The 57,671-nt window shown below is 51.7% G+C and carries 49 protein-coding genes and 1 pseudogene (2 of these 50 only partly in view); 41 read left to right on the forward strand and 9 right to left on the reverse strand.

Translation table 11 applies throughout. From position 1 onward, the window contains the following. The 8 genes from ACSTTO_RS09905 to ACSTTO_RS09940 form a co-directional block, all read left to right on the forward strand. A protein-coding gene (locus tag ACSTTO_RS09905; RefSeq protein WP_439273034.1) for a DMT family transporter crosses the window boundary here: on the forward strand, window positions 1–443 show its 3' portion. The gene continues 409 nt to the left of window position 1, outside the view; the window shows 443 of its 852 coding nt (coding positions 410–852); its start codon lies off the left edge, out of view; it ends in the stop codon at window positions 441–443. Window positions 444–696: 253 nt separating this feature from the next. Further along, window positions 697–1,743: a PstS family phosphate ABC transporter substrate-binding protein gene (locus ACSTTO_RS09910; RefSeq protein ID WP_439273035.1), complete on the forward strand. Its 1,047-nt coding sequence runs from the start codon at window positions 697–699 to the stop codon at window positions 1,741–1,743. Window positions 1,744–1,814: 71 nt separating this feature from the next. Further along, a complete protein-coding gene (gene pstC / locus ACSTTO_RS09915) occupies window positions 1,815–3,302 on the forward strand; it encodes a phosphate ABC transporter permease subunit PstC (protein WP_439273036.1) in 1,488 nt (495 codons plus the stop codon). Then, window positions 3,299–4,615, forward strand: coding sequence for a phosphate ABC transporter permease PstA (gene pstA, locus ACSTTO_RS09920; RefSeq protein ID WP_439273037.1), 1,317 nt, complete (start codon window positions 3,299–3,301; stop codon window positions 4,613–4,615). The genes pstC and pstA overlap by 4 nt, the downstream gene beginning before the upstream one ends. A 95-nt stretch (window positions 4,616–4,710) precedes the next feature. Continuing rightward, complete coding sequence (gene pstB / locus ACSTTO_RS09925; RefSeq protein ID WP_439273265.1) at window positions 4,711–5,487, forward strand: phosphate ABC transporter ATP-binding protein PstB; 777 nt, start codon at window positions 4,711–4,713, stop codon at window positions 5,485–5,487. A gap of 59 nt (window positions 5,488–5,546) precedes the next feature. After that, window positions 5,547–6,269 carry a phosphate signaling complex protein PhoU gene (phoU, locus tag ACSTTO_RS09930; RefSeq protein ID WP_439273266.1) on the forward strand — a complete coding sequence of 241 codons (723 nt, stop codon included), beginning with the start codon at window positions 5,547–5,549 and terminating at the stop codon, window positions 6,267–6,269. 128 nt (window positions 6,270–6,397) lie between these two features. Beyond that, on the forward strand, window positions 6,398–7,084 hold the full coding sequence (gene phoB / locus ACSTTO_RS09935) for a phosphate regulon transcriptional regulator PhoB (RefSeq protein ID WP_439273038.1): 687 nt from the start codon (window positions 6,398–6,400) through the stop codon (window positions 7,082–7,084). A 566-nt stretch (window positions 7,085–7,650) separates the two neighbouring features. Next, window positions 7,651–8,595, forward strand: coding sequence for a cell wall hydrolase (locus ACSTTO_RS09940; protein WP_439273039.1), 945 nt, complete (start codon window positions 7,651–7,653; stop codon window positions 8,593–8,595). Window positions 8,596–8,718: 123 nt separating this feature from the next. Here the strand turns inward: ACSTTO_RS09940 and ACSTTO_RS09945 are convergent, their stop codons facing one another. After that, window positions 8,719–8,973: a hypothetical protein gene (locus ACSTTO_RS09945; protein WP_439273267.1), complete on the reverse strand. Its 255-nt coding sequence runs from the start codon at window positions 8,971–8,973 to the stop codon at window positions 8,719–8,721. A gap of 238 nt (window positions 8,974–9,211) precedes the next feature. On the opposite strand from ACSTTO_RS09945, the gene ACSTTO_RS09950 reads away from it, so the two are divergent. From ACSTTO_RS09950 to olsA, 5 genes are all read left to right on the forward strand, one after another. Continuing rightward, a complete protein-coding gene (locus ACSTTO_RS09950; protein ID WP_439273040.1) occupies window positions 9,212–10,477 on the forward strand; it encodes an aminopeptidase in 1,266 nt (421 codons plus the stop codon). A gap of 172 nt (window positions 10,478–10,649) precedes the next feature. Next, window positions 10,650–11,867, forward strand: a complete 1,218-nt coding sequence (locus tag ACSTTO_RS09955) for a serine hydrolase domain-containing protein (RefSeq protein ID WP_439273041.1) — start codon at window positions 10,650–10,652, stop codon at window positions 11,865–11,867. Between the two features lie 232 nt (window positions 11,868–12,099). Beyond that, window positions 12,100–12,822 (forward strand): tRNA (adenosine(37)-N6)-threonylcarbamoyltransferase complex dimerization subunit type 1 TsaB, encoded by a 723-nt coding sequence (gene tsaB / locus ACSTTO_RS09960; protein ID WP_439273042.1) that lies wholly within the window; start codon window positions 12,100–12,102, stop codon window positions 12,820–12,822. A gap of 7 nt (window positions 12,823–12,829) precedes the next feature. Beyond that, window positions 12,830–13,330 (forward strand): ribosomal protein S18-alanine N-acetyltransferase, encoded by a 501-nt coding sequence (rimI, locus tag ACSTTO_RS09965; RefSeq protein ID WP_439273043.1) that lies wholly within the window; start codon window positions 12,830–12,832, stop codon window positions 13,328–13,330. After that, window positions 13,327–14,142 (forward strand): lyso-ornithine lipid O-acyltransferase, encoded by an 816-nt coding sequence (gene olsA / locus ACSTTO_RS09970; protein WP_439273044.1) that lies wholly within the window; start codon window positions 13,327–13,329, stop codon window positions 14,140–14,142. Before rimI ends, olsA begins: the two co-directional genes overlap by 4 nt. Before the next feature lie 14 nt (window positions 14,143–14,156). Here olsA and irrA read toward each other — a convergent pair whose 3' ends face one another. Further along, entirely contained in the window at window positions 14,157–14,603 is a 447-nt protein-coding gene (irrA, locus tag ACSTTO_RS09975; protein ID WP_439273045.1) for an iron response transcriptional regulator IrrA, read from the reverse strand. Between the two features lie 382 nt (window positions 14,604–14,985). Here irrA and fabA point away from each other — a divergent pair, with 382 nt between their 5' ends. The 3 genes from fabA to fabI all read left to right on the forward strand — a co-directional run bounded on the left by fabA (window position 14,986) and on the right by fabI (window position 17,907). After that, on the forward strand, window positions 14,986–15,504 hold the full coding sequence (gene fabA, locus ACSTTO_RS09980; RefSeq protein ID WP_439273046.1) for a 3-hydroxyacyl-[acyl-carrier-protein] dehydratase FabA: 519 nt from the start codon (window positions 14,986–14,988) through the stop codon (window positions 15,502–15,504). A gap of 351 nt (window positions 15,505–15,855) precedes the next feature. Further along, on the forward strand, window positions 15,856–17,079 hold the full coding sequence (gene fabB / locus ACSTTO_RS09985) for a beta-ketoacyl-ACP synthase I (RefSeq protein WP_439273047.1): 1,224 nt from the start codon (window positions 15,856–15,858) through the stop codon (window positions 17,077–17,079). A 12-nt stretch (window positions 17,080–17,091) separates the two neighbouring features. Next, entirely contained in the window at window positions 17,092–17,907 is an 816-nt protein-coding gene (gene fabI / locus ACSTTO_RS09990; RefSeq protein ID WP_439273268.1) for an enoyl-ACP reductase FabI, read from the forward strand. Between the two features lie 177 nt (window positions 17,908–18,084). On the opposite strand, the gene ACSTTO_RS09995 is transcribed toward fabI, so the two are convergent. Then, window positions 18,085–19,107, reverse strand: coding sequence for a class I SAM-dependent methyltransferase (locus ACSTTO_RS09995; protein ID WP_439273048.1), 1,023 nt, complete (start codon window positions 19,105–19,107; stop codon window positions 18,085–18,087). 469 nt (window positions 19,108–19,576) lie between these two features. Between ACSTTO_RS09995 and rpsO the strand changes: the two genes are divergently transcribed. The 12 genes from rpsO (at window position 19,577) to truB (ending at window position 35,443) form a co-directional block, all read left to right on the forward strand. Further along, window positions 19,577–19,846, forward strand: a complete 270-nt coding sequence (gene rpsO / locus ACSTTO_RS10000) for a 30S ribosomal protein S15 (protein WP_439273049.1) — start codon at window positions 19,577–19,579, stop codon at window positions 19,844–19,846. A gap of 364 nt (window positions 19,847–20,210) precedes the next feature. Then, window positions 20,211–22,352, forward strand: coding sequence for a polyribonucleotide nucleotidyltransferase (pnp, locus tag ACSTTO_RS10005; RefSeq protein ID WP_439273050.1), 2,142 nt, complete (start codon window positions 20,211–20,213; stop codon window positions 22,350–22,352). A 162-nt stretch (window positions 22,353–22,514) separates the two neighbouring features. After that, complete coding sequence (gene lnt / locus ACSTTO_RS10010) at window positions 22,515–24,140, forward strand: apolipoprotein N-acyltransferase (RefSeq protein WP_439273051.1); 1,626 nt, start codon at window positions 22,515–22,517, stop codon at window positions 24,138–24,140. A gap of 139 nt (window positions 24,141–24,279) precedes the next feature. After that, a complete protein-coding gene (locus tag ACSTTO_RS10015) occupies window positions 24,280–24,693 on the forward strand; it encodes a helix-turn-helix domain-containing protein (protein WP_439273052.1) in 414 nt (137 codons plus the stop codon). Window positions 24,694–25,141: 448 nt separating this feature from the next. Beyond that, on the forward strand, window positions 25,142–26,407 hold the full coding sequence (metK, locus tag ACSTTO_RS10020) for a methionine adenosyltransferase (protein WP_439273053.1): 1,266 nt from the start codon (window positions 25,142–25,144) through the stop codon (window positions 26,405–26,407). Window positions 26,408–26,568: 161 nt separating this feature from the next. After that, window positions 26,569–27,327 carry a tRNA (guanine(46)-N(7))-methyltransferase TrmB gene (trmB, locus tag ACSTTO_RS10025; RefSeq protein WP_439273054.1) on the forward strand — a complete coding sequence of 253 codons (759 nt, stop codon included), beginning with the start codon at window positions 26,569–26,571 and terminating at the stop codon, window positions 27,325–27,327. Between the two features lie 181 nt (window positions 27,328–27,508). Beyond that, complete coding sequence (gene rimP, locus ACSTTO_RS10030) at window positions 27,509–28,186, forward strand: ribosome maturation factor RimP (protein WP_439273055.1); 678 nt, start codon at window positions 27,509–27,511, stop codon at window positions 28,184–28,186. Between the two features lie 138 nt (window positions 28,187–28,324). After that, a complete protein-coding gene (gene nusA, locus ACSTTO_RS10035; protein WP_439273056.1) occupies window positions 28,325–29,935 on the forward strand; it encodes a transcription termination factor NusA in 1,611 nt (536 codons plus the stop codon). 260 nt (window positions 29,936–30,195) lie between these two features. After that, window positions 30,196–30,849 carry an RNA-binding protein gene (locus ACSTTO_RS10040; RefSeq protein ID WP_439273057.1) on the forward strand — a complete coding sequence of 218 codons (654 nt, stop codon included), beginning with the start codon at window positions 30,196–30,198 and terminating at the stop codon, window positions 30,847–30,849. Beyond that, window positions 30,846–33,821 (forward strand): translation initiation factor IF-2, encoded by a 2,976-nt coding sequence (gene infB / locus ACSTTO_RS10045; RefSeq protein ID WP_439273058.1) that lies wholly within the window; start codon window positions 30,846–30,848, stop codon window positions 33,819–33,821. The genes ACSTTO_RS10040 and infB overlap by 4 nt, the downstream gene beginning before the upstream one ends. A gap of 216 nt (window positions 33,822–34,037) precedes the next feature. Continuing rightward, the gene (rbfA, locus tag ACSTTO_RS10050; protein WP_439273059.1) at window positions 34,038–34,469 is read left to right on the forward strand and encodes a 30S ribosome-binding factor RbfA; all 432 of its coding nucleotides are present in this window, start codon (window positions 34,038–34,040) and stop codon (window positions 34,467–34,469) included. After that, on the forward strand, window positions 34,469–35,443 hold the full coding sequence (gene truB / locus ACSTTO_RS10055; protein WP_439273060.1) for a tRNA pseudouridine(55) synthase TruB: 975 nt from the start codon (window positions 34,469–34,471) through the stop codon (window positions 35,441–35,443). The genes rbfA and truB overlap by 1 nt, the downstream gene beginning before the upstream one ends. Window positions 35,444–35,726: 283 nt before the next feature. On the opposite strand, the gene ACSTTO_RS10060 is transcribed toward truB, so the two are convergent. Continuing rightward, on the reverse strand, window positions 35,727–36,728 hold the full coding sequence (locus ACSTTO_RS10060; RefSeq protein WP_439273061.1) for a 2-hydroxyacid dehydrogenase: 1,002 nt from the start codon (window positions 36,726–36,728) through the stop codon (window positions 35,727–35,729). Window positions 36,729–37,026: 298 nt separating this feature from the next. Here ACSTTO_RS10060 and ACSTTO_RS10065 point away from each other — a divergent pair, with 298 nt between their 5' ends. From ACSTTO_RS10065 to ACSTTO_RS10085, 5 genes are all read left to right on the forward strand, one after another. Then, the gene (locus ACSTTO_RS10065; RefSeq protein ID WP_439273062.1) at window positions 37,027–37,644 is read left to right on the forward strand and encodes an SH3 domain-containing protein; all 618 of its coding nucleotides are present in this window, start codon (window positions 37,027–37,029) and stop codon (window positions 37,642–37,644) included. A gap of 156 nt (window positions 37,645–37,800) precedes the next feature. Beyond that, entirely contained in the window at window positions 37,801–39,228 is a 1,428-nt protein-coding gene (gene miaB / locus ACSTTO_RS10070; protein WP_439273063.1) for a tRNA (N6-isopentenyl adenosine(37)-C2)-methylthiotransferase MiaB, read from the forward strand. 295 nt (window positions 39,229–39,523) lie between these two features. Then, a complete protein-coding gene (locus tag ACSTTO_RS10075) occupies window positions 39,524–40,564 on the forward strand; it encodes a PhoH family protein (protein WP_439273269.1) in 1,041 nt (346 codons plus the stop codon). A gap of 135 nt (window positions 40,565–40,699) precedes the next feature. Further along, window positions 40,700–41,194, forward strand: a complete 495-nt coding sequence (gene ybeY / locus ACSTTO_RS10080) for an rRNA maturation RNase YbeY (RefSeq protein WP_439273064.1) — start codon at window positions 40,700–40,702, stop codon at window positions 41,192–41,194. Between the two features lie 2 nt (window positions 41,195–41,196). After that, window positions 41,197–42,237 carry a hemolysin family protein gene (locus tag ACSTTO_RS10085; RefSeq protein ID WP_439273065.1) on the forward strand — a complete coding sequence of 347 codons (1,041 nt, stop codon included), beginning with the start codon at window positions 41,197–41,199 and terminating at the stop codon, window positions 42,235–42,237. Between the two features lie 93 nt (window positions 42,238–42,330). Here ACSTTO_RS10085 and ACSTTO_RS10090 read toward each other — a convergent pair whose 3' ends face one another. The 3 genes from ACSTTO_RS10090 to ACSTTO_RS10100 form a co-directional block, all read right to left on the reverse strand. Further along, window positions 42,331–43,191, reverse strand: coding sequence for a C40 family peptidase (locus ACSTTO_RS10090; RefSeq protein WP_439273066.1), 861 nt, complete (start codon window positions 43,189–43,191; stop codon window positions 42,331–42,333). Continuing rightward, complete coding sequence (locus ACSTTO_RS10095) at window positions 43,188–43,538, reverse strand: MarR family transcriptional regulator (RefSeq protein ID WP_439273067.1); 351 nt, start codon at window positions 43,536–43,538, stop codon at window positions 43,188–43,190. The genes ACSTTO_RS10090 and ACSTTO_RS10095 overlap by 4 nt, the downstream gene beginning before the upstream one ends. A gap of 108 nt (window positions 43,539–43,646) precedes the next feature. Further along, entirely contained in the window at window positions 43,647–45,074 is a 1,428-nt protein-coding gene (locus ACSTTO_RS10100) for a leucyl aminopeptidase family protein (protein WP_439273068.1), read from the reverse strand. A gap of 240 nt (window positions 45,075–45,314) precedes the next feature. On the opposite strand from ACSTTO_RS10100, the gene ACSTTO_RS10105 reads away from it, so the two are divergent. The 8 genes and pseudogenes from ACSTTO_RS10105 to ACSTTO_RS10140 all read left to right on the forward strand — a co-directional run bounded on the left by ACSTTO_RS10105 (window position 45,315) and on the right by ACSTTO_RS10140 (window position 54,925). Then, entirely contained in the window at window positions 45,315–46,523 is a 1,209-nt protein-coding gene (locus ACSTTO_RS10105) for a phosphopentomutase (RefSeq protein WP_439273069.1), read from the forward strand. Continuing rightward, window positions 46,516–47,415: a bifunctional DNA-formamidopyrimidine glycosylase/DNA-(apurinic or apyrimidinic site) lyase gene (mutM, locus tag ACSTTO_RS10110; RefSeq protein ID WP_439273070.1), complete on the forward strand. Its 900-nt coding sequence runs from the start codon at window positions 46,516–46,518 to the stop codon at window positions 47,413–47,415. The genes ACSTTO_RS10105 and mutM overlap by 8 nt, the downstream gene beginning before the upstream one ends. An 86-nt stretch (window positions 47,416–47,501) precedes the next feature. Continuing rightward, window positions 47,502–48,275 carry an enoyl-CoA hydratase gene (locus ACSTTO_RS10115; RefSeq protein WP_439273071.1) on the forward strand — a complete coding sequence of 258 codons (774 nt, stop codon included), beginning with the start codon at window positions 47,502–47,504 and terminating at the stop codon, window positions 48,273–48,275. Window positions 48,276–48,546: 271 nt separating this feature from the next. Then, window positions 48,547–48,813 carry a 30S ribosomal protein S20 gene (gene rpsT, locus ACSTTO_RS10120; RefSeq protein ID WP_439273072.1) on the forward strand — a complete coding sequence of 89 codons (267 nt, stop codon included), beginning with the start codon at window positions 48,547–48,549 and terminating at the stop codon, window positions 48,811–48,813. Window positions 48,814–50,082: 1,269 nt separating this feature from the next. Continuing rightward, window positions 50,083–51,543, forward strand: a pseudogene (gene dnaA / locus ACSTTO_RS10125) (chromosomal replication initiator protein DnaA); the annotation flags it as partial. A gap of 256 nt (window positions 51,544–51,799) precedes the next feature. Continuing rightward, a complete protein-coding gene (gene dnaN, locus ACSTTO_RS10130) occupies window positions 51,800–52,918 on the forward strand; it encodes a DNA polymerase III subunit beta (RefSeq protein ID WP_439273073.1) in 1,119 nt (372 codons plus the stop codon). A gap of 20 nt (window positions 52,919–52,938) precedes the next feature. Then, entirely contained in the window at window positions 52,939–54,102 is a 1,164-nt protein-coding gene (recF, locus tag ACSTTO_RS10135; RefSeq protein ID WP_439273270.1) for a DNA replication/repair protein RecF, read from the forward strand. A gap of 31 nt (window positions 54,103–54,133) precedes the next feature. Further along, entirely contained in the window at window positions 54,134–54,925 is a 792-nt protein-coding gene (locus ACSTTO_RS10140) for a molybdopterin-synthase adenylyltransferase MoeB (RefSeq protein WP_439273074.1), read from the forward strand. 185 nt (window positions 54,926–55,110) lie between these two features. Here the strand turns inward: ACSTTO_RS10140 and ACSTTO_RS10145 are convergent, their stop codons facing one another. Together ACSTTO_RS10145 and ACSTTO_RS10150 are read right to left on the reverse strand one after the other, a co-directional pair. Then, window positions 55,111–56,076, reverse strand: a complete 966-nt coding sequence (locus ACSTTO_RS10145; protein WP_439273075.1) for a 2-hydroxyacid dehydrogenase — start codon at window positions 56,074–56,076, stop codon at window positions 55,111–55,113. Further along, a protein-coding gene (locus ACSTTO_RS10150) for an ABC transporter ATP-binding protein (RefSeq protein ID WP_439273076.1) crosses the window boundary here: on the reverse strand, window positions 56,073–57,671 show its 3' portion. Its footprint extends 45 nt past the window's final position; the window shows 1,599 of its 1,644 coding nt (coding positions 46–1,644); its start codon lies beyond the right edge, outside the window; the stop codon is at window positions 56,073–56,075. The genes ACSTTO_RS10145 and ACSTTO_RS10150 overlap by 4 nt, the downstream gene beginning before the upstream one ends.

Below are 57,671 nucleotides of genomic sequence, written 5' to 3' on the forward strand. Positions count from 1 at the left end.
GTGTGGTCTGGGTGCTGCAGCCGGGGGCGGCACCTTTATCTTCCGGTCATCTGGCGGCTCTGGGCTCGGCGCTGTTTTTTGCAATTGCACAGGTTATGTTGCGCCGTGCCAGAAATGATGAGTCGGACAGGGCGCTGGTTGTGGCGCTTTTGTTGGTGCAATCTTGTTTTGCCGGCCTGCTTGCGCTTTATAACGGGTTGATGCCGGTGAGCTGGCAAAATCTGGCGCTGGCTGCATTGGGGGGCGGTTTGATTGCTTTTGCACAAACCATGATCGTCAAGGCATTCCGGCTTGGTTCTGCCTCAGTGGTTGCGCCTGTTCAGTATAGCCAGATTATCTGGGGGCTGATTTATGGCGCCCTGTTGTTTAATGCGCCGGTGGAACTGCATATGCTGAGCGGAGCCGTGATTATTCTCATTTCCGGCTGGCTGGTATTGCAATAAATGGCTGAATACCGGACAGACAGGCGGATATCAGGCCCCCTTTACCTTAAGGCCTTGTATCTGTTGTTTTTTCATAAAGGCCTGTTTGTTATCGGCAGGTTTTTGCATCCGGCATTGTTTTTTTATCATAAAATGCTGAATTGCAGATTGATACAAACCTGTAATATTAGTGTCATATAGCTGTAATATAGAGCGCGTAGATGGCTGGTAGCGTTCAACACGTTACCTCATTCTTCCAACTGGAGCTGCTCCTATGAACAAGCTGATTACAACGACTGCTGCATTGGCAATTGCTGCTGTGGCTGGTGCAACTGCCGCGCAGGCCCGCGACCAGATTCAGGTTGCCGGTTCTTCAACGGTTCTGCCTTATGCCAAAATCGTTGCTGAAACTTTCGGCGAAACCTATCCGGATTTCAAAACCCCTGTGATTGAATCGGGCGGTTCGGGCGCAGGTATCAAGGATTTCTGTAAAGGTGTTGGCGAAAACACGATTGATATTGCCAATGCATCCCGCGCAATGAAGGCGAGTGAACTGCAGTCTTGTATTGATGCAGGCGTCAAGGATGTGCAGGAAGTGCGCATCGGTTATGATGGCATTGTTTTTGCAACGGATATTAACGGTCCGGATTGGAAGCTGAGCCCGGTCGATGTGTATAAGGCGCTGGCTGCCAAAATTGTTGTTGATGGCAAGCTGGTTGATAATCCCAACACCAAATGGAACGAGGTAAATTCCGCGCTGCCTGATTGGGAAATTGCTGCTTATATTCCGGGTGAAAAACACGGCACCCGCGAAGTTTTTGAAGAAAAACTCCTGGCCGACGGCTGTAAGGAAAGCGGTGCGCTGGAAGTGATCAAGGCCGGCGGTGCGGATGATAAGGCTGCGGCCAAAACCTGTATCGCTGTGCGCAAAGACGGCAAGGCTGTTGATATTGATGGTGATTACAGCGAAACGCTCGCCCGTATCAGTGCCAATAAAACCGGCGTTGGCGTGTTTGGCCTGTCCTTCTATGAGAACAATGCCGACAAGCTGAAAGTTGCAACGGTAAACGATATTGTGCCAAGCGTGGAAACAATTGCCAAAGGTGAATATCCGGTTTCCCGCCCGCTGTTCTTCTATGTGAAGAAAGCCCATCTTGGCGTTATTCCGGGCTTGAAGGAATATGTGGAATTCTTCCTGTCTGATCAGATGATCGGCGATGAAGGCCCGCTCGCTGATTATGGTCTGGTTCCGGCTCCTGAAGCTGAACGTAAGGCTCAGCGCGATGCCTTTGCTGCCGGCACAATTATGCAGGCCAAATAATTTACCGCTGATCCGGGTGCATAATAACTGCACCCGGATTATTTTTTGAGGACGGCGATCAGGAAAATCAAATGTCGATCATGCTGGTCTTAACAATTGTGGTTGCGCTTGGTCTTGCAGGTTTTTTTGTAGGGCGTGGCAAGGCAATTGCACAATTAAATGCCGGGGCAGATACCGGAGAGGGCAAAACCAGGCCACATTCGCGCCCGCATTATCATGGATGGTGGGCGTTCTCCCTGACAGTGCTTCCGGCACTTATTGTGCTTGTTATCTGGTCTGTGAGTGCAGATATTTATCTGGAACAATCTGCAAAATCGCAATTGCATGACAGCCTCGGTCATTCTGAAAATTACAGCGAGAGTCTGTCGCTTGGCATGGTTAAAAGCCTGGCTGGCGGGCTGAAGCGTCTTGATGCGCGGGAACTGGAAACTCTGCCGCAAACCTATGCGGATGTGCGCCGTCTTCTGGCCGGCAAAGGTGTTGCGCTTGCAACAGAGGGCCAGGATGTGATGGTGCCGATTGCCGTCAAATGGAACAAGGCTGATGAGCTGTCTTCCGGCCTGCGCGGATGGGTGACAATTGCTCTTGCCCTTGCCGGACTGATCTTTGGCTGGATGACCATTTCCCCTTCTGTGCGTGCCCGCAATAATGTGGAGCGCATTGTTTTGTGGGGGCTTATTGCCGCTTCCACGATTGCCATTCTCACCACTGTCGGCATTGTTTTTTCAATGCTGTTTCAAACCATTAACTTTTTCAGTGCGGTTCCGCCCGCTGAATTCTTTTTCGGCACAGTGTGGGATCCGCGCTTTGCAGCCGCCGGCGCTGCCGATTCTCACGGCCAGTTCGGCCTTATCCCGCTGCTTGCCGGTACACTTTATATCGCGCTGGTGGCAATGATTTTTGCCGTGCCGGTTGGTCTGTTCGCGGCTATTTATATGTCTGAATATGCAGGCCCCAAAACACGCGCTGTTATCAAGCCGCTTTTGGAAGTGCTGGCCGGCATTCCCACAATTGTCTATGGTTTCTTTGCGCTGGTTGCGGTTGGCCCGTTCCTGCGGGATTTGAGTGCGGCGCTTTCCGGTGGTCAGGGTTTTATCATGGCGCAGAGCGTGCTCACCGCTGGTCTGGTCATGGGGGTTATGCTGATCCCGTTTGTCTCTTCCCTGTCTGACGATATTATCACCGCGGTGCCGCGCTCTTTGCGGGATGGCTCACTGGGGCTTGGCGCCACCCGTTCCGAGACGATTAAGCGGGTTATTCTGCCTGCCGCTCTGCCCGGAATTGTGGGCGCGCTGCTGCTGACAGCCTCCCGTGCGATTGGTGAGACCATGATTGTGGTTCTCGCTGCCGGTGTTGCCGCCAATCTTACCATCAATCCGTTTGAGGCAATGACGACAATCACCGTGAAAATCGTCAATCAGCTGACCGGTGATCTTGAGTTCAACTCGCCGCAGACACTGGTGGCTTTTGCACTGGGTATCACCCTGTTTTTCCTGACATTGTTGATGAATATCTTTGCCCTGTACATCGTGCGCAAATATCGGGAGCAATATGAATGAGCGAAGCTGTTTTTTCTCCCAAGGCTGTATCAGCAGCCCCCGCCCGCCGCGATATAGGGCTTAAACGCCGCTATGCAGCAGAGCGCCGGTTCCGCCTTTATGGCGTGCTGGCAATTGCAATCGGCATCTTCTTTCTCTGCGCATTGTTTTATTCGGTTATCTCTAAAGGTTACACGGCCTTTCAGCAGACTGTTATTGAAATTCCGGTTTTGCTGGATCAGCAGGTGATTGATCCGAATAATCAGCGCCAGGTTAATCCAAATGTGCTGATTACTGCCAATTATCCGTTGCTGGTGCGCAATGCCCTTGCTGAAAAACTTGGTGTGGATAAATCCAATCGTGCGGCAATGCGCGATCTCACCCGGTTTTATTCGGATGGTGTGCGTATTCAGTTGCGTGAAATGGTAACCGGTAATCCGGCATTGATCGGTACAACGCAAACCATCACCGTTCTTGCTGCCGCTGATATTGATTCTGCCAATAAAGGCCAGATTGATCTTTCAGTTGACCAGAGCAAGCGCAAGGTCTCGGATCTGCAGCTTGGCTGGATGAAAACGCTGAAAGACGAGGGCATGATGCGCAAGGCTTTCAATACCGGCCTGTTCACCTTCGGCGCTTCCAGCCGTCCGGAAACATCCGGCCTTGGCGTTGCATTGATCGGCTCGCTTTATATGATGCTGATCGTGTTGGTTTTTGCCCTGCCGATCGGTGTTGCAGCCTCGATTTATCTGGAAGAATATGCCCGTAAAAACCGTTTCACCGATATTATTGAGGTGAATATTAATAATCTTGCGGCAGTGCCTTCTATTGTATTCGGCTTGCTGGGGCTTGCGGTTTTCATCAATTTCTTTGGTTTGCCCCGCTCTGCATCGCTGGTTGGCGGTCTGGTTTTAAGCCTGATGACCCTGCCGACAATTATCATTGCAACCCGTGCGGCGCTGCGTGCCGTGCCGCCGTCAATCCGTGCCGCCGCTTTGGGGCTTGGCGCTTCAAAAACGCAGATGGTGTTTCATCATGTATTGCCGCTGGCCGCGCCCGGTATTCTCACCGGCACAATTATTGGTCTTGCGCAGGCTCTGGGTGAGACAGCTCCGCTGCTTCTGATTGGTATGGTGGCTTTTGTTGCCAATGCGCCTGTTACCCCTATGGATCCTGCAACCGCATTGCCGGTACAGATTTTCATGTGGGCGAATGAAGCAGAACGTGCTTTTGTGGAGCGGACATCAGGTGCAATTATTGTGCTGCTCCTGTTTCTCGCTGTGATGAATATTGCTGCCATTATCCTGCGCCGCCGTTTTGAGCGCAGATGGTAACCTTGAGCAAAGCGAAAAAAGCTTAAGTGTGAGCCGGAGACGCGATCATGAACCTGATGAATGATTATACATTGGAAAAAACACTCGGAGAAAAGATGAACGCCTTGCCTGATAAAAAAATTAAAATGCGCGGCGACAAGGTCAAGGTTTTCTACGGTGAAAAACAGGCTTTGCACGGCGTTGACCTGGATATTGAGGAAAACAGCGTTACGGCGCTGATCGGCCCTTCCGGCTGCGGCAAGTCCACATTTCTGCGTTCGCTTAATCGTATGAATGATACGATTGAAGGTTGCCGCGTGGAAGGTAGGATTACGCTGGATGGCGAGGATATTTATGATCCAAAGATTGACGTGGTGGAACTGCGTGCACGCGTGGGCATGGTGTTTCAGAAGCCCAATCCGTTCCCGAAATCGATCTATGAAAATGTTGCCTACGGCCCGCGTATTCACGGCCTTGCCCGCAGCCGCGCTGATCTGGATGCGATTGTTGAGAAAAGCCTGCGTGGTGCAAGCCTTTGGGAAGAGGTGAAGGATCGCCTCAATGATGCCGGTACCGGCCTGTCCGGAGGGCAGCAGCAACGCCTTTGTATTGCCCGCGCCATTGCGGTGAGCCCCGAAGTTATCCTGATGGATGAGCCATGTTCAGCACTTGATCCGATTGCAACGGCCAAGGTGGAGGAGCTTATTGATGAATTGCGCCGCGATTATACAATTGTCATCGTCACGCATTCCATGCAGCAGGCTGCACGTATTTCCCAGACAACGGCAATGTTCCATTTAGGAAATTTGGTTGAGGTGGGAGATACGGATATGATGTTCACTGCACCAAAAGAAAAACGCACTCAGGATTATATCACCGGCCGTTTCGGCTAAATCTGTCTGAAAAGGTTTTGAACTGTCAGGTCAGTTTTATGAAGGATAAGGAAATCTCCATGCCGTCACAGCATACGGTTACATCCTATGATGAAGAGCTGAAATTTCTTGCGCGCAAGATTGCCGAAATGGGTGGCCATGCAGAGCGTATGGTTGAGCAGTCTATTAAGGCGATTGTAACGGCTGATAATGCATTGGCACAACGCGTAATTTCTGAGGATCTTATCCTCGATGCCGGTGAGCGTGAGATTGGCGAAAAGGCGATTATGATTATTGCCAAACGTCAGCCTATGGCAGTTGATCTGCGTGAAATTATTGGCGCTATCCGTATTTCCGCCGATTTGGAGCGCGTGGGCGATATGGGTAAAAATATTGCCAAACGCGTGGTGGCTGTTTCTGAAACCCGCCAGTCGGTTAAGCTCTATCGTGGCCTGGAAACGCTGGCCGAGCTTGCCCGCACCCAGCTTAAGGATGTGCTGGATGCCTATGCAACGCGCTCGGTTAACCAGATTAATATTGTACGCGACCGGGATGATGAGATTGATGCGATGTATACATCGCTGTTCCGCGAGCTTCTGACCTATATGATGGAAGATCCGCGTAATATTACAGCCTGTACCCATCTTTTGTTCTGCGCCAAGAATATTGAGCGCATTGGCGACCACGCCACCAATATTGCCGAGACGGTTTATTATATTGTTACCGGCAATCAAATGCCGCCGGATCGTCCCAAGGATGATCTGAGCCATGATGTTGTGCTGGATGATCTGCATAAAAACTAGGCCATTCTGCCTGAATGGCCCGTAAGCGGCGCTTTTAAGCGTTGCAAATGAGAACAGGTTAAGTCCTGCCTTCCGGATGATCCGGAGGGCAAATGCCCCCTTATGTCTAGATGAATAATGGATAAGCAATGTCACATACGCCAAGAATAGCGGTTGTTGAAGACGAAGAAGCCATCAGCGAATTGCTGCGCTATAATCTTGAGGCCGAGGGCTATCAGGTTGATACAATCCTGCGCGGTGATGAGGCTGAAATCCATTTGCGTGAAAATGTACCGGATCTTCTGGTGCTGGATTGGATGCTCCCCGGTGTTTCAGGCATAGAGCTGTGCCGCCGTTTGCGCCAGCGGGCAGAAACCGAAAGACTGCCGATTATTATGCTGACAGCCCGCGGTGAAGAATCCGAGCGTGTGCGCGGCCTTGCTGTTGGCGCTGATGATTATGTGGTCAAACCGTTTTCCACGCCCGAGCTTTTGGCGCGTATCAAGGCAATGTTGCGCCGTGCAAATCCAAGTGTTTTGTCTCATGTTCTAAAAGTCGGCGAGATTGTGCTTGATCGTCAGCAACACCGTGTTTATCGCAAGGAGCGTGAAATCAAGCTTGGGCCTACAGAATTTCGCTTGCTGGAATATTTCATGATGGCGCCCGGGCGCGTGTTCTCGCGCACCCAATTGCTGGACGGGATCTGGGGGCGCGATATTTATGTTGATGACCGCACGGTGGATGTGCATATCGGCCGTCTGCGCAAGGCCATTAATACAGGGCGTGAGGCCGATCCGATTCGCACCGTGCGTGGTGCGGGCTATGCTTTTGGCTGATTTTTGCCGGATTGATGGAATTGTAAAATTGCAAAAATAACCGGTGCGGATCTTTCGTGCCGGTTTTTTTGATTCCCGTTACCTGCATAGTGGCAAATCGTTAAGCCGCATCTTCACTGATAATCACTGAAATACATTATTTTATGACACCCTGTTATAAAATATGAGGGCGGGCGGGCAGCGCGGATTTTATTGCATGCGGTGGTGATTTTTTCGTATTTTTCATGAAATATGGCACGATCGCACCGCAAATGCAGCAGGTTGATGTCAGCTTCAAGGATTGATCTTCCTGATATTTTTTGCGGTCAGATATGGGCTGCTCCATTTTGTGACATTTTAAAATTAAGTATTAACAAGCTGTTAACTATTGGGGCGCATTTTGGAGATATAAATTTTAACCGATCCCGTTAAAGCTTTCAGGTGCAAAAAAAACGGCTATTTGCCTTCATTTGGCCTAAATATGCAGTGAGCTTTATGCAGCTTTTATTAAAACCTGATTGTCGTGAATATGTCTGAATATTGCAGGCGTTCCGCTTGGGTGAGTCATTGTTGATAAGGATGAACCGTTGAAACGCTCTTATCTAGCGAAAACACTGTTTATCGGTGCGCTGGTTGCCACGCCTTTTATTCTCGCGGGCTGCACCACAACATCGACAGGTTCCAAACCGGATAAAAACGCAAGCGCGGCCACAGAATCAGGCGTAACAATCCGTAACGGTAAGAAAACCTATACCTATACTGCCAAAGATCGGGAATGCCTTGAGCGTGCAATGTTTTTTGAATCTGCCCGCTCCAGCCGCGATGGCCTTGTTGCCGTGGGCACTGTGGTGATGAACCGGCTGATCTCTGAAAAATATCCCGATACAATTTGCGGCGTAGTCGGGCAGAAAAATCAGTTTGCACCCGGTGTTATGACCCGTGCGATGAATTCAAAAGCCTTGCCGGATGTGCGGGAAGCAGCAGATGCCGTGTTGAAGGGGGAGCGGCATCCGAAGTTGAAAAATGCCATGTTTTTCCATACGGCCGGTTTGAAATTCCCATATAAAAATATGCATTATGTGTTGGTTGCCGGCGGTAATTCTTTTTATGAAAAGCGCCGCAGAGACGGTACGCTTGAATCACCGCTGCCGGATACACCTTATAATCTTGCCGCTGCCTATGAGCCGAAGAACCAGTCCATGCCGGAAAGCATATATGATGTCACAACCGGTAAAGGAGATCGTCTGCCTGCTGCCGCGCCGGTTATGGTGGCCTCTGCCGGACAACCGCGATTGGCGCCGGTTCCTGCAGGCCTGTCTGCCACGACAAGAACGGAAGAAACCGCGGTTCAGCTTGCTTATCATATGCCGGAAAACAAATTGCCGGTACCGGCACAATTGCCTTTTGAGACCAAACCCGTTGTTGCTTCAGCACAAAATGCTTTTGCAGGGGTTGACGGGGTAAACAGGCAGAAAGTTGATGCCATTGGCGCATTATTGCTGGCACAAGACCGGCCCGAGCCGGTCTTCTGATCGGTTTCCGGATCAGACAAAGCATGTATACGCGAAGATCAGGGCGATTTTTCGGTTAAATAATATTTCAAAACAAAGGGATATGGCATTTCAGTGCTTTTATAGAACTGAAATGCGTTGATTTCACGGATGTGATACGACCATTGGCTGATAAATCACCATTGGGGTGGAAAATTGCGGCCGGTCATTTTGCCATGCGCGAATATCGGCACGGCGATCCAGATGAAGTTGTAACAGACAATTGGCCATGGCTTCTGTCTTGGGTTTAAAGCCATAGCTGAGGCAGGCTCTTTCATCCTCTGCACGCTGCTGTTCAGGTGTTAGTGTCGTGCAGCCCGCAATGGTTGCAAGCAAAACAGCCGCAAACAATCCTGACATGAGCCTGTGCGTTGTGGCCGGATGTATGATATTGATAATTCGGTTCATTATGTGCCCCGATAAATATGGCTATAGATATATTAACGCTGTTTCTTTTGGCTGGCTATAGATCATCGCATATTACGTTTAAAACAAGGCATAGATGCGGAGCGGATGCGTAAAATCCTGTTTCAGGGGCTGGCCGGATCGGGCGGGCGGGAGTATCTGTGGTAACAGATGAAAAAAAGCGGAGAGTCTTATGTCAGAATTGAGCTGTCCTAATCCTGCTGATGCAATTATTGATCCGGTCAAGCTGGATAAGCTGGCTGAAGTTGCCGTTAAGGTTGGCTTGCAATTGCAAAAAGGGCAGGATCTGGTGATCACCGCGCCGGTTGCGGCGCTGCCGCTGGTAAGGCGGATTGCGGAACATGCCTATAAGGCCGGCGCAGGGCTTGTAACACCGTTTTTTTCTGATGAGGAAATGGCGCTGGCACGCTTTCAATATGCGCCGGATGAAAGCTTTGATCGCGCTGGCGACTGGCTTTATCAGGGCATGGCCAAGGCCTATGCACAGGGAGCGGCACGTCTGGCTGTTGCCGGTGATAATCCGATGTTGCTTTCTGCACAGGATGCCGGAAAGGTTGCCCGCGCCAATAAGGCTCTGTCAATGGCTTATCAGCCGGCACTGGAAAAAATCGCTGGCTTTGATATTAACTGGAATATCGTATCTTATCCCAATCCATCCTGGGCAAAGCTGGTTTTTCCGCAGGACAGGCCGGATGTTGCAACCCGCAAACTGGCAGAGGCGATTTTTGCTGCATCGCGCGTGAACAATGCTGATCCGGTTGCGGCATGGGGGCTGCATAATGCGCAATTGCGCAAGCGCACCAAATTACTCAATGAGTGCAATTTCCGGGCTTTGCATTTTACCGGTCCGGATACGGATCTCACGGTCGGGCTGGCTGATGGCCATGAGTGGCATGGCGGTGCGTCAACGGCAAAAAACGGCGTGACCTGCAACCCCAATATTCCAACGGAAGAAGTGTTTACAACCCCGCATGCCTTGCGCGTTGAGGGCAGGGTTGCCAGCACCAAGCCGTTATCGCATCAGGGCACACTGATTGATAATATATCTGTGCGGTTTGAAGGCGGGCGGATTGTTGAAGCGAGGGCCGGCAAGGGCGAAGATGTGCTGCACAAGGTTCTGGATACGGATGAAGGTGCGCGTCGTCTGGGGGAGGTGGCGCTGGTGCCGCATTCTTCGCCGATTTCGCAGAGCGGATTGCTGTTTTATAATACGTTGTTTGATGAGAATGCAGCCAGCCATATTGCGCTTGGGCAGTGCTATTCCAAATGTTTTATCAATGGGGCAGATCTCACGCCGGATCAGATTGCGGCACAAGGCGGCAATAAGAGCTTTATCCATATCGACTGGATGATCGGTTCAGATAAAATTGACGTGGATGGCATCGCGCAGGATGGCACTGTGGTGCCGGTTATGCGCAAGGGCGAATGGGTTGCATGACTTTACGTGAATAATTGGCAACAGGATTTCAGCCATAGCCGTTTTTTGCGGCTATGGCTTTTTTGATCTCAGTAATTTTACTTTAAAAAATCATTCTCTCGCAATTGTGGCTTGCCGGAATACATGCAGAGGTTATCTTAACGCAAGTGAAGGGACCTGGAGGAGTGATTTTATGAAAAAGTTATTGCGTTTAATCTTATATATATTGGCAGCATTGCTTATACTTGCTGCTGTTCTGGGGGGTATTTTTCGTCAGAAAATTCATGAATATTATGCAGCCTATCAATATGCAAATACATTCAAACCGGATGTAATTGATGAAAATTTCCGTTCACTTTATAAAATTTATCCGTCAATCCGTGTAGAGCGCAGCGGTGAGGTCAGTCCGCTGCCGCGCAATGAGCAGGCTTTGCCGCAAACCTATATTTATCAGGGAGAGACAAAGCGCATTGCCGACTGGCTGGAGCGAACACAAACCACCGGTTTTATAGTGTTAAAGGATGGCAAGGTTCTTCATGAGCAATATGAACGCGGCAATACACCCGAAACCCAGGCTATTGCCATGTCGATGTCAAAATCGACCATTTCATTTCTCATCGGTAATGCGGTGCGCGACGGCCTGATTGATATTAACCAGACAGTGGATCATTATGCGCCGCAACTGGCTGAAGGCGGTTATAAAGGCGTAACCGTTAAAAATGCGCTGCAAATGTCTTCCGGTATTGGTTTTAATGAAGATTACGGCGATCTTAATTCCGATATTGTGCGCTATATTATTCAAATCCTGACTGGATCGGTGAAAGATTTTACCGCCCATTTGCAAAATGTGCGCGAGCAGGGCACGGTCAATATTTATGTTTCTGCTGATACGCAGGTTTTGTCCATGGTGCTTGAGGGGGCAACCGGCAAGCGCATGACCGATTATTTCAAGGAGAAATTATGGTCACGGCTCGGGGCGGAGGCAGATGCCTATTGGCTGGCTGATGCAAAGGGTGATGCTGTATCTGCAGGCGGGCTCAATGCAGTGTTGCGTGATTATGCGCGTTTTGGCCTGCTTTATATGAATGAGGGGCGCAATTTCAAAGGTGAGCAATTGGTTCCGGCTGAATGGGTGCATGAATCTGTAACACCGGATGCGCCGCATCTTATGCCGGGCAGGGATGACCCGGAGGCAGGCAAGCCGCTTGGTTATGGTTATCAGTGGTGGATACCGGGAAAACCACAAGGGGATTTTGTGGCTGTGGGAATCTACGGACAGTTTATCTATGTCAATCCGCAGCGCAAGGTGGTTATTGCCAAAACATCTGCCTATGCCGATTATAATAAAGATGGTCAACAGATGAAGGATGAAAGTATTATCGTCTTTCAGTCTATAGCTGATGCTTTGTAATGAGATTATCTGTATTGCCGCCTGTTCTTAACAGGCGGCAGTATGAATTTTATTCATTGCGATTTACGTTTTATTATTTGTACTTCTTATGAAGTAATCTGGTTGTTTTATGATAATATTTTGCCGGATTCATCATCCTATAAACAGGATAACCGCAACCCTGGCAGGATTTTTTGGCAAGTCTGCAAGCCTCTACTTGCTGATGGCGGCATTCTGCTTTAGGGCGTAGATTATGATAATACTTGCTCTTGATACGGCTGGCAGCCTGTGTGCCGCAGCACTTTATGATGCTGACCGTCAGAAAACTCTGGCTGCTGTCAGCCATGATATTGGCAAAGGCCATGCAGAAGTGCTGATGGATTATGTTGCGCAATGTTTTGACATTGCCGGTATTGCGCGCAATATGGTCAGCCGCATTGCCGTTAATATCGGCCCCGGCTCATTTACCGGCGTGCGGGTTGGGGTTTCTGCTGCGCGCGGCTTCGGGCTGGCGCTTTCATGTCCGGTTATTGGTGTCAGCGGTTTTGAGGCTCTTGCCTGTGAGATGCGTGAAAAGGCCGCTGATCAGGCGTTATTTGCTGCATTTTCAGCCTATCGCGGCGATATTTATGCGCAGGCTTTTGCCGCAGATGGCACAGCTTCCACGCCTCCGCTTGCAGGCAGCGAGGCGGAGATCGCCGCGGTTTTGCGGCAATTGGGGGCGGATTATGCCCTGTGCGGCAGTGCTTCTGAACGGCTGAATATTGCGCTTGGATGTAACCGGAAAATAATTGGCACAGCCCAATCCGCCGCAATCGCCACATTTGCCCGCCTTGCCGCACAGCGCGAGGCCGGAATTGCGCCGGAACCGCTCTATATGCGCGGGCCGGATGTAAAGCCGCAGGCAGGTTTTGCCTTGCCGCGTGTGCAATCAGCAAATATGAATGCGCCGCGCAATAACGGGCAGGAAGGGTAGACGTGGAATGATCAGCCTGCCTTTTTCTCGTCCAGATTTTATTCTGGAAAGGCTTGTGCCGGCCGATAGTGCTGCACTTGGGCAAATACATGGTGAGGCCTTTCACCATGCATGGAGCGAAGAGGATTTTGCCGGAATGTTATCTCAGGATAATATTTTCGGTTTTATAGCCCGTGCGGTCGGCAAGCCAAAACAGGCCGCAGGCTTTGTATTGGCGCGTTTGGTTGCCGGTGAGGCGGAAATTCTGACAATTGCGGTCAGTTCTGCTATCCGGCGTCGTGGCATCGGCCGTGAGCTGATGGAGGGCGTATTGCGTTATCTGCATCATGAGCGGGCGGAGAGCCTGTTTCTTGAGGTGGATGAAAGCAATATGGCCGCGCAGGCTTTGTACCGGCGTTTGGGCTTTATGCAGGTTGGCCGGCGTCCTGCCTATTATGAAACGGAACAAGGGCGCAGTAATGCCCTGATATTGCGCAAAAAAGTGCAGGAAGTCACCCTGTTGCCATGATTGGTATTATCCGCATAGCAATTATCGTCAGCCTGTTTTGCAGCCTTGTTATATCGCTGGTGCCGTTTCAGTATTTATTTATGCGCCTGCGTCTGGGCTGGCAGCGTTCTCTGCCGCGGCTTTTTCATCGTATTACAGCGCGGCTTCTGGGCTTTCGGGTGGTTGTTCACGGGCAGCCTGTGCAGGAGCGGCCATTGCTATTGGTTGCCAATCACATATCCTGGAGCGATATCGTGGTTTTGTCTTCCGTTGCCAATGTCTGCTTTATTGCCAAATCTGAAGTGCGCAAATGGCCGGTTTTTGGCATATTGGCGGTGTTGCAGCGTACGGTTTTTGTTGATCGTGAGAAAAAAGGCCGTACAGCACAGCAGGCATCTGATATTGCTCTGCGTCTGGCAGGCGGTGATGCGATGGTGCTGTTTCCTGAAGGCACAACCTCAGACGGCAACCGTGTTTTGCCGTTCAAGACCTCCTTGTTTGGCGCAGCTCATGCTGCAATCCGCGAGGCGGGTGAGGAAAAAGTGATCGTGCAGCCGGTTTCCATTGCCTATACCGGTGTGCATGGTATGCCGATGGGGCGTTTTCACCGGCCGATTGCCTCATGGCCGGGTGATATGCAATTGATGCCGCATCTCAAAGGCATTCTTAAAGAAGGTGCTGTTGATGTGGAAATTCGTTTTGGTGAACCGCTTTGCGTAACAGCGGATACCAATCGCAAGGAATTGGCGCGCATTATGGAAGGGCGTGTGGCCGCTATGCTCCACAGCTCATTGATGGGGCGTGAAATTGCCGCAGCCGGAGAGGAAAAATAGCAATATTGCCGCTGTCAGGCTTTATCGTCCTTGCGGCGCAGGCGCACAATCACATCAACATTCACAATTTCCATGCCTTCCGGCGCTGCCGGAAGATTGCTGACCACAGGTTGCCCTGCAGTGCCATCCGGAATATCGAAAACGATATTTTCACCCTCAACAAAGAAATGATGATGATCGGAAATATTGGTGTCAAAATAGGTTTTTGACCCTTCAACCGAAATAATGCGCAGCATTCCGGCTTCAGTAAACTGATGCAACGTATTGTAAACAGTGGCAAGAGAAACCGGAACGGATGCAAATACAGCCTCTTCGTGCAGTTCTTCTGCTGAGAGGTGGCGATCGCCATGGGCAAAAATCAGGCTGGCAAGCGCGACTCTCTGGCGTGTCGGCCGCAAACCGGCAGCACGCAGGCGCTCTTCAATTGAAGCATTGCTGGCATGGGATGCATGAATATTCATCACTGATCCGTCACAAGCTTGTAATAATTGATCCAAAATTTAATTTTCAAGAGCTGTTGCCCATCCTGTCACAAGATTGATATATGCGCTCAATGAATGACTGGCAATAGCTATTCTTGTCTATCTTGCCAGGCAAATTGTTTCTCGCAGGTGTTTTACAGCAGGAAACACTCTGTGTTAAAGCATTTTGTAAGCCGGATTAGGCGCCCGGTTAGGGCTCCGGTTACGGCTTAAGTGATGCGGGCTTATAAAGTCTGGAGCGGGCGCAGATATAATCAGATGCGTTATGCTTCGCAAATATGCAAGGTTTTGTCTGGCTCTGGCGGATGATCAATTCGTACAAGCCGCACAGATGACAGATAGATAAGGATTGGAGTGGGTAATGGCAGAGCGCAAGTCAAGTTACGGATATGAGGAGCTTCTTAGCTGCGCACGGGGTGAAATGTTCGGGCCTGGTAATGCTCAGCTGCCTTTGCCGCCGATGCTTATGGTGCATCGCATCACCGAGATCTCTGAAACCGGTGGTGAATTTGATAAAGGCTATATCCGCGCTGAATATGATGTGAAGCCGGATGACTGGTATTTTCCCTGCCATTTTCAGGGCAATCCGATTATGCCCGGCTGCCTTGGTCTTGATGGCATGTGGCAGCTGACCGGCTTTTTCCTTGGCTGGCTTGGTGAGCCAGGCCGCGGCATGGCGCTTTCTACCGGTGAGGTGAAGTTCAAGGGCATGGTGCGTCCTCATACAAAATTGTTGCAATATGGCATTGATTTCAAACGTGTGATGCGCGGCCGCCTCGTTCTGGGCACTGCTGATGGCTGGCTCAAGGCTGACGGGGAGACCATTTACAAGGCAACAGATCTGCGTGTCGGCTTGTCTAAGGAATCTGCATCTGAATAACGGATTACAGCATTTAAAATGATCATTGGCCTAAAGGCTTTTGTATTTTGCGCAGGATTTTGCCAGGGCAGAGCTTGATTGTCGGGCAATATTGCACAAAATGTTACGATAAGCCGGTGATATGCTGCAAATTTTTCCGGCAGCAGAAAAACAGGGCATACAGACGGGAAGACGCTTGCTTGAAGCAGCCCTTTTGCCTGTTTGAAAATATACCGGAATAAAGAACAGGGCGGATGTTGGGCTATCGGGGTTCCGGCATCTGTTCCGGCCGCGCAAGATGAACAATTTTGCTGCACCACGACAAATAATGTGTCTGAGGCTGAACAGCCGGACGGCGCGAAGGAGATTTCAATGCGGCGTGTTGTCGTTACCGGAATGGGGATTGTATCCTCAATTGGCAATAATACCGAGGAGGTTCTGGCTTCCCTTTTTGAGGCCAGATCGGGTATCCGTCGGGCTGAGGATCAGGCTGAGCTTGGTTTTCGCTGTCAGGTTTCCGGTGCGCCGCAGATTGATGTTGAGGCTCTGGTTGACCGCCGCGCCATGCGTTTTCATGGGCGCGGCACTGCGTGGAACCATGTGGCCATGGATCAGGCTATTGCCGATGCCGGTTTAACCGAGGATCAGGTTTCCAATGAACGCACCGGTATTATTATGGGCTCGGGCGGGCCATCAACGCGTGTGATTGTTGAATCTGCCGATATCACCCGTGAAAAAGGGCCAAAGCGCGTTGGTCCTTTTGCCGTGCCCAAAGCCATGAGCTCAACCGCCTCGGCAACACTTGCCACTTTTTTCAAGATCAAGGGCATTAATTATTCGATCTCCTCGGCCTGTGCAACGTCCAATCATTGCATCGGCAATGCGGTGGAGATGATCCAGTATGGCAAACAGGATCGTATGTTTGCCGGCGGCTGTGAAGATCTTGATTGGACCTTGTCGGTATTGTTTGATGCGATGGGGGCAATGTCGTCAAAATATAATGACACGCCGGAGCGTGCTTCCCGTGCCTATGATAAAAACCGCGATGGTTTTGTTATTGCCGGCGGTGCGGGGGTGCTGGTTCTGGAAGATCTGGAAACCGCTCTTGCCCGCGGCGCCAAGATCTATGGCGAGGTTGTCGGCTACGGCGCAACATCAGATGGTTATGATATGGTTGCCCCGTCCGGTGAAGGGGCTGAGCGTTGCATGCGTATGGCGCTTTCTACCGTAAAAGACAAGATCGACTATATTAACCCGCACGCCACCTCGACACCGGCGGGCGATGCGCCGGAAATTGAGGCAATCCGCCGGGTTTTTGGTTCCGGCGATGCCTGTCCGCCAATTTCGGCCACCAAATCGCTGACCGGTCATTCGCTGGGAGCCACCGGTGTTCAGGAAGCGATTTATTCTTTGCTGATGATGCAAAATAATTTTATTTGCGAAAGTGCGCATATTGATGAACTTGATCCGGAGTTTGCCGATATGCCGATTGTGCGCAAACGCATTGATAATATTAAAATTAACACGGTACTGTCCAATTCCTTCGGTTTTGGTGGAACGAATGCAACGCTGGTATTCCGGCGTTATCAGGACTGACGGAGAGAGATGATGCAGGGTTTAATGAAAGGCAAACGCGGATTGATTATGGGTGTTGCCAATAATCACTCCATTGCCTGGGGCATTGCAAAACAGCTGGCCGCACAGGGTGCGGAACTGGCCTTTACCTATCAGGGGGAAGCGCTTGGCCGCCGCGTCACACCTTTGGCTGAGCAGGTTGGTTCAACTTTTGTCCTGCCATGTGATGTGGAGGATATTGCATCTGTTGATGCGGTTTTTGCCGAGATTGAAAAGAAATGGGGCAAGCTGGATTTTGTGGTTCATGCCATCGGCTTTTCCGACAAGTCGCAGCTTAAAGGCCGCTATGCGGATGTGACAACGCGTGAAAATTTCAGCCGCACTATGGTGATTTCCGCCTATTCCTTTACGGAAGTGGCGCAGCGCGCTGAAAAACTGATGAAGGATGGCGGTTCAATCCTTACCTTGACCTATGGCGGTTCAACCCGCGTGATGCCGAATTATAATGTCATGGGCGTTGCCAAGGCGGCTCTGGAAGCGATGGTGCGTTATATTGCTGATGATTACGGCGAGCGCGGCATACGGGTCAATGCAATTTCTGCAGGCCCTGTCCGTACTTTGGCGGGTGCCGGTATCAGCGATGCCCGCGCAATTTTCAATTATCAGGCACGCAATTCTCCGCTGCGCCGTACGGTCAATATTGAAGAGATCGGAAATTCGGCTCTCTATCTTCTGTCTGATTTATCAAGCGGCGTGACCGGCGAAATTCACTATGTGGATTCGGGTTATAATATTGTGTCAATGCCAAATCTGGACGAGTTGAAAAAGGCCGACGAAAACGCCGACTGATAGATTGAATGTAAATTCAAAAAATATCGCAGGATTATTGTCGTGCCAAAAATGTAAAACGTTCCGGCTTGCACATAATCGATAAAAATAAAAGCGGCTCCGGTGATGATTATAACCGGAGCCGCTGCGTTTTTTACCATATTATCCAAAGTGCTTTTTTAGTTTTCTGCAGCGGCTTTACTTGCGGGCCTCTATGATTTTAAAGCCCTCTTTTTCCTGTAATTGCAAAACCTGCCGGAAATGTTGCCTCAGAACGATCTCATAAGGCAGCTGGCGGTTGGCCACCATCAAAAAACGTCCGCCGGATTTAAGCCTTTTGGCAGCAGCGGTGATAAAACTCTGCCCCAGCGCAATATCAGTGTTGCGGCCGGTGTGAAATGGCGGATTACTGATCACCGTGTCGTAAATTTCAGTTATTGGCTCACTGGCAATATCGTGCCAGTAATAATGCAGCGCTATGGCCGGATTGTGCGCCGACAGATTAAGTTTTGCCATTTCCAGCGCTTCATAATCAGCCTCATATAGATCAATACGTGTGAGCCTGTCCTGAAAATCAAGACAGGCGGCACTTAAATAACCCCAGCCTGCGCCAAAATCGGCCACTTGGCCAAAAACAATATTTTTCAGATGCGGCACCAGGAGGGCAGAGCCTTTATCAATCTCGCCATGGGAGAACAGGCCTGCTTTTGTGCGGAAGCGCCCGTCTATGTGTTTCTGCACGGGAATCAGCTGCTTTATGGTTGCAGGTGCAATCACGTCGGGGCGCGTCATCCAGTAAACAACAGCATGGTTTTTGGAAAGGCGGTCAATGGCAGGCGCAATCTGTTCGCTGCGCTTGCGAAAACTGTCAATGCCAAGTTTTTTATCACCGGCAATAATGATCAGGCCGCCCGGTCTGACCTGTGTGAGCAATGTTGCCAGCCATTCTTCATTGCGGCCGCGATGTTTGCCAAGCAGGATCATGCCGCTATTGTAAAATGTATCTTTTTCTGCCCGCGCTGCCGCTTTAAATCCGGCTTTATTGAGCGCCAGCCATTCCGGCCTGAAAGGCTGGATGCAGTGTAATGTTTGTTTCCGGGCAAACGGCAAGGCGGGATCTGCACTGATACCGAAACAAAGGCACGCATCGCCAAGGGCGGCTAAATCCAGGGTTTCATTCTCAAAAGGCAAAAAAAGTGTGTGTTGTGCGGGGCTGATCATGGGTCTTTATCGGATATGAGAATGATAACAAGAAAATCGTGCGGTTGCAGCAATACAGATATTATAAGGTTGATGATAGTGATGCCATAATGCTTTGATGAATGACTTTATTAAAATTAGGCTCTGAGCTCATTAATTGCACCGGATATAATGATTATCACAATGCATAAGGCTGATAGAAAGCTGTGCTGACAATGAATGTAAAAGGCGGCAAGGTAACACCGGCCTTTAAGTTTTACGAAACATATTTCGTTTTTTCCACTCTCGTGCGGGCTTGGCGCCGGCCTTGCATTGCAGGCTTTTTTGAAAAGTGTCTGGAAATAAGCCACAGTTTCCATTATATGCTGGATAGGTTCTGCCGCCTGCCTCCCTTTTGCAAGGCAGATACAGAGCTTTATAAACGGCCCTGGCTGGACGACATCTTGGCCGCGGGCGACTTTTTTCTCCTCTTAAATAAAAGGATATTACGATGTCGATTACTGCTGAACGCAAACAGGCTCTTATTAAAGAATATGCAACCAAAGAAGGCGATACCGGCTCTCCCGAAGTCCAGATCGCTGTTCTCTCGGAACGCATTTCCAACCTGACAGATCACTTCAAAGGCCACAAGAATGATAATCATTCCCGCCGTGGTCTCTTGAAAATGGTTTCTCAGCGCCGCAATCTTCTCGACTACCTCAAAGGTGTGGATGAAGCGCGCTACCAGAAACTGATCGCACGTCTCGGCCTGCGCCGCTAAGCGCATCAACCGGCGAAAACCATTGTGGTTTTCGCCGGTATTCTTTACCGGACAGATTTCAAACAGAAAGACCATCCGGAGCAACAGAACAAACGGCGCCTTGCGGCGGCCAATGTTCTGCACATGCAATACTGCAGCAATGGCGGATATGTATTTCGGCTATAAATGCAGAAGGACTTTACAAAAATATCGTAAAAGTCCGATATGGAACTGTATTGAACAGGATCTGCAGGCAGGATTGCAGGCAGCTCGTAAATAAAATGCCGAGCTTCCCGTTGTCTTGCCCGCGCCCTGTTCCAAACCGGGATATTGCCGCACGAAAACCCGTGCAGGCCATGAAAATATTCCAAAACAAGGACAAGATATGTTCAACACACATAAAGTTGAAATCGAATGGGGCGGACGGCCGCTCATTCTCGAAACCGGCAAGGTTGCCCGTCAGGCAGATGGTGCGGTTATCGCCACTTATGGGGAAACAATGGTGCTGGCCACTGTTGTTTCTGCCAAGGAGCCAAAGCCGGGTCAGGACTTTTTTCCCCTGACTGTTAATTATCAGGAAAAAGCCTATGCTGCCGGCCGTATTCCGGGCGGCTATTTCAAGCGTGAAGGCCGCCCGAGCGAAAATGAAACTCTGGTTTCCCGTCTCATTGACCGCCCGATCCGCCCGCTTTTTGCCGAAGGCTACAAAAACGATACACAGGTTATTGTCACGGTTATCCAGCATGATCTGGAAAATGATCCGGACATCCTGTCAATGGTCGCTGCTTCTGCGGCGCTCACCCTTTCCGGCGTGCCTTTTATGGGGCCGATCGGCGGTGCGCGCGTTGGCTATATCAATGGTGAATATGTTCTCAACCCGCATCTTGATGAAATGGCTGAATCGAAGCTGGATCTGGTTGTGGCCGGCACCAGCGATGCTGTGCTGATGGTTGAATCAGAAGCGCAGGAATTGTCTGAAGACATCATGCTTGGTGCTGTCATGTTCGGTCAGAAGGCTTTCCAGCCGGTGATTGATGCAATTATCAGCCTTGCTGAGGTTGCAGCCAAGGAGCCGCGCGATTTCCAGCCGGAAGATCTCTCTGCTGCGGAAGCCGCAATGCTGGCTGTTATTGAGGATGATCTGCGTGCTGCCTATAAAATTACTGAAAAACAGGCACGTTATGCCGCAGTTGATGCAGCTAAGGCGAAGGTCAAGGAACATTTCCTGCCTGAAGATGCTGAAACAACCGAATACAGTCCTGAGCAGATTGATACTGTATTCAAGACGTTGCAGGCCAAGATTGTCCGCTGGAACATTCTTGATACCGGCAGCCGTATTGACGGACGTGATCTTACAACCGTGCGCCCGATTGTATCAGAAGTTGGCATTCTGCCACGTACGCATGGTTCAGCCCTGTTCACCCGCGGTGAAACACAGGCCATTGTTGTGGCAACACTTGGCACCGGTGAAGACGAGCAGTTTATTGATACGCTGACCGGCCTGCAGAAAGAAACCTTCCTGCTGCATTATAATTTCCCGCCTTATTCTGTTGGTGAAACCGGACGCATGGGCTCTCCCGGCCGCCGTGAAATCGGCCACGGCAAGCTGGCATGGCGTGCGATCCATCCGATGCTGCCTGCCAAGGAGCAGTTTCCTTACACGCTTCGTGCCGTGTCGGAAATCACCGAATCCAACGGTTCGTCCTCCATGGCCACCGTATGCGGCACCTCGCTGGCGTTGATGGATGCCGGTGTGCCTCTCACCCGCCCTGTAGCCGGTATTGCCATGGGTCTGATCAAGGAAGGCGATCGTTTTGCCGTTCTTTCCGATATTCTCGGTGATGAAGATCATCTCGGCGATATGGACTTTAAGGTAGCCGGTACTGAAAACGGTATCACTGCATTGCAGATGGATATCAAGATTGACGGTATTACCGAAGAGATCATGAAAACCGCTCTGGAGCAGGCCAAAGGCGGCCGCGTCCACATTCTGAGCGAAATGGCAAAGGCGCTGAGCGGTGCCCGCGCTGAACTTGGTGAATTTGCACCTCGTATTGAAGTGATGAACATTCCGACCGATAAGATCCGCGATGTGATCGGTTCCGGTGGTAAGGTTATCCGTGAGATCGTTGAAAAGACCGGTGCCAAGATCAATATTGAGGATGATGGCACGGTTAAAATCGCCTCATCTTCGGCCAAAGAAATTGAAGCCGCCCGTAAGTGGATCCACTCCATTGTTGCTGAACCGGAAGTTGGTGAAATTTACGAAGGTACAGTTGTTAAAACGGCTGATTTTGGTGCATTTGTCAATTTCTTCGGCCCGCGTGACGGCCTTGTCCATATTTCGCAGCTTGCTGCAGATCGCGTTGCCAAAACCACTGATGTGGTCAAGGAAGGCCAGAAGGTTTGGGTCAAGCTGATGGGCTTTGACGAGCGCGGTAAAGTGCGCCTGTCGATGAAAGTTGTCGATCAGGAAACCGGCAAGGAAATCATTGCCGAGAAAAAAGAAGAAACAGCGGCAGAATAAGCCTGTTTCAAACCCCGCATATTGTTGATATGCGGGGTTTTTTCTTGATATGCCTGTTCTTCAGGTTCCCTAGCTTATTGGCAGTTGAATAGCTTCACTCTTGCCGTCCGGTTTGAATGGAATCTGCGTAAAATTCATATCTAGAAATGGCCAAGCCTTCCCATGTTCAGCGCATATTCCAAACCAATTGAGCAATTGACCGGATGGCGGAAAATTCTGCTGACCATATTGGCCGGTGCTGTTGTAACACTGGCATTGCCGCCATTTGATTTTTTGCCGGCAGGTTTTATTGGCTTTCCGCTGCTGGTTCTGCTGACAGGCAGACAAACAGCTGACGACAATGTGAAAACATCCGGTCTTCTGGCGCGCCTGCGACCGGCTTTTTACACCGGATGGCAGTTCGGCTTTGGTTATTTCCTGGCCGGTCTTTGGTGGATCGGCATGGCACTGCTGGTCGATGCTGAAAATTTTGCATGGGCACTGCCGCTTGCCATTCTTGGCCTTCCGGCATTTTTGGCTCTGTTCTTCGCTTTTGCCGTGGCGCTTGCGCAAATTTTCTGGGGTGAGGGTATTATTCGCATTCTTATACTGGCACTTTGTCTTGGTATCAGCGAATGGCTGCGCTCTTTTATTCTCACCGGTTTTCCGTGGAATGCTATTGGCTATACCTTGATGCCGTCGCCGTTGTTTATGCAATCAGTCACAATTACCGGTCTCTATGGTATGAATGTACTGGCTGTGGTGATTTTTGCCATGCCTGCCTTGTTATTTGGTAATGAGAAGCAGCGTTTTGGCTGGCGCACGGGTTTGCTCACCGCATTTACCCTGCTGGCAGCTCATGCCGGCTATGGTGCATGGCGGCTGCATCAGGCACCGGCACTGCATGAGCAGACGGCAGCAAATGCACCGGTTATCCGGCTGATCCAGCCATCCATTGCGCAGGATGCCAAATGGGACAATCAGCTGCGCCGTACAATTTTTGACAAGCATCTTGATCTAAGCCGCCAGCCGCCTGCCCAAAATATGCGCTTGCCTGATGTGATCATCTGGCCGGAAACATCCGTGCCCTATGTGCTGCCGCTGGCGAGCGAGGCTGTGCAGGCCATGGGAAAAATATTACAGCCGGGCCAGATCATTCTGGCCGGAGCAGTTGAAGCGCAAATGGGGGCGCTTGGTCAGGAACCGGCTTATTTTAACAGTATTTTTGCCATCGATTCTTCCGGGCAGATCACGGATATTGCACGCAAGGTGCATCTGGTGCCTTTTGGTGAATATTTGCCGCTGGAAAATTTTTTGCGTGCATTGGGCATGCAGGAAGTGGTGGAAATGCCCGGCGGCTTTACCGCGGCAAAAAGCCGGCATGCTTTGCGCGCCAATGCCAATCTCACTTTGCTGCCATTGATCTGCTATGAGGCCATTTTCCCCTCTGAACTTGGCTATCAGGGCAAGAAAGCCGATGCGATCATCAATATTACCAATGATGCATGGTACGGGAATACACCGGGGCCTTATCAGCATTTCCGGCAAGCGCAGCTGCGCGCTGTGGAACAGGGCATGCCGCTGCTGCGTGCCGCTAATAATGGTATATCAGCTGTTGTTGATTCTTATGGTCGAATCACCGGTGAAATGCAGCTCAATGAAATCGGTTTTATTGACCGTCCCTTGCCGCCGCGCGCTGCAACCTTTTGGGGAAAACCCGCCGGAGAACAACAGTTCGTCGCTATTCTGATCGCCCTGCTTGTAATTTCATGTGGTTTTCAGGGTGTCCGTACCAAGCGTTTCGGTTGACATCATATTTTTGATACTATGATATACATATGAGGCTGATGAAATTTCAGATGAACCAATAAATTCCCGAAAAATAGGCTGATTTGAGCATATCATTTTTCATCAAGGAAAGCTCGCATTAGCGAGGAGCATTTAGTGAATGACCGAGAATAAAAAGAAACCCAATCCTATTGATATTCATGTGGGTAGCCGGATCCGACTGCGCCGGAATATGCTCGGTCTCAGCCAGGAGAAACTTGGAGAGAATCTCGGCATCACGTTCCAGCAAATTCAAAAATATGAGAAGGGCACCAATCGTGTTGGTGCAAGCCGCCTTCAGGCTATTTCTTCCATTCTGAGCGTGCCTGTTGCTTTTTTCTTTGAGGATGCACCGGAGCAGGCAGGCCAGGCCGCTGCCGGTTTTTCTGAAGAACATGAAACAAATTATGTGGTAGATTTTCTTCATACCAGCGAAGGCGTGCAGTTAACGCGCTATTTTACCAAAATTGCTGATCCCAAAGTGCGCCGTAAAATCATTGATCTGGTAAAAACCCTCGCTAATGAGGATGAATAAACAGAACTGCAAACAAGATTACCTTCCTTTTGCTGCCAACAGGGCATTTGCGGTTTAACCTGAATGATCGCGAAATGCCTGTCGGGTTTATGCCCGCCCACAGACAAACAGGAAAATATTGGGCAAACAGGAAAATATCGCGCCCTTTTCATAAGACAATTGTCCGCCATTTGCTGCACACCGGATCGTGATCGCCGCAAATGCCCTGTTTTTTACATAATTACCGATATAAACACATGCAGATAGTTGTATATCTTGTCATTTCATGCTGATTATACGCTGAAATCGTTTTCCTCGTCCGGAAGTTTTCACGATCAGCTTCGGGCGCATAACTGCATCAGGCTGGCTTATGTGGCCTACAACGCATAAAGCCGCTATTTGGATAATTAAAAGCAACTGTTCCTCCGGTGTGCCAAGCCACTCCGCAGATTTTCAAGAGGGGTTTCCCGTGTCACGCAGTTCCTATCTTTTTACCAGCGAATCGGTATCTGAAGGCCATCCGGATAAGGTTTGCGACCGTATTTCCGATGAAATTGTTGATATGATTTACAAGGAGGCGCGCAAGACCGGCCTTGACCCGTGGTCTGTGCGCATTGCCTGTGAAACCCTTGCCACCACCAATCGTGTTGTTATTGCCGGCGAGGTGCGTGTGCCTGATACATTGCTGAAAAAAGACAAGAATGGCGAGCTCATCCTTGATGCCAAAGGGCATACACAGGTCAATCCGTCACGTTTTCGCTCGGCTGCCCGCAAGGCAATCCGTGAGATCGGCTATGAGCAGGACGGGTTTAACTGGCGTAATGTCAGGATTGATGTGCTTTTGCATCCGCAATCGGCAGATATTGCACAAGGCGTGGATAATGCCGCTGACCGTCAGGGGGAGGAAGGGGCTGGTGATCAGGGTATTATGTTTGGCTATGCCTGCCGTGAAACACCGGATCTGATGCCGGCGCCAATTTATTATGCCCATAAGATTCTTGAGCTGCTTTCTGCTGCGCGCCATTCCGGTGAAGGTGATTTTGCCAAACTTGGCCCTGATGCCAAAAGTCAGGTGACGGTGCGCTATATTGACGGCAAACCGGCAGAGGTTACCCAGATTGTCCTCTCCACCCAGCATCTGGATGCCTCATGGGATTCAGCAAAAGTGCGTCAGGTTGTTGAGCCTGTCATCCGTGAGGCGCTTGGCGATCTGCCTGTTGCTGAAAACTGCAATTGGTATATTAATCCGACAGGCAAATTTGTGATTGGCGGCCCTGATGGTGATGCCGGTCTTACCGGCCGCAAGATTATTGTTGATACTTATGGCGGTGCCGCGCCCCATGGCGGGGGCGCATTTTCAGGAAAAGATACCACCAAGGTTGACCGTTCCGCGGCCTATGCTGCACGCTATCTGGCCAAAAATGTGATCGCCGCCGGCCTTGCCGACCGCTGCACCATTCAGCTGTCCTATGCAATTGGCGTTGCCCAGCCGCTCTCGGTCTATGTGGATTTGCATGGCACCGGCAAAGTTGCGGAAAGTGATGTGGAAACCGCGCTGCGGCAGGTTATGGATCTGTCCCCGACCGGCATTCGCAAACATCTTGACCTCAATAAACCGATCTATGCCAAAACCGCAGCCTATGGCCATTTTGGCCGCAAGGCAGGCCGTGACGGTTCTTTCTCATGGGAAAAGACCGATCTCGTCAAAGCATTGAAAGCGGCGTTGAAAGCCTGATCTTATTTTGCGCTATCTGCAGTTTCAGGGTGCCATATTTGCCTGTGGCGCCCTGATTCTTTAAGAAACACACAAAAACCGGTAGACTTTCCGTTTCCGAATATGTGTAAAACAGCGTGATGAATGTCCTTACAAATTATCTGAGCAAAAGCAGCGCAACAATGTCTGATACTGAACGCAATCCCGACCTCAGTGACGAAGCCGCAATCCGGGCTCTTTCTGAAAAAAAGACCAGAGGTTCACGCGCAACGGAGGCTTTTTATGGCCGCCGTAACGGCAAACCCTTGCGTCCGCATCAGCGCTTCCTGCGTGAAGATCTTCTGCCGCAGCTCAAGCTCGATCTCAGCCGGCCCGCACCGCAGGATCTGCGCACATTGTTTGTTGCAGATGTTGCGCAGGTGCGTATGGAAATCGGCTTTGGCGGCGGAGAGCATCTGGCCCATGAGGCCGGCCGCAAGCCTGAGGCGGGCTTTATCGGTGTGGAGCCCTTTGTCAATGGTATGGCAAAAATGCTTGGCTTTCTGGATGCCGATCCGCTGCCAAATCTGCGCCTTTATGATGATGATGCCACACAGGTGCTGGACTGGCTGCCGGATGCCTCTCTTGATGGCATTGATCTGTTTTACCCTGATCCCTGGCCAAAGAAAAAACATTGGAAGCGCCGTTTCGTTTCCCAAAAAAATCTTGATCGTTTTGCCCGCGTGCTCAGGCCCGGCGCCCTGTTCCGCTTTGCATCCGATATTGATACATATGTGAACTGGACATTGCAGCACTGCTATGATCACGGCGCCTTTGAATGGCAGGCAAAAACTGCCGCCGACTGGCACACGCCCTATGAGGCATGGCCGGGCACACGCTATGAGGCCAAGGCCTTTCGTGAGGGGCGCAAGGCCGCTTATCTCACATTTGTGCGGCGCTGATAACATGCCGGCGGAGAAGGCTTGTCACCGATGGCTTTTTTCTGTATAGTTACTTCAAATTCTTGGTCGGTAGAACAAGAGTGGGTCCCGCCGGTCCCGCTCTTTTTTGTTTGGCAAGAGCCTCTCTTCAGACAAATCCTGCCATAAAGGATATTGCAAGAACAGATTTAAGGAATAGCGGGTGAGCGAGCAGACAAGACAGGAACAGGCCATTACAGCGTTTGACGCAAGCCATGATGAACCGCGCATTATCCGTGAAACGGGTATTGATGCGAAAGTGGCATCGCTGGTTGAACCTGCTATCAATGCTGCAGGTTTCCGTCTGGTGCGCGTTCGGCTTTCCGGCCTGAATGGGCTCACCCTGCAGATCATGGCTGAGCGGCCTGATGGCACCATGACTGTTGAGGATTGTGAGATCGTCAGCCGCACAGTGTCGCCGGTTCTTGATGTGGAAGATCCGATTGATGGCAAATATCATCTGGAAATTTCATCTCCCGGTATTGATCGCCCCATGGTGCGCAAATCTGATTTTGCCAATTGGCAGGGTCATATAGCCAAGCTTGAAACCTCGCTGATCCATGAGGGGCGTAAAAAATTCCGTGGCCGTATTATCGGTGTTGATGAGAATTCGGTAACGCTGGAAACAGATCAGGCAACCTATGGCGCGCAGGCTCAGACGGTTATTCCGTTTGAGCTGCTCAATGATGCAAGGCTGATCCTGACCGATGACCTGATCCGCGATGCATTGCGCAAGGACAAAGCGTTGCGGGAAGGCCGCATTCCCGGTGACAAGCTGAGTGATGAGTTCAATCTTTCCGGCGTCAAGGCGGATGCCGCAAAGAGTGGTGAAGATAAATAAAAGCGCAGCGCAACCAACCGCGATGTGTTTTGAAACAGATTTGGGATTATATCCTGCCTTAAGCCTGCGGGATTATGGTTCATAAGTAAAAAAGCTTTTGCACCTGCACAAACAGGTGCTGCACTCAAGGAGAGACCAATGGCAGTCAGTGCAAACAGGCTAGAGCTTCTTCAGATCGCCGATGCGGTCGCGCGGGAAAAATCCATTGACCGTGAGATCGTGATCGCAGCGATGGCTGATGCCATTCAGAAAGCTGCCCGTTCCAGATATGGTCAGGAAACCAACATCCGCGCTGATATCAATTCCAAGAGCGGTGAGATCAAGCTGCAGCGTCTTCTTGAAGTTGTTGAAACGGTTGAAGATTACGCCACGCAAATTGCATTGGAAACAGCCCGTGAACGCAATCCCGATGCACAAATCGGCGATTTTCTTGCCGATCAGCTGCCGCCGATGGATTTTGGCCGTATCGCAGCCCAGTCTGCCAAGCAGGTGATTGTACAAAAAGTACGTGAAGCCGAGCGCGACCGCCAATATGAAGAATTTAAAGACCGCCTTGGTGAAATTATCAACGGCACGGTCAAGCGCGTTGAATATGGCAATGTGATTGTTGATCTTGGCCGCGGTGAAGCGATCGTGCGTCGCGATGAATTGATCCCGCGTGAGGCATTCCGTTATGGCGATCGTATTCGCGCTTATGTTTATGATGTAAGGCGTGAGCAGCGCGGCCCTCAGGTTTTCCTGTCACGCACGCATCCGCAATTCATGGCAAAGCTTTTCACCATGGAAGTGCCGGAAATTTATGACGGCATTATTGAGATCAAATCCGTTGCCCGTGATCCGGGCTCACGCGCCAAAATGGCTGTTGTCTCCCGCGATAATTCGATTGATCCGGTCGGCGCCTGTGTTGGTATGCGCGGCTCCCGTGTTCAGGCTGTTGTCGGTGAATTGCAGGGCGAAAAAATCGACATTATTCCGTGGTCACCCGATGCGGCTACATTCATTGTCAATGCGCTGCAACCGGCGGAAGTGGCAAAAGTGGTTCTGGATGAAGATGCAGAGCGCATTGAAGTTGTGGTTCCCGATGATCAGTTGTCACTTGCTATCGGCCGGCGCGGGCAGAATGTGCGCCTTGCCTCCCAGCTGACCGGCTGGGACATTGACATCATGACGGAAAATGAAGAATCCGAACGCCGTCAGAAAGAATTTGCTGAACGCTCCGCCCTGTTCATGGAAGCCCTTAATGTGGATGAAATGGTCGGGCAGGTTCTTGCTTCTGAAGGTTTCGATTCTGTTGAAGAAATCGCCTATGTTGAGAGTGAGGAAATTTCCTCGATTGACGGTTTTGATGCCGATACAGCGGCTGAATTGCAACAGCGTGCAAGAGATTATCTCGACCGTCTGGAAGAAAGCCTCAACAAGCGCCGGCTTGAGCTTGGTGTTACCGATGAATTGCGTGAACTGCCGGGCCTGACCAGTGCAATGCTGGTTGCAGTTGGTGAAGACGGCGTGAAAACAATGGATGATTTTGCCGGTTATGCGGTGGATGATCTTGTGGGCTGGCGCGAGCGTAAAGACGGTGAAACCATCAATCATGCCGGTGTTTTGACACCATTTGAGGTTTCCCGCGCAGATGCTGAGCAGATGGTTCTTGCAGCGCGCCTCAAGGCTGGCTGGATCAGCGAAGATCAGCTGGAAGAGGCAGCCTCTGAGCTGGCTTCTGACAATGATGACGAGCAGGCAGATGCTTAATCAGCATGCTGCCAAAGCCGGCGCGGGCAAATTTTAATGTCCGCGCATCGGTATCTGACCGGACAAATGGCAAATATCGGCATTTCTAATGCCGGCCTGCCGTCCGGTATATGGCATAGAGTTGAGCAAGCGGCCGGAGATCTTCTGCCTCCGGCTGTACAGCGCACAGATATTGCAGGGCTGCTTGCCCTTGCATTCATATTAAAGTAGAAAACAGTTCCTCTCCACAGGCGCTGTTTTCAAGCGAAGTGGAGTTCTGGTTGAAACCGGAGAAAAACGACAGGACCTGTATTGTAACGCGTGAGAGCGGTCCGGCTGCAGATCTTATCCGATTTGTGGCTGCCCCCGATGGCAGTGTTGTACCGGATCTGAAGCGTAATTTACCCGGACGCGGATGCTGGATTAAAGCTGAACGGCGCTTTGTTGATGAGGCGGTCAGGCGAAAGCTGTTTTCCCGCGCACTCAAGGCACAGCTTAACGTGCCGGAAGATCTGGGAGCACTTGTTGACAGGCTCCTGACAAAATCAGCTCTTGGCAGCCTTGCATTGGCCAGAAAGGCCGGTGCGGTGGTTTCAGGGTCGGCAAAAGTTGATTCTGCCATCAGGACAGGCCGCGCTATAATGGTACTGCACGCAACAGATGCAGCCGCCGATGGTGTAAGAAAGCTTTCTCAGGCGCGTCATGCTGTCAGAACAGCAACAGGAGCAGATATAATCGCCTGTTCCCTTTTTACGGGAGAAGAAATGGATTTGGCATTTGGCGGCGGAAATGTAATACATGCCGCGGTGCTTGATGGAATGGCAGCAACCGGCTTCGTCACGCGGGCGCTTCAGCTGCAAAACTATCGCGGCGCAAGCGCAGCGGACTTGGATAATCGGGCAGCCATTGCTGCGAAGGAAACGGAATCGGAATGAGCGACAGTAATTCAAACGACGACAAGACGCTGAGCGTCAACACCAAAAAGACGCTGACCCTTAAGCGGCCAGGAGTCGAGCAGAGCACTGTGCGGCAAAATTTCAGCCATGGCCGTAGCAAATCCGTTGTTGTAGAGACGAAAAAACGCAAGTTTACCCGTCCTGACGAAAAACCGGAACCCGCTGCGGAAACCACGGCACCCGCACCTGCAAAGGCACCGGCAGCAACAGCTGCGCCTGCAGCGCAGCCGCCTGTTGCTGAAAAACCTGCTGTTATTACAGATGCTGCGCCTAAGGCCACAGAGGTAAAAAGCACCTCTGCAAAGAGCACAACGGCGCCGGCTGCAGCGCAAGCGACCACTGCCCCGCGGGCCGCAAAACCTGCGGATAGCCCTGTGATCAAGCCTGCGGCCGCAAAGCCTGCCGCACCTGCAGCCGCACGTCCCGCTCAGCAAACACCCCGTCCGGCAGGCGGCAATCAGCGCGGGCAGGGGGCATCCCGCTCCGGACGCAATGATCAGCGCAATCGCGGTAATGACCGTCCGGGCATGGTGCTTAATACTTTGTCTTCCTCGGAAATGGATGCCCGCCGCCGCGCCCTTCAGGATGCGGTAATCCGTGAGGCGGAAGAGCGCAAACGCGCTGAAGCTGAAGCCCTTCGCCGTGCTGAGGAAGAAAAGCGCCGTGAAATTGAGCGCATTGAATCAGAGCGCCGGCAGGCTGAGGAAGAAGCGCGCCGCAAGGCAGAGGCAGAAGCCAAGGCCAAGGCAGAGGCAGAGGCGCGCAAACGCGAGCCTGCTGCTGCGCCGCGTTCTGCAGACCGGCCTGCCGGTGGCACCGGCCGTGGTGCGGCACAGGGGCAAAACCGGCCGAATCAGGGCGGTTATAACCGTGCAGGCGCATCCGCTCCGCGCGATATTCATATAGAAGCACCACTTGCAGACAAGAAACCAACCCAGCAGGTATTGAACCGCAAGCCGCAAAATGATGATGATGATGATCGCCGCGGCCCCGGCTCACGCCGCAACATGTCCGCCAAGCCGGAAGTGCGCGCACCAAAAACCACAAGGGGTGATGATGATCGCCGCCGCGGTAAACTGACCCTGACCAGCAATCTGGATGATGAGGGCGGGCGCTCCCGTTCGCTTTCCGCGATGCGCCGCCGGCAGGAAAAATTCAAGCGTTCACAAGTGCAGGAAACCCGTGAGAAAATCTCGCGTGAAGTGACGATTCCTGAAACGATTACGCTGCAGGAACTGGCACAGCGTATGACGGAGCGCGCCGTTGATATCATCAAATATCTGATGAAACAGGGGCAGATGATGAAGCCCGGCGATGTGATTGATGCTGATATGGCGCAGCTCATTGCCGAAGAATTTGGTCATACTGTTAAGCGTGTTGCTGAATCTGACGTTGAAGAAGGTATCTTCAACGTGGAAGATAATGAAGATGCAATGCTGCCGCGCCCGCCGGTTGTTACCATTATGGGGCATGTTGACCACGGTAAAACCTCACTTCTTGATGCAATCCGCAAAGCCAATGTTGTATCAGGCGAGGCCGGTGGCATTACCCAGCATATCGGCGCTTATCAGGTTGAGCAAAACGGCCAGAAAATTACCTTTATTGATACACCTGGCCACGCTGCCTTTACGCAAATGCGTGCGCGTGGTGCACAGGCAACCGATATTGCCATTCTGGTTGTTGCCGCCGATGACAGCGTGATGCCGCAGACAGTTGAATCAATCAATCACGCCAAGGCAGCCAATGTGCCGATCATTGTTGCTATCAATAAGATCGACAAGCCGACAGCTGATCCGCAAAAAGTACGCAATGCCTTGCTGCAGCATGAAGTTTTCGTGGAAAGCATGGGCGGTGAAGTGCTGGATGTGGAAGTTTCTGCTAAAAACCGGCTCAATCTCGACAAGCTGCTTGAGGCTGTATTGCTGCAGGCAGAAATGCTGGATCTGAAGGCTGATCCTGAAAGAACAGCCGAAGGTGTGGTTATTGAGGCTCAGCTTGATCGCGGCCGCGGTTCTGTTGCAACGGTTCTTATCCAGAAAGGTACATTGCATCCGGGCGAGATCATTGTGGCTGGCAGCGCCTGGGGGCGTGTGCGTGCACTTGTCAATGACCGTGGTGAGCATGTTAAGGAAGCATCCCCTGCAATGCCGGTCGAGATTCTTGGTCTTTCGGGCACACCGCAGGCCGGCGACCGTTTTGCGGTTGTGGCCAATGAGGCCAAGGCGCGTGAGGTTTCTGAATATCGCCAGCGCCTTGCCCGCGACAAAGCTGTTGCCCGTCAGGCAGGATCACGCGGCTCGCTTGAGCAGATGATGTCCAATCTGCAGGCAAGTGGCCTCAAGGAATTCCCGTTGGTGATCAAGGGCGACGTACAGGGCTCGGTTGAAGCCATTATCGCTTCTCTTGACAAGCTTGGCACTGATGAAGTGCGGGCGCGCATTGTTCATTCCGGTGCCGGTGGTATTACCGAGAGCGATATCGCACTGGCAGAAGCCTCCGATGCCGCGATTATCGGCTTTAATGTGCGCGCCAATAAACAGGCGCGGGATGCGGCAGAACAGCAGGGCATTGAAATCCGCTATTATAATATCATCTATGATCTTATTGATGATGTTAAAGCCGCGATGTCCGGTCTTCTGACGCCTGAACGCCGTGAAACCTTCCTTGGTAATGCGGAAATTCTTGAAGTCTTCAACATTACCAAAGTTGGTAAAGTGGCCGGTTGCCGTGTCACCGAAGGCAAGGTTGAGCGTGGTGCCGGTGTTCGCCTTATCCGCGATAATGTGGTTATCCATGAAGGCAAGCTCAAAACACTCAAACGCTTCAAGGATGAAGTTGCTGAAGTGCCGGGCGGTCAGGAATGCGGTATGGCCTTTGAAAATTACGATGATATCCGTGCAGGCGATATTATCGAAGCCTTCCGCGTCGAGCATGTCAGCCGTACGCTGTAATTAAAAGGCAGCGGCAAACTGCATAAAGTTTGCCGCTCATTTCCTTGCGGGGCAGCTGATTTGATATCAATTTGGCTGCCGCGTTTTAATTGGTTGCATTATCATTTGCTACCGGATCCCTCCGGCCTGACTGTGAATTGCCTTGAGAGAATTCAGGGCTTTGCGGCTGTTATCCAATAGAGCATCCGGTATCCGGCTCAAATTCTGGAGTCTGCCATGTCCCGTTTTACCTCTGCAGGACCGTCACAACGCCAATTGCGTGTCGGTGAGCAGGTTCGCCATGCTGTGGCCCAGCTATTATCCCGCGGCGAAATCCGAGATGATCTTCTCAGCAATACTGTTATTTCTGTCACGGAAGTGCGTATGTCGCCTGATTTGAAAATTGCCACCTGTTTTATCAGCGTGGTCGGCGATACGGATGTGCAGCTTATAATCAAGGCACTGGCATCGCATGCCAAATTTATTCGCGGGCGCGTTGCGCCGCAATTGCGCCAGATGAAATATATGCCGGAATTCCGCTTCCGCCCTGATACAAGTTTTGACAATTTTGCCAGGATTGATGCCTTGTTGCGCTCACCTGAAGTTGCCCGGGATTTGCAGCATGATGACAAGGCTGATACAACAGAAGAAAACGGGAATAACGGTTGATGGCGCGCAAATCTAAGAAAAAAGGCCGTCCCGTCTCCGGATGGGTCATCTTTGACAAGCCGAAAGGCATGGGATCCACGGAAGCCGTATCCAAAATAAAATGGCTTTTTAATGCGGAAAAAGCAGGACATGCCGGCACGCTTGATCCGTTGGCTTCCGGCATGTTGCCGATCGCTTTGGGAGAGGCCACCAAAACCGTGCCTTATGTGATGGATGGCAGTAAGATCTATTCCTTCACTGTAACATGGGGTGAAGAACGCTCCACGGATGATCTGGAAGGCCCTGTTACAAAAACCTCTGAAAAACGTCCGTCAGAGGCCGAGATTCTGGCGCTTCTGCCCAAATATACCGGTATTATCCGGCAGGTTCCGCCGCAATTTTCTGCCATTAAGATTGATGGTGAGCGCGCCTATGATCTGGCACGTGATGGCGAGACTGTTGCTATCCCTGCCCGTGAGGTGGAAATCTACCAGCTGGAGCTGGTTGAAATGAATGAGGCGGGTCAGGCCATATTTGAAGTGGAATGCGGCAAGGGTACCTATGTGCGCTCACTTGCCCGCGATATGGGGCGGGATCTGGGTTGTTTTGGCCATATTGCCGAATTGCGCCGCCTTGAGGTTGCCCCTTTCAGTGAAGATGATTTTGTAACTCTGGAAGAACTGGAGGCCGCCTGGCCGCCTCTGCCGCCCAAATCTGATGATGAGCAGGCACAGGTTATATCTGCTGCACCGCGCGATTTTTCCGCTCTTGATGCATATATTATTGATACGGGTGCGGCACTGGAAGATCTTGTGCAGGTTGCACTTTCCGATGAGCAGGCGCATCGGGTGCGCATGGGCAATCCGGTGATTTTGCGCGGCCGCGATGCACCGCTTGAGGCTGATGAAGTCTGTGCCACGCATAAAAATTGTCTGCTGGCCATCGGCTATATTGAACAAGGCAAGTTCAGACCAAGACGGGTTTTTGCCGGTTAGGGCATTTGTGCGCTGAAAATGTGCAACGCTTGTGCCTGATATGAATGCAAAAATTAAGCTTCAGAGTGGTTCCGGTGATTTTTTAAACGGAACCACTGGAGATATTTATTGAGCAGCTGAGGCAATGCGCTGTCAGGGAATATTTTTTAGGGAAAACAGAGATAGTCGCTCATTATAAAAGCCGGATAAAACGCCGGTCTTTTGAACGGACCGCCAAAAGGTTGGATTGGTGTTCAACTTTTGGCGGCGGTTCATTCCGGCGGTTTTTGAAACTGCAGCCTGTTTAAAGTTTCGGCGGCAAGACGCGATCCGGCGCACGATGGCCATCCCAGAATGTGCGGATATTGATTATAACCTTGTCTCCCATATCAATGCGCCCTTCCATTGTGGCCGAGCCCATATGCGGCAACATCACAACCTTGCCCTCGGCGGCCAGTTTTACCAAACGCGGATCAACGGCCGGATGTTGCTCAAACACATCAAGTCCGGCGCCGGCAAGCTTGCCTTGTTCAATCTGGCTGATCAGGGCATTTTCATCAACAATCTCACCGCGCGAAGTATTGACGAGATAGGCATTTGGCTGCATCAGCTCAATGCGCCTTGCCGATAAAAGATGAAAGGTTGCAGGTGTTGATGGGCAGTTCACGGAGATAATATCCATCCGTGCCAGCATCTGATCAAGACTATCCCAATAGGTTGCTTCAAGCTCTTCCTCAACCGCTGCATGCACCCGCTTGCGGTTGTGATAATGGATGGCAAGGCCAAAAGCCTTGGCGCGGCGTGCCACTGCAGTGCCAATGCGCCCCATACCGATAATGCCAAGACGTTTGCCCCAGATCCGCCGCCCCAGCATCCATGTCGGCGACCAGCCCGGCCACTCGCCGTTAGCGGAAAAGACATTGGCGCCCTGCACCAGACGGCGCGGCACAGCGAGAATAAGCCCCATGGCCATATCAGCCGTATCTTCTGTCAAAACATTGGGCGTATTGGTAACGGCAATGCCGCGTTTTGCAGCCGCCGCCACATCAATATTATCAACACCATTGCCAAAATTGGCGATCAGCCTGAGATTTGAACCTGCCAGCTCGATCAGCTCCGCATCAATAACATCGCGAATCGTGGGCACCAGCACATCAGCCTCGCGCATGGCAGCAGCCAGCTCCTCCCGCGACATATTATGATCATCAATATTCAGGCGTGCATCAAACAATTCACGCATGCGTGTTTCCACAGGATCCGGCAATTTCCGGGTAATGACGACCAATGGTTTCTTTTTGCCCGACATTTCTACCCCTTTGATGTGTCGCGTTGAGACCTCCTTAACCAAGAAGGTGCAAAGTGCGGCATTGTCATGGTTCTTTATCTGTCTAGCAAGGCAGAAGAACAAAGACAAAGAAAAACCGCCGATCAGGCTTATAGATTTTAATCTTTCAGTCCGCTGCACAGTGCAAGCGGATATCCGGTCATCCGGAGCATAGCACAATCTGTTTGTCCCGGCATCGGCTTGTGTGAGGCACCGGTTCAGAAATTCCAGACACTTGTCTTATGTGCCAGATATTTGTCCGATGTAAATGAAACTGCATATGCGTAAAACAGGTAAATTTTATTTCAGTATCCTTATTGCCGCCGCTCTGGGCTTTGGTTTTCTGGCGCTGCATTCTTTTCACCAGGCGCCGCATAATCACGCGCATGCTGCCGGTGATGCACAGGAAGCAGCGGCAAAAGCAACAAGAGCCGGAGAGAAAAAGGCCGGCAATCTGGGGCCAAGCGGCCTGCCGATCCCGCGCTTTGTCAGCCTGAAGCCTGCCCGCGTCAATATCCGCGTGGGGCCGGGGCGGGATTATGCGGTTTCATGGCTTTATACCAGAGCCGGACTGCCGGTTGAGATCATTCAGGAATATGACAATTGGCGGCGTATCCGCGATGCAGATGGCACGGAAGGCTGGGTCTATCAATCCCTGCTCGCCGGAAAACGCACCGCCATTATCAGCCCGTGGAAACGGGACAGGACGGATGAGCTGATCAGCCTCTATGCCAGCGCCAGTGATACGGCGCGTGTGGTGGCGCGGGCAGAGCCGGGCGCTATTGCCACAATCCGCCAGTGTACCGGCCAGTGGTGCCAGCTTGACAGCCACGGCACACGCGGCTGGATTCAGCAATCGCAGATCTGGGGGGCATATCCGGGTGAGGAATTCGACTGACATTGCTTTCAGGACAGATAAAGCAATGCAACCCGCCAAATAAATATCATACCAAATAAAATATTATGCCCATAGAATATTATGATTGCGGCATATGCGCTTTTATACGCTTCTGTCACTTCTCAAATGCGGGGAAAAGCGTTAAAAGCGCGCCCTATGAAGGAAGAAACAACACCGCCATCAAACCATCCGGATCATAATGCACCGGCTGCACCGGCAAATTCTGCCGGCAGCCTGCCAAACAGCCGCAAGGTTTTTGTAAAAACCTATGGCTGCCAGATGAATGTCTATGATAGCCAGCGCATGGCCGACAGCCTTGCTGCGGAGGGCTATGTTACGACAGATACGCCTGATGATGCCGATATGGTGCTGCTCAATACCTGCCATATCCGGGAAAAAGCTTCTGAAAAGCTTTACTCCGCCCTTGGCCGCCTGCGCGAAATGAAAAAACAGCGCCATAAGAATGGCAGGGAAATGATTATCGGTGTTGCCGGCTGTGTGGCACAGGCCGAAGGCGATGAGATTGTGCGCCGCTCGCCAAGTGTTGATCTTGTGGTGGGGCCGCAGACCTATCACCGCTTGCCGCAGGCTCTGGCGCAGGTGCGTCAGGGGCAGCAGGTGGTGGATACGGAATATGCCGTTGAAGACAAGTTTGAACATTTGCCTGCCGCCAGCCGCGACCGGTTAAGCAAGCGTGGTGTTTCCGCTTTTCTGACAGTGCAGGAAGGTTGTGACAAATTCTGCACCTTCTGTGTGGTGCCCTATACACGCGGCTCGGAAGTCTCCCGTTCGGTCACCCAGATTGTTAATGAGGCTGTCAGGCTGGTACAGGCCGGTGTGCGTGAACTTACGCTGCTTGGCCAGAATGTGAATGGCTGGCACGGTATTGGTGATGACGGCCGTGAATGGGGCTTTGGGGAGCTGCTTTACCGGCTGGCGGAAATTCCGGATATTGCACGCCTGCGCTACACCACAAGCCATCCGCGCGATATGGATGATGTGCTGATCAATGCCCATCGCGATCTTGATATTCTCATGCCTTATCTGCATTTGCCGGTACAGTCCGGCTCAGACCGTATTCTCAGGGCCATGAACCGCAAGCATAAGGCTGATGACTATATCCGCCTGATTGAGCGTATCCGTTCTGCCCGCCCTGATATGGCATTATCCGGCGATTTTATTGTCGGCTTTCCCGGTGAAACCGATGAGGATTTTGAAGATACGATGCGGCTGGTGCGTGAAGTGGGCTATGCACAGGCCTATTCTTTCAAATATTCGCCGCGCCCCGGAACGCCCGGCGCTGATCTGCCAGCTCATGTGGAGGAGCAGGTCAAGGATGAGCGGCTGCAGCGTTTGCAGGCTTTGCTCAGTGAACAGCAATATGCGTTTCAGGATAGCCTTGTCGGCACGGAAATGGACGTGCTTCTGGAAAAACCAGGCCGCCTTGAGGGGCAGATGATCGGCCGTTCTCCCTGGCTTATTCCGGTTATTATTGACAAGAATCCGGGTGAGGCCGGTGACATGATCCGTGTGCGCGTAACCACAACCGGTACCAACAGCCTTGTGGCGGAAAAATGCGCCTGATCGTTACAGCCTGTCACCTGTCATAATGCAGAAAACTGTCTTTTGCAGGCGGGCAAAAGAGACCTGACAAATTTGCTGTTATGCTTTCCTGCGTGACACTGTCATGAATCTGTACCATAATCATGACACATATAGATTAAGCCTCACGCCTTGGCTGGCGGGAGGCGGCAAAAGCAAAGATTAAAAACCGCAATTCAGGGAGAGCCGGTTGAACGTCACCCCGGGCAAACAGGTTATTAAAGAACTGAAAAAACCCGTCACGCCGATTTCTGCCCCGCAGGATGGCGCTTCCGATATGGTTCATATTGTCCTTGATTTTGACAGCAATCGTCTGGCGAGTGCGCTGTTCGGGCAATTTGATGAAAATCTCAGCTATATTGAACAGCAATTGGGGATTGATCTGCGCTCAAAGGGCAATCAGTTGATTTTGCGCGGTGAGGCTGCAATGGTTGAACAGGCGCGTATGGCGCTTGATCATCTTTATTCATTGTTGCAAAAAGGCCATGATCTGGGCAGATCCGATGTTGACGGCGCCTTGCGCATGGCCGCCACCGCCACACCGGTGAGCGATGAGCAGTTGAGCCTGCCGACACTGGAAACCAGAACCCGCCTTTCTGCGGCACAAATTTCCACCCGCAAGAAAACCATTTTTGCCCGCACACCCACTCAGGATGCCTATATGCGGGCTATGGAGCGTTCGGAGCTGGTTTTTGGCATTGGCCCTGCGGGCACGGGTAAAACCTATCTTGCGGTTGCCCATGCAGCCATGCTGCTGGAACGCGGGCTCGTGGAGCGGATTATTCTTTCCCGTCCTGCGGTTGAAGCCGGTGAGCGGCTGGGCTTTTTGCCCGGTGATATGAAAGAAAAGGTCGATCCTTATCTGCGTCCGCTTTACGATGCGCTTTATGACATGATTCCCGCCGATAAGGTGGAGCGCGCACTGGCCGCCGGTGTGATTGAAATTGCGCCTCTGGCCTTCATGCGCGGCCGCACGCTGGCTCATGCTGCTGTTATTCTGGATGAGGCACAAAATACCACATCCATGCAGATGAAAATGTTTCTCACCCGCCTTGGGGAGGGATCACGCATGATCATCACTGGCGATCCGAGCCAGATTGACCTGCCTGCCGGACAGAAATCCGGCCTTGTCGAGGCGCTGGATATCCTCAAACCTGTTGAAAATATTATCACCGTGCGGTTCGGTGATAAGGATGTGGTGCGCCATCCGCTGGTGGCTGCCATTGTCCGCGCCTATGAAAAGCGCGGTGCAGATAAGACATTCAGGCGCCAGCAGGCTGCGGATATGCCGGATGAGGCTGATCAGACGGCAATATGAGCGTCTTTTTAAAACAGAGAAATTGCAGCACCTGCCTGTAATATGGCAGGTGCTGCTTTATTCATAGCAACAGCAAGGCTTCAGCCAGGGCGTTTACGGTTAAAACTGAAAGGTGCAATGCGCACGGAACCAAAAATGATCACCATTGATATTTTGACAGAAAGCCCGCTCTGGAATGACGGCGAGGCCTATGAAAAACTGGCACGCGCCTGCACTGATGCGGTATGGCAAAGGCTGGCCTTGCTGCAAAAGCCGACAGAGCTCAGCCTTGTCCTCACGGATGATGCCGCAATCGCCCGGATCAATGCGCAATGGCGCAATAAGGATAAGGCAACCAATGTGTTGTCTTTTCCTGCATTTGATATTGCCGCCGGTGATGAACCGGGGCCGATGCTCGGTGATATTATCATCGCCTATGAAACGGTTGAGCGTGAGGCAAGGGAAGAGCATAAAAGTTTTTCTGCCCATCTGCATCATATGATCGTGCACGGTCTGCTGCATCTTCTTGGCTATGACCATGAGGATGATGAAGAGGCCGAGGAAATGGAAGCTCTGGAGCGTGAGATTCTTCATGCTCTTGCCATACCCGATCCTTATACTGTACATTCACAGCATAATGAAAACGATTGACCATGGCTGATCAGAACCAAACCACATCCCCAACAAGCGCAGCTGGCAGCAGCGCTTCACAAACCGATCCGGAAGCACAGAGTACAGGCAATCATTCCCCGCGTGCGCCGGCTTCTGAAAAACGCTCGATTCTGGCCGGATTATTTCCGTTTCTGCGCTCGCGCCAAACCGGCTCCCTGCGTGAAAATCTGACGGATGCCTTATCCGATGATAATAATGAGGACACTGCCTTTTCCGCAGAGGAAAAGGCAATGCTCAATAATATCCTGCGTCTGCGTGAGCTTCGCGTTGATGATGTGATGATCAGCCGCGCCGATATTAAGGCGATTGAATATTCAACACCACTTGGTGAATTGCTGGAATTGTTTGAATCTTCCGGCCATTCGCGTATGCCGGTTTATGTGGAAACATTGGATGATGCCCGCGGCATGATCCATATTCGTGATGTGCTCAATTATATCACCCGCATGAGCAGGAAAAATGCCGCTGATGCTGATAGTGATGATGATAATGCAGGCAAGCAGTATGATTTGTCGCGGATTGATCTCTCCACACCGATCAGTGAGCTCAATCTTATGCGCAAAGTGCTGTTTGTGCCAAGTTCGATGCTGGCCAGCAGCCTGATGGCGCGTATGCAGGCCAGCCATATTCAAATGGCGCTGGTGATTGATGAATATGGCGGCACGGATGGCCTTGCTTCATTGGAAGATATTGTTGAAATGGTTGTTGGCGATATTGAGGATGAGCATGATGATGAGGAATTGTCATTAATCTGCAATCCTGACGGCACCTATACAGTGGATGCCCGTGCGGAGCTGGAGGAACTGGAAAAGCTGATCGGTCCGGGTTTCATGCAAGCGCAGGACAGTGAGGATGTTGACACGATCAGCGGCCTGATCATCTCTGCGCTTGATCATATTCCGGAACAGGGCGTGATTGTTGATGCTTTGCCGGATTATGAGCTGGAAGTGCTGGAGGCTGATTCACGCCGTATTCATAAAGTGCGTGTGCGCCCCAGAAACCGCCAGCCCGGCGCAGACTGATTATCAAAGGTTTTTTAAAACAAGCCGCCGGAATTCCGGCGGCTTGTTTTATTTTTCAAGGCAGGTTTTGCAATTTTGAAAAACCCGCAATCCTCAAGGACGGCGGAAGTGTGACGGCAGATCATAGAGATAGGCAATACGGTCAATAGCCTCGCGCAGCGGCTCATAGGCAACCGTCATTGTATGGCCATTGGCATGGATCATCATATCAGGGCTTGCCATAATGGCCACATGCCCCGGCCAGAATACCAGATCACCGCGCTGCAGATTGGAGTAATCCTCACCGGCATCAATAAGCGTGCCGAGATTTTCGCCTTGCATATCGGAATCACGCAGCACATTGCGCCCGGTATCCAGCATGGCAAGCTGCACCAGACCGGAACAGTCAATGCCGAAACCGGATGTGCCGCCCCAAAGATAGGGTGTATTCAGCAGGCTTTCAGCTGTCGTGACATAATCGGTGGGATTTTCATCAATCTTGCGCAAATGCCTGGCAAAAATTGCAGTGCCATCGGCCAATATTCCGTAGCGGCTGCCACGATTTTCAACAAATTCGGTAATCTCCACAGCCGAGCCCAGTGACAAGGCACAGGTGTGGCGCAGGCGCAGATCAGCGCCGGAATAGATGAAGGTGCGCGGCACACTGATACGATGAGTTGGCGCATTGCCGCTGTCTCCAAGTTCCTGATCCGGCACATAGCCAACATAGCCGTCCCGTAAGGATTGCACCCAGCTCCAGCCATTGACCTGTTCAAAAACCGTAACTTCATCACCATACAGGATCTGGCTTTGCGGGCCCTGTGGCAGTTCAGGCTTGCTGCGCAGATCACAAACCGGCACGATAACGCGCTTGCGTGTTCCCTCCGTAAAGGCAGCGGCATCAATTTTTCCGCGCAAGGCAATATCTGCCAGATCAGGACGATAGGCATGGAGGCGGCGGTCAGGCTTGGTCATAAAGGTAATTCCCTGGATTTGGAGATAATGCGGTCGCCCAGTCTTTCAACATAGAGCGCGCCGCTGACAGTTCGTTTGATCAGCACATTGCGCAGATCCTGCGGGTCACGGTGGCGGCTGACCAGCCCCATGGTTCCCATCGTATCCAGCGCACGGGTGATAACAGGTTTGGTCACGCCAAGCCTTGCGGCCAGCGCCCGCACGGTATGGGGCGGTGTTTCAAGATAGATGGTCAGTAAAATGGCCATTTGCCGCCATGTCAGATCATGGGGTTCATCGCGCACCTGTGACAGGGAGACAGTCTGCAACAGGGTCAATGCCTGCAAGGGTTTCAGTTCAACTGCCATGAAACACCATCGTGAACAGAAAAAATCCGGAACAGGCTACCATAGGTTCCGTTATTGTTATTCAAGCGTTTTTATGCCCTGCCCGCAAGGGGCAGGGCCGGTTTGTTATCAGTTTGCCGCACCAAAGCGTTGCTTGATGACATGATATAATGTGCGTATGCCCTGTGCTGCGCCGCCAATTGTGGCGGCTGGTTTTTCAACCGGTGTCCAGCCGTAAATATCGAAATGCCCCCAGATTTTTGCATTTTTAACAAAACGGGACAAAAACAGCGCCGCTGTCACCGAGCCGGCAAAACCATCTGTGGTGGAATTATTGATATCGGCAATGCGCGAGGAAAGGCGGGCCAGATAGGGTTCCCAGAGCGGCATATGCCATAACGGATCAGCCTGTGCCGCGGCTTGTTCTGCAACCTGTGCGGCAAAACCCTCATCATGGCTGTAGAAGGGTGGCAGATCCGGCCCCAGTGCCACGCGCGCCGCGCCGGTCAGGGTTGCCATATCAATGAGGAGATCCGGATTTTCTTCATCGGCACAGGCCAGCGCATCAGCCAGAACCAGACGCCCTTCCGCATCGGTATTGCCGATCTCAACCGTCAGCCCCTGCCGTGATGTGAGTACATCCCCCGGGCGGAAAGCATTGCCCGCGATGGAATTTTCAACAGCAGGGATCAGCACACGCAGACGCACCGGCAGTCCGGCATCCATAATCATACGGGCAAGGCCAAGCACATTGGCGCCGCCGCCCATATCCTTTTTCATCAAAAGCATGCCGCTGGCGGTCTTGATATCAAGCCCGCCGGTATCAAAACAAACGCCCTTGCCAACAAGCGTAACCTTTGGATCGCCTGCCTTGCCCCAGCTGAAATCAATCAGCCGCGGTGCAATGGTGCTGGCGCGGCCAACAGCGTGGATCATGGGGAAATTTTTCTCAAGAAGGGCATCACCGGTAATGGCGGAAAAATTTGCCCCATAGGTTTCAGCCAGCAAGCGGGCTTGTTGTTCCAGCTTGTCAGGCCCCATATCGCTGGTTGGTGTATTGATGAGGTCGCGGGTAAAGGCGCTGGCATCGGCAATACGGCGTATATCCTGCGCGTCTTTCAGCCCGGGGATGAATAATTTTACACTGTGGTATTCAGTGGACTGATCATCTTTTTTATAACGGTTGAACTGATAGCCGCCAAGCAAAAAGCCGGTGGCAAACAGCTCTGCCTTCTCAACAGGCGTTGCAATATGCCAGATGCCGGCCGGCAGCAGGCGGGCGAGTTTGCCGCTGATCAGGCGGCCTTCGCCGCTTTTGTCTTTTTCGGCCGGTTCAATGCCAAATAAAGCGCCGCAAATTTGCCCGTCCCCGTTACCAAGCACCAGAAGCGTGCCGGCCTTGGCCTTGAAATTCTGTGCTTTTGCCCAGTTTCGGGCAATTGATGGCAGGGTGTTATCGGTGAGCGTGTCTGCCGTTACCAGCCAGATCGGCAGGCTGTTTTCGGCCTGACTGTCAAGCAAGGCGGCACGGTTTTCAGAAAGGGGCAGGGAGGTCATGGGCATATCCGGATATTCTTTTGAGAAACGGGCAGCGATCGCTGATCGTTTTCTGATCACCGATCTTTTATCTGTCTTAGAGCATTTCCGGCAAAAGAGTAACAGGGCTTTGCATAAAATGAATGTTATAAAGCACATGTTTGAGGGCGGCTGCTATGCTTTCCCTGCTTGACCATGGCCAGACCATTTATGATAAGTCTTTATGCAATAGGATGGACAGAGAGCTTAAAAGGTATTGAGATGCGCCGTGTTATACTCATTATACTCGATTCTTTCGGTATTGGCGGCGCAGCCGATGCGGCGGATTTCGGGGATGAGGGTGCAAATACACTTGCAACAATTGCAAGAGACTGCCTTGCCCGCAACAGCATTCTGGCTGTGCCGCATATGATGGCGCTGGGGCTGGGGCAGGCGGCGCAGGCGGTGACAGGGCATATGCCTGCCGGCTTGCCGGCCAGAGAGCCGGTAACAGGGCTGTGGGGGGCAGCGCGTGAAATCTCCAGAGGCAAGGATACACCTTCCGGCCATTGGGAGATTGCCGGTTTGCCGGTGCCGTTTGACTGGGGCTATTTTCCCAAAACAAGACCGGCCTTTTCCCCCGCCCTGACAGATGCGATTATTGCCGCGGGAAATCTTGCGGGTATTCTTGGCAATTGCCACGCATCGGGAACTGAGATCATTGCGCAACTGGGCGAGGAGCATATTCGCAGTGGCAAGCCGGTGATTTACACATCTGCTGATTCCGTCATCCAGATTGCTGCCCATGAGACCTATTTCGGGCTGCAGCGGCTTTATGATCTGTGCACCAAAATCCGTATTCTGGTTGATCCCTTAAATATTGGCCGCGTGATTGCGCGCCCTTTTATCGGAGAGAATGCAGCAAATTTTGAACGCACCGGTAACCGGCGCGATTATGCCGTTCCCCCGCCGCGCCCCACATTGCTGAATGTGGTTGAGGCAGCCGGGCGCAAAACCTACGCGGTGGGCAAGATAAGTGATATTTTTGCCGGATCTGGTATTACCCATGCCTTGAAAGCACATGGCAATGAGGCGCTGGTGGATGCCACGCTTGCGGCAATGGATAAGGCGCAGGACGGTGATTTGATTTTTACGAATCTGGTTGATTTTGATAGTCTTTATGGCCATCGGCGTGACAGTGCCGGCTATGGCGCGGCACTGGAGGCGTTTGACCGGCGCCTGCCGGAATTAAGGGCAAAAATGCAGCAGGGTGATTTGCTGATTCTCACCGCTGATCATGGGTGTGATCCTGCATGGCCGGGTTCAGATCACACGCGTGAATGCGTGCCGGTGCTGATTGCCGGTGCGGGGGCGGGAACAATCGGCATACGCGATAGTTTTGCCGATATTGGCAAATCCGTTGCTGCCTATCTTGGCTATGAAAATGCCCTTGCGGGGCAAAGTTTTCTGGGTGGGGGGCATCATGCCTGAATTGCCGGAGGTGGAAACGGTTCGCCGCGGGTTGCAACCGGTTATGGAAGGCGCGAAGGTGGAGAAACTGGTGCTCAACCGGCCCGATCTGCGGTTTCCTTTTCCTGAAAATCTGGCAGAGCGCCTGCAGGGGCGCCGGATTATCTCTCTGGGGCGGCGTGCAAAATATCTGCTGATTGAATTTGACGACGGAGCAAGTTTGATCAGCCATCTTGGCATGTCCGGCTCCTATCGTATTGAGGCTGATATGCCGTTGCCTGCCGGAAGTCCGGAGGAAACACGGCATAATATGCCGGCCCGAAAGGCGGCTCATGACCATGTGGTCTTTCATCTTGCAACAAGACATGATGGCGCACGGCAGGTAATTTATAATGATCCGCGCCGTTTCGGGTTTTTATTGCTGGCAGAAAGTGGGCAACTGGCCGGACATCCCTCGTTAAAAGGGCTTGGCATTGAGCCAACGGGCAATGATCTTTCGGGGCCGGTGCTTGCGCAATTGTTTAAAAACAAAAAGGTCACTCTCAAGGCCGCATTGCTGGATCAGCGCCTTATAGCCGGTCTTGGTAATATCTATGTGTGTGAGGCCTTGTGGCGATGCGGCCTGTCGCCCTTGCAGCCAGCAGGGGCGATTGCCGATAATGCGCAACTGGCTGAATTGCTGGCGGTATCAATCCGGCAGGTGATTGCCGAGGCGATTGCTGCGGGTGGCTCAAGCCTGCGAGATCATAGGCAGGCAGATGGTTCACTGGGTTATTTTCAGCATAATTTTGCGGTCTATGACCGTGAGGGAGAGCCATGCCGGCGCTGCGGCGCGGTTATCGGGCGTATTGTGCAAAACGGGCGCTCAACCTTTTATTGCAGCGCCTGTTGCAGCCCGGACGCCAGTTTTTAGAAGCCGGCGCGGTTTAGAGGCATTTTCGTAAAATAAAACAGTAAAAGCGGTATTTGATGAAGAATGCCGCACAGAGGAGCAAACGGATGGCATATGAAACGATTCTTGCTGAAACGCGCGGGCAGGTCGGATTGGTGCGGCTGAACCGTCCGCAGGCGCTGAATGCGCTTAATACGCAGCTGATTACAGAACTGACACAGGCGCTGCAGGCTTTTGATCGGGATAATGCCATCGGAGCGATTGTCATAACCGGTTCGGAAAAAGCCTTTGCTGCAGGCGCTGATATTAAGGAAATGCAAAATCTTGGATTTGCAGATGCCTATGGCGGCGACTTTCTGAAAGATTGGGAGGGGATTAATGCCATTCGCAAGCCGGTCATTGCGGCTGTCAGCGGTTATACGCTGGGGGGAGGCTGCGAATTGGCAATGATGTGTGATTTTATCATTGCTTCAGAAACGGCCAGATTCGGGCAGCCTGAAATTACCCTTGGCATTATTCCGGGAATGGGCGGTACCCAGCGCCTTGCCCGCTATATCGGCAAGGCCAAGGCGATGGATATGGTGCTGACGGGACGAATGATGGATGCGCAGGAGGCTGAGCGTTGCGGGCTGGTCTCAAGGATTGTGGCTCCGGATGCCTTGCTGGAAGAGGCGTTGAAAGCAGCTGAGCGCATCGCCTCTTTCTCGCGGCTTTCTGTATTCATGGCCAAAGAATCAGTGAATTGCGCTTTTGAAACGGTGTTGCAGGAGGGGTTGAAATATGAGCGCCGCTCCTTCCACGCATTATTTGCAACAGAAGATCAGAAAGAAGGCATGGCCGCTTTTGTCGAGAAGAGGAGTCCGTCTTTTTCAAACCGCTAAAAATGCTTGTGAGTCGGATAGAAATAGGCAGCTTTTGCCTGTGGGGCAGGCTGTGGCTGCCAGAATGGCTTTTAAAACCGTCTTTTGCCGGATTCGGGGGCGGGGAGTATGAGAATCCACATTGACGAGACGGACAAGCTGATCTATAAGCGCGCAACAGTGAGACGGCTTTCGGGCCGTCCGTATAGATTTTTGCCCGGTGGCCTGCCCTTCGATGTAATATCGATGCTGAAAAGCCCGCTGGAAAGCTGACAGAAAAAGAGAGGCATTTATGGCCAATACACCTTCGGCCAAGAAGGCGGTTCGTAAAATCGAAGCCCGCACCGCGGTCAACAAGTCCCGTCGTTCACGCGTTCGCACCTTTGTTCGCAAGTTTGAAGATGCTGTGGCACTTGGTGATAAAGCTGCTGCGCAGGCTGCATTCAAGGTGGCTGAACCTGAATTGATGCGCGCCGCTTCCAAGGGCGTTGTTCACAAAAACACAGCTTCACGCAAAGTATCGCGTCTGGCTGCACGCCTTAAGGCTATGGGTGCCTGATAAGGCATCCGGAGCTTTTCACCGCTTTTATGAAAAGCTGCATTCTTCTGATAAAACAAAAACCCGGTTTATACCGGGTTTTTTTATACCTGATTGCTATATTCTAATTTTATGTAAGCCGATATTTTGAAACAGAAATATTTATGCATCGTGCAGGATAAGACCGCAAAGAATCGCCGGTTGATTTTAGGGAATCTCTGCGTGTTTATGGGAAATTTGTGCAGTTTGGATTCTTATATTTGCAACTGATTTTATAAGGTTTGCCCGCCTTTATGCACAGTTCTGTTCTGAGTCTGGGGATTGTGCCTGCATTATTTGAGTCAAGTGAAATATTATTATTTTTTTTAGCCCTGCAGATTCTGGAAGGGTTAATAATTGCTCCGATAAAAAGATATTGAATCCAAAGGTCTTATTAATTTCAAGCCCTGTGTAAGTGTAATTCTGCGTATCGAGAGGTAAACCAAATGATTAAAAATCCGTTAATGGTGGTCTTGCCCTAGAGGCGGAAGTTTCGCTAATGTTAGCTGGTCAGTGCCCTGGACTACCGGCATAGGTCCGTCAGCGTCCGGTTATAATTTCATGGTGTGTGAAGCGTTGTGACGCAGAATTTTTGTTCTGTGAACGTATATTTATGCGCCTTGACGAATTTGCACTGCGGGGGGGCTGAAAGGGGAATTGTTCTGCGCATGCGCAAATGATGAGGGCTGTTGTGCCACAGGCCGGCAGCCGCCTGAACGGAAATTTACCGGGCATTAACCTGAATAAAGTTTTGCGGCGATGCAGATTGAAACAGAGGTTGTTGAATGGATGAATACGGGCAATCAGCATAGGGGAATGGCAATATGAGTCGCTTGTAGCAGGATCAGAACTGCAGGCAGACCGGCAACAGCGAACAGGACATCATCTGATCCGGGAATTTTGATTTGAACAATCAGGCAATTCTGGCTTGAGAAATCAGAAAGTCTGGCTTGAGAAATCAGAAAATTCTGACTTGAGAAATAATGAGAGCAGGAATCCGCAAAACCGGACAGCCTGCTGGCAACAGGCATCAATCAAAAGATGCGGCGGCGCGGATGCGATAATCCGGCTGAAACAGAAACTGAACCGATATGTGAGGCGAAAATGATTGCAAGGAATAAGGCTAAACTGGACGTGATGAGCGAAACCGGTCAGTCGGTTGCGCCAATCAGCCGGAATGCACAGGTTCAGGATTTGTCAGCGCCGCAATTTATGAGTGAGAAAGAGAATATGACCCTAACAACCGCTTCTCCTGATGAGGCTTTTGAACGTTTGCTGAGCAAGTTAAAAGCACGTGTCGGCAGTGAGATATTCTCTTCATGGTTTGGACGTCTGAAGCTGGATGAAGTCTCCAAGAGCGTTGTACGTTTTTCTGTGCCCACAGCATTTTTGCGCTCATGGATCAATAATCATTATGCGGAAATGCTGACAATGCTCTGGCAGGAGGAAAATCCGCAGATCCTCAAGGTTGAGGTGGTTGTGCGCGGCATGAGCCGTGCGGCCCGTCCGGTAGCACCGGTTGCTGATGCTGCGCCGGAAGTTCCGCAAATTGCAGCACAGCCGCGTGAAAAGCCGGTTTTCCCCGTGGGGCAAAGCTTCTCTGCAGAAAAGCGCACCAGCCAGGTTGAGGCCGCAGCACAAGGCGCGGCCGCAGGCGCCGTGCTTGGTTCCCCGCTTGATCCGCGCTATACATTTGACAGTTTTGTTGATGGTGCATCAAACCGTGTGGCGCTTGCCGCGGCACGCACAATTGCTGAAGCAGGCTCAAGTGCAGTGCGCTTCAACCCGCTCTTCATTCATGCTGCTGTCGGCCTTGGCAAAACGCATCTTTTACAGGCGATTGCCGCCAGCGCCCTGCAACGCCCGGATAAGCCCCGTGTTGTTTATCTGACGGCGGAATATTTCATGTGGCGTTTTGCAACCGCAATCCGCGATAATAATGCTTTGTCTTTCAAGGAACAATTGCGCGATATCGACCTTCTTATCATTGATGATATGCAGTTCCTGCAGGGCAAGTCTATTCAGCATGAGTTCTGCCATCTGATCAATATGTTGCTCGACAGCGCCAAACAAGTTGTTGTGGCGGCAGACCGTGCGCCATCCGAGCTGGAATCACTGGATGTGCGGGTGCGTTCACGCCTGCAGGGTGGCGTGGCGCTGGAAATGGCGGCGCCGGATTATGAAATGCGTCTGGAAATGCTCCGGCGCCGGCTGGCGGCGGCGCAGGCAGAAGAACGCAGCATTGAAATTGCCGATGAGATTCTTGCCCATGTGGCGCGCACTGTCACCGGCTCCGGTCGTGAGCTGGAAGGGGCGTTTAACCAGCTTCTGTTCCGCCAGTCCTTTGAGCCTAATCTCTCCATCGACCGCGTTGATGAATTGCTGGGGCACTTGACCCGTGCCGGTGAGCCGAAGCGTATTCGTATTGAAGAAATTCAGCGCATTGTTGCCCGCCATTACAATGTCTCAAAGCAGGATCTGCTGTCTAACCGCCGCACCCGCACAATTGTAAAACCGCGTCAGGTTGCCATGTATCTGGCAAAAATGCTCACGCCCCGCTCCCTGCCGGAAATTGGCCGCCGTTTTGGCGGACGCGACCACACCACGGTTCTTCATGCTGTGCGCAAGATCGAGGATCTGGTCGGTGCGGATGCCAAACTGGCGCAGGAGCTGGAATTGCTCAAGCGCCTGATCAATGAGCAATCTGCATAATTTGCTGCTGATAAATTGATTCTGTGCCGCATTTTATACGCGGTACAGGCTTTTTGCCCTGCCGGATTTGTGCAAGAGCAGCGAAAAACAGCTGTTTGCGGCAGGAATATGCGGAAGAATATACCATGCGTTGTTCTGCGGACTTGCAAAACAACCGGAAATTCTGTCAATTTACTGGCCTAAACAGGCGCTTGTCGCGCCGTGATCTCCGGTACGGTTTTTGTTGCCGGACAGATATTAGCGAGTTCTGTTCATCATGCGCGTAACCATTGAACGATCCAATCTTCTTAAATCTCTCAACCATGTGCATCGGGTGGTTGAACGCCGCAACACGATTCCGATTCTCTCCAATGTGCTGTTGCAGGGCGAAGATGGTGTTCTGAAGCTCAAGGCGACCGATCTTGATCTTGAAGTGACCGAATCGACCGATGCTGCCATTGATGTGGCAGGCGCCACCACAGTTCCGGCGCATCTGCTTTATGATATTGTGCGCAAGCTTCCGGATGGTGCGGAAGTGATGCTGGCCAATAATGAAGACGGTACGGCTATGTCGGTGGTTTCCGGCCGCTCATCTTTCCGGCTGCAATGCCTGCCGCAATCAGATTTTCCTGAGCTGACAGCGGGCAGCTTCACTCATACATTCCGGATGGATGCGAGTGCGCTCAAGCGCCTGATCGACCGCACCAATTTTGCAATCTCTACGGAAGAAACCCGTTATTATCTCAATGGTATTCACCTTTATGCCGGTGAGGATGAAGGCCGCCTTGAACTGCGTGCCGTTGCCACAGACGGGCATCGTCTGGCGCGTGCGGCAATGGAGGCGCCAAGCGGTGCGGAGGGCATGCCGGCCATTATCATTCCGCGCAAAACCGTGGCTGAATTGCAAAAACTGGTTGATGTGCCGGATATGCAGGTAACGATTGAGGTATCGGATGTAAAAATCCGCTTCACAGTCGGCACGGTGGTTCTCACATCCAAGCTGATTGATGGCACTTTCCCGGAATATAAGCGGGTTATACCAACCGGTAATGATCGCAGGCTGGTTATTGATCGTCAGAATTTTGCGGCTTCTGTTGATCGTGTATCGACCATTTCCAGTGAAAAAGGGCGCGCTGTTAAGCTTAGCATTTCCGATGGTCTTTTGACACTGACTGTTAATAATCCTGATTCCGGCTCCGCAACCGATGAAGTGCCGGCTGAATATGACAGCGAGCCGATGGAAATCGGTTTTAACTCAAAATATCTGCTTGATATCACATCGCAGCTTTCCGGCAAGGAGGCGGTATTTATGCTGGCTGATGCCGGTTCGCCGATGCTGGTACGGGATGAAGGTGATGAACATCTTATCTATGTTCTCATGCCAATGCGTGTATAAGTGCACGGGTGAATAAAGATATAAACATTGATGCAGCATTACCAGGTCGCAGCGAGCGGGTTAGTTTCCGTCGTCTGCGGCTTGCGCATTTTCGCAATTATGCAAGCCTTTCGCTGACATTGAGCGGCGGGCATGTGGTGTTAACCGGCGAAAATGGCGCAGGAAAAACCAATCTTCTGGAAGCAGTGTCTTTTCTGTCGCCCGGGCGGGGTATGCGCCGCGCTTCTTATGCCGATGTCAGCCGCAGCGGCGCGCAGGATGGTTTTGCCATTCACGCATTGCTGGAATCGGATTCTTACGGCGAGGTTGAGATCGGCACCGGACTGGCAGGCACCAATGGCGAGACGGGGCGAAAAATCCGCATTAATGGTGCGCCTGCCAGTGCTGATCAATTGCTTGATTATTCCCGCATCATCTGGCTCATTCCGGCGATGGACGGGCTTTTTACCGGATCGGGCAGTGACCGCCGCCGTTTCCTTGATCGCATGGTACTGGCGATTGATGTCGGCCATGGCAAGCGGGTTCTGGATTATGAAAAGGCAATGCGCAGCCGCAACCGTTTGTTGTCTGATTATAATAGTGACACACAATGGCTTGATGCGATTGAGGCGCAAATGGCCGGGCTTGGCACAGCCATTGCCGCAGCCCGCGCCGAGCTGATGAGCCTGATTGCCGGCATGATTGAGCAAATGCCTGATGACAGCCCGTTTCCCAAAGCGGATTGTTTTCTGGAAGGTGAGCTGGAAGGCCGTATCCGGCTGGAGGCGGCATTGGATCTGGAAGAGAATTTCCGCCGTATTTTACGGGATATGCGCGGGCGGGACCGTGCGGCAGGGCGCACATTGGATGGCCCGCACCGCACGGATATGGTGGTGCATCACCGCCCCAAGGGCATGCAGGCGGCCTTATGTTCCACAGGCGAGCAAAAGGCGCTGTTGATCGGGCTGGTGCTTGCCCATGCACGGCTGACAGCAGGGTTATCCGGCATGGCGCCGGTGCTGCTTCTGGATGAAATTGCCGCTCATCTTGATGAGGGAAGACGTGCTGCTTTATTTGATATTATTGATGATCTGGGGGCGCAGGCCTTCATGACCGGAACAGACCGCGCCTTATTCCGCGATCTTAAAGGCGAGGCGCAGTTTTTCAATGTCAGCGCGGCATCGCTTACTCCTTATGATATTTGAAAAAGCACAGTTTCTGCGTTAAGCTTGATTTATGCGAACACCCGGCGAGCCTTTTTCGGAACTGGAAATTGAGCGTTATGCGCGCCATATTGTTCTGCCGGAAATTGGCGGGGCAGGGCAGCAGAAGCTTAAAAATGCGCGTGTTCTTGTGGTCGGGGCAGGGGGGCTTGGCAGCCCTGCATTGCTGTATCTTGCCGCCGCCGGTGTTGGTCATCTTGGTATTGCTGATGATGATATGGTTACGCTTTCCAATCTGCAGCGTCAGATTGTTCACAGCACCAACAGTATTGGCGAGAATAAAACCGAGAGTGCTGCGGCAACCTTAGCCCGTATCAATCCGCATATCAAAATATCTTGTCACACATTGCGATTGACCCCCGATAATGTGACTGATCTGTTTTCTGACTATGATATTATTGTCGATGGCACGGATAATTTTACCACCCGCTATTTGGTGGCTGACCATGCGGCATTGCTGAAAAAGGCGCTGGTTACCGCAGCCATGGGGCGCTTTGACGGCTCTCTGACAGTGCTCAAACCTTATGAAAGTGATTCTGAAGGTAATCCTTATCCCTGTTATCGCGATCTTTTCCCGCAAATGCCGCCTGAGGGAATGATTCCGTCCTGCGCTGAAGCCGGTGTGATCGGCGCATTGCCGGCGATTCTCGGCTCCTTGCAGGCTATGGAAGTGATCAAGCTGATCACCGGTATCGGGGAGCCGCTTTTGGGGCGCTTGCTGCTTTATGATGCGCTTGGAGCGCGGTTTGAAATCATGCACTATAAAAAGCGGGCAGGGCAGGGCATTCACAGGCCAAAACTGTGAAACGGTTTTGCCCGCCGGTTTTGCCCACCGGTTTTTCGTGGATTATAGTGGGCTATAATGCGTAAAACCGCTATTATGTGGAGATTGAAGGCATCGGCGTGAATGCATGATGCCTGTAAAAAGTAAGCAATGCGCCTTGCTGTTTTAAAGGAAAAGAGCCGGAATCTCCGGCTCCCTGAAGCAAGTTAATATTGTTTGTCACGGTCAACAAGATTGGTGAGTGTGCCGTTGCGTTCATAATCCGTGATCATTTTAATAATTTCCGGTACCAGCGCATTGGCCGATGAACTGGCTGCCGCATGCGGTGTTATCATAACTTTCGGATGGCTCCAGAGCGGGCTTGTTTCCGGCAAGGGTTCTGTCTCAAACACATCCAAAGAGGCTGCGGAAAGCTGGCCGCGCTCCAGTGCTACCAGAATATCAGCCTCATTTTGCAAGCCGCCGCGCCCTGCATTGATCAGAACCGGCGCACCAAGCGGCCCGTTTTCCTTCATTAAACCAAAAACAGACATGGAGAGAATGCCTTTGGTCTCCGGTGTCAGCGGTAACAGGCAGACCAGAATATCGGCATGTTTGAGGAATTCAGTCAGGCCGTCTTTGCCGTGATAGGTCTGGACACCGGCGACATCCTGCGGGCGGCGGCTCCAGCCGCTGACATTAAAGCCAAAAGATTTCAGTTTTTCCGCAGCATCGCGGCCCAAAACGCCCAAGCCCATAATCCCGACATTGACCTCATTGGCAGCAGGCTGGCGGCGATCCTCCCGCCAGATTTTTTTAAGCTGCTGGGCGCGGTATTGGCTGCCGAGGCGGTGGTGATCGAGCACCTGCCACACCACATATTCGGTCATTCGCATGGTCAGATCAGGCGAGATGGTGCGCACAATCGGCACATCCGGAACCAGATCATCCTGGAAAACGTGATCCACACCGGCGCCAAGCGAAAAAATAACCTTGAGATTGGGCAGATTGGCCAGTGAGCCGCGTTTTTGTTTCCAGACCAGCGCATAATCAACAAGGGGTTCATCGCCCGCTTTGACATGCGTAATAATTTCACGATCCGGCGCGTGTTTTGCAAAGGCCTTGAACCAGATATCCGGATCCCAGCCGGTGACGGCAAAATAGATTTTTCCTTTGCGTTTTGGTGCATTCATTGATTTACCACTCCCCTCTCGGCTGTTTCCAGACGGAAAGCAGCCGCCATCAATGCGCGCGTATAATCTGTTTGCGGTGCTTCAAAAATCTGTTGCGCCGAACCATATTCCACGGCCTTGCCGTTACGCATCACAAGAACATGATTGGCAAGTGCTTTGACAACGCGCAAGTCGTGGCTGATGAAAAGATAGCTTAATTGATGTTTTTTCTGTAAATTGCGCAGCAATTCCACCACCTGTGCCTGCACGCTCATATCCAGTGCGGAGGTCGGCTCATCCAGCATGACAAAGCGCGGATTAAGCACCATGGCGCGGGCAATGGCGATACGTTGGCGCTGACCGCCGGAAAATTCATGCGGATAGCGAAAACGGCTTTCCGGATCAAGGTTAACTTCCTGCAGAGCCGCAACAACCTTGGCATCACGCTCATCAGCTGAAAGCTTAGGCTCATGCACAAGGAGCCCTTCGGCAATAATTTCAGCCACCGACATGCGCGGGCTTAGCGAGCCGAACGGATCCTGAAACACAATCTGCATTTCACGGCGCAGCGGGCGCATATCGTGATAAGAAAACCCGTCAATATTACGGTCTTCAAAAAGGATGCTGCCTTGTGAGGAAATCATACGCGACAGAGCTAAGCCCAGCGTGGTCTTGCCCGAGCCGGATTCGCCGACCACGCCAAGGGTTTGGCCGGCACGCAGCTCCACATTGATGCCATCCACGGCTTTTACATAATCAACCGTCTTGCGCAGAAAGCCTTTTTTGATCGGAAACCAGACTTTGATATCCTCGCCGCGCATCACCAGCGGTGCATTTTCTGTTGCAGGCAGTGGTTCGCCTTTGGGCTCGGCATTGAGCAGATGGCGGGTATAATCATGCTGCGGATTGGTAAAAATATCTTCTGTATTGCCGCTTTCAACAATCTTGCCGTGATGCATCACGCAGACACGATCGGCAATTTTGCGCACCACGCCAAGATCATGGGTGATGAACAGCATTGACATTTTGCGGGATTTTTTCAGCTCTGCCAGCAGTTGCAAAATCTGTGCCTGCACGGTCACATCCAGCGCGGTTGTCGGCTCATCGGCAATCAGCAATTGCGGCTTATTGGCCAGTGCCATGGCAATCATCACACGCTGGCGCTGCCCGCCGGATAATTGATGCGGATAGGATTGCAGGCGTTTTTCCGGCTCACGAATGCCCACTTCATTGAGAAGCTCAATGGTGCGTATATGCGCCTGTGTATCCCGCATACCCTGATGCAGGCGCAGAATTTCGCCAATCTGACGCTCAACCGTGTGCAGCGGATTGAGCGAGGTCATCGGCTCCTGAAAAATCATGGTAATATCATTGCCGCGTATATTGCGCAGCCTGTCATCCGACACAGTCAGCATATCCTCCCCGTTAAAGAGGATCTGCCCGGATGGATGGCTGGCAGCCGGATAGGGCAGCAATTTGAGCACTGACAAGGCGGAAATGGATTTGCCGGAGCCGGATTCGCCCACCAGCGCAACAGTCTCGCCTTTATGAATATCAAAAGAGATATGATCAACGGCGATTTTTTCCTTGCCGTCCTGATGAAAGGCAATGGACAG

The organism is Pseudochrobactrum albidum, from assembly GCF_051851455.1.
Taxonomy (GTDB): domain Bacteria; phylum Pseudomonadota; class Alphaproteobacteria; order Rhizobiales; family Rhizobiaceae; genus Pseudochrobactrum.

Coding starts and splice junctions, on each gene's coding strand:
- ACSTTO_RS09910 (WP_439273035.1), top strand. CDS start 697: ATGAACAAGCTGATTACAACGACTGCTGCATTGGCAATTGCTGCTGTG.
- pstC (WP_439273036.1), top strand. CDS start 1,815: ATGTCGATCATGCTGGTCTTAACAATTGTGGTTGCGCTTGGTCTTGCA.
- pstA (WP_439273037.1), top strand. CDS start 3,299: ATGAGCGAAGCTGTTTTTTCTCCCAAGGCTGTATCAGCAGCCCCCGCC.
- pstB (WP_439273265.1), top strand. CDS start 4,711: ATGAACGCCTTGCCTGATAAAAAAATTAAAATGCGCGGCGACAAGGTC.
- phoU (WP_439273266.1), top strand. CDS start 5,547: ATGCCGTCACAGCATACGGTTACATCCTATGATGAAGAGCTGAAATTT.
- phoB (WP_439273038.1), top strand. CDS start 6,398: ATGTCACATACGCCAAGAATAGCGGTTGTTGAAGACGAAGAAGCCATC.
- ACSTTO_RS09945 (WP_439273267.1), bottom strand. CDS start 8,973: ATGTCAGGATTGTTTGCGGCTGTTTTGCTTGCAACCATTGCGGGCTGC.
- ACSTTO_RS09950 (WP_439273040.1), top strand. CDS start 9,212: ATGTCAGAATTGAGCTGTCCTAATCCTGCTGATGCAATTATTGATCCG.
- ACSTTO_RS09955 (WP_439273041.1), top strand. CDS start 10,650: ATGAAAAAGTTATTGCGTTTAATCTTATATATATTGGCAGCATTGCTT.
- tsaB (WP_439273042.1), top strand. CDS start 12,100: ATGATAATACTTGCTCTTGATACGGCTGGCAGCCTGTGTGCCGCAGCA.
- rimI (WP_439273043.1), top strand. CDS start 12,830: ATGATCAGCCTGCCTTTTTCTCGTCCAGATTTTATTCTGGAAAGGCTT.
- olsA (WP_439273044.1), top strand. CDS start 13,327: ATGATTGGTATTATCCGCATAGCAATTATCGTCAGCCTGTTTTGCAGC.
- irrA (WP_439273045.1), bottom strand. CDS start 14,603: ATGAATATTCATGCATCCCATGCCAGCAATGCTTCAATTGAAGAGCGC.
- fabA (WP_439273046.1), top strand. CDS start 14,986: ATGGCAGAGCGCAAGTCAAGTTACGGATATGAGGAGCTTCTTAGCTGC.
- fabB (WP_439273047.1), top strand. CDS start 15,856: ATGCGGCGTGTTGTCGTTACCGGAATGGGGATTGTATCCTCAATTGGC.
- fabI (WP_439273268.1), top strand. CDS start 17,092: ATGCAGGGTTTAATGAAAGGCAAACGCGGATTGATTATGGGTGTTGCC.
- ACSTTO_RS09995 (WP_439273048.1), bottom strand. CDS start 19,107: ATGATCAGCCCCGCACAACACACACTTTTTTTGCCTTTTGAGAATGAA.
- rpsO (WP_439273049.1), top strand. CDS start 19,577: ATGTCGATTACTGCTGAACGCAAACAGGCTCTTATTAAAGAATATGCA.
- pnp (WP_439273050.1), top strand. CDS start 20,211: ATGTTCAACACACATAAAGTTGAAATCGAATGGGGCGGACGGCCGCTC.
- lnt (WP_439273051.1), top strand. CDS start 22,515: ATGTTCAGCGCATATTCCAAACCAATTGAGCAATTGACCGGATGGCGG.
- ACSTTO_RS10015 (WP_439273052.1), top strand. CDS start 24,280: ATGACCGAGAATAAAAAGAAACCCAATCCTATTGATATTCATGTGGGT.
- trmB (WP_439273054.1), top strand. CDS start 26,569: ATGTCTGATACTGAACGCAATCCCGACCTCAGTGACGAAGCCGCAATC.
- nusA (WP_439273056.1), top strand. CDS start 28,325: ATGGCAGTCAGTGCAAACAGGCTAGAGCTTCTTCAGATCGCCGATGCG.
- infB (WP_439273058.1), top strand. CDS start 30,846: ATGAGCGACAGTAATTCAAACGACGACAAGACGCTGAGCGTCAACACC.
- rbfA (WP_439273059.1), top strand. CDS start 34,038: ATGTCCCGTTTTACCTCTGCAGGACCGTCACAACGCCAATTGCGTGTC.
- truB (WP_439273060.1), top strand. CDS start 34,469: ATGGCGCGCAAATCTAAGAAAAAAGGCCGTCCCGTCTCCGGATGGGTC.
- ACSTTO_RS10060 (WP_439273061.1), bottom strand. CDS start 36,728: ATGTCGGGCAAAAAGAAACCATTGGTCGTCATTACCCGGAAATTGCCG.
- ACSTTO_RS10065 (WP_439273062.1), top strand. CDS start 37,027: ATGCGTAAAACAGGTAAATTTTATTTCAGTATCCTTATTGCCGCCGCT.
- miaB (WP_439273063.1), top strand. CDS start 37,801: ATGAAGGAAGAAACAACACCGCCATCAAACCATCCGGATCATAATGCA.
- ACSTTO_RS10075 (WP_439273269.1), top strand. CDS start 39,524: ATGGTTCATATTGTCCTTGATTTTGACAGCAATCGTCTGGCGAGTGCG.
- ybeY (WP_439273064.1), top strand. CDS start 40,700: ATGATCACCATTGATATTTTGACAGAAAGCCCGCTCTGGAATGACGGC.
- ACSTTO_RS10085 (WP_439273065.1), top strand. CDS start 41,197: ATGGCTGATCAGAACCAAACCACATCCCCAACAAGCGCAGCTGGCAGC.
- ACSTTO_RS10090 (WP_439273066.1), bottom strand. CDS start 43,191: ATGACCAAGCCTGACCGCCGCCTCCATGCCTATCGTCCTGATCTGGCA.
- ACSTTO_RS10095 (WP_439273067.1), bottom strand. CDS start 43,538: ATGGCAGTTGAACTGAAACCCTTGCAGGCATTGACCCTGTTGCAGACT.
- ACSTTO_RS10100 (WP_439273068.1), bottom strand. CDS start 45,074: ATGACCTCCCTGCCCCTTTCTGAAAACCGTGCCGCCTTGCTTGACAGT.
- ACSTTO_RS10105 (WP_439273069.1), top strand. CDS start 45,315: ATGCGCCGTGTTATACTCATTATACTCGATTCTTTCGGTATTGGCGGC.
- mutM (WP_439273070.1), top strand. CDS start 46,516: ATGCCTGAATTGCCGGAGGTGGAAACGGTTCGCCGCGGGTTGCAACCG.
- ACSTTO_RS10115 (WP_439273071.1), top strand. CDS start 47,502: ATGGCATATGAAACGATTCTTGCTGAAACGCGCGGGCAGGTCGGATTG.
- rpsT (WP_439273072.1), top strand. CDS start 48,547: ATGGCCAATACACCTTCGGCCAAGAAGGCGGTTCGTAAAATCGAAGCC.
- dnaN (WP_439273073.1), top strand. CDS start 51,800: ATGCGCGTAACCATTGAACGATCCAATCTTCTTAAATCTCTCAACCAT.
- ACSTTO_RS10140 (WP_439273074.1), top strand. CDS start 54,134: ATGCGAACACCCGGCGAGCCTTTTTCGGAACTGGAAATTGAGCGTTAT.
- ACSTTO_RS10145 (WP_439273075.1), bottom strand. CDS start 56,076: ATGAATGCACCAAAACGCAAAGGAAAAATCTATTTTGCCGTCACCGGC.